At 65.8% G+C, this 57,671-nt stretch carries 49 protein-coding genes and 2 pseudogenes (2 of these 51 running past the window's edge); 18 read left to right on the forward strand and 33 right to left on the reverse strand.

Translation table 11 applies throughout. From position 1 onward, the window contains the following. Together NOF53_RS04730 and NOF53_RS04735 are read right to left on the reverse strand one after the other, a co-directional pair. Positions 1–717: the 5' portion of a metal ABC transporter substrate-binding protein gene (locus NOF53_RS04730; RefSeq protein WP_255966256.1), read on the reverse strand. Its footprint begins 147 nt before the window's first position; 717 of the gene's 864 nt are visible here — the first part of the coding sequence; its start codon is at positions 715–717; its stop codon lies beyond the left edge, outside the window. 114 nt (positions 718–831) lie between these two features. After that, positions 832–1,230: a DUF2834 domain-containing protein gene (locus tag NOF53_RS04735; RefSeq protein ID WP_255965980.1), complete on the reverse strand. Its 399-nt coding sequence runs from the start codon at positions 1,228–1,230 to the stop codon at positions 832–834. Between the two features lie 164 nt (positions 1,231–1,394). On the opposite strand from NOF53_RS04735, the gene NOF53_RS04740 reads away from it, so the two are divergent. Both NOF53_RS04740 and NOF53_RS04745 read left to right on the forward strand, forming a co-directional pair. Beyond that, positions 1,395–1,973: a DUF6194 family protein gene (locus NOF53_RS04740; RefSeq protein ID WP_255965982.1), complete on the forward strand. Its 579-nt coding sequence runs from the start codon at positions 1,395–1,397 to the stop codon at positions 1,971–1,973. Positions 1,974–2,000: 27 nt separating this feature from the next. Continuing rightward, the gene (locus tag NOF53_RS04745; RefSeq protein ID WP_255965984.1) at positions 2,001–2,771 is read left to right on the forward strand and encodes a MerR family transcriptional regulator; all 771 of its coding nucleotides are present in this window, start codon (positions 2,001–2,003) and stop codon (positions 2,769–2,771) included. A 235-nt stretch (positions 2,772–3,006) separates the two neighbouring features. Here NOF53_RS04745 and rox read toward each other — a convergent pair whose 3' ends face one another. After that, positions 3,007–4,434 (reverse strand): rifampin monooxygenase, encoded by a 1,428-nt coding sequence (gene rox, locus NOF53_RS04750; protein WP_255965986.1) that lies wholly within the window; start codon positions 4,432–4,434, stop codon positions 3,007–3,009. Positions 4,435–5,004: 570 nt separating this feature from the next. On the opposite strand from rox, the pseudogene NOF53_RS04755 reads away from it, so the two are divergent. Further along, a pseudogene (locus NOF53_RS04755) lies at positions 5,005–5,625 on the forward strand (class I SAM-dependent methyltransferase); the annotation flags it as partial. A gap of 226 nt (positions 5,626–5,851) precedes the next feature. Here the strand turns inward: NOF53_RS04755 and NOF53_RS04760 are convergent. The 9 genes and pseudogenes from NOF53_RS04760 to mutA form a co-directional block, all read right to left on the reverse strand. Next, a complete protein-coding gene (locus NOF53_RS04760; RefSeq protein WP_255965987.1) occupies positions 5,852–6,547 on the reverse strand; it encodes a hypothetical protein in 696 nt (231 codons plus the stop codon). 223 nt (positions 6,548–6,770) lie between these two features. Next, positions 6,771–7,346 carry a dihydrofolate reductase family protein gene (locus tag NOF53_RS04765; protein ID WP_255965989.1) on the reverse strand — a complete coding sequence of 192 codons (576 nt, stop codon included), beginning with the start codon at positions 7,344–7,346 and terminating at the stop codon, positions 6,771–6,773. Positions 7,347–7,635: 289 nt separating this feature from the next. Then, positions 7,636–8,226, reverse strand: a complete 591-nt coding sequence (locus NOF53_RS04770) for a GNAT family N-acetyltransferase (RefSeq protein ID WP_255965990.1) — start codon at positions 8,224–8,226, stop codon at positions 7,636–7,638. Continuing rightward, positions 8,223–8,831 carry a TetR/AcrR family transcriptional regulator gene (locus NOF53_RS04775; RefSeq protein ID WP_255965992.1) on the reverse strand — a complete coding sequence of 203 codons (609 nt, stop codon included), beginning with the start codon at positions 8,829–8,831 and terminating at the stop codon, positions 8,223–8,225. Before NOF53_RS04775 ends, NOF53_RS04770 begins: the two co-directional genes overlap by 4 nt. 177 nt (positions 8,832–9,008) lie before the next feature. Then, positions 9,009–9,998, reverse strand: a pseudogene (locus NOF53_RS04780) (RNA polymerase sigma factor). Between the two features lie 7 nt (positions 9,999–10,005). After that, positions 10,006–10,413 carry a YciI family protein gene (locus tag NOF53_RS04785; protein WP_255966257.1) on the reverse strand — a complete coding sequence of 136 codons (408 nt, stop codon included), beginning with the start codon at positions 10,411–10,413 and terminating at the stop codon, positions 10,006–10,008. A 97-nt stretch (positions 10,414–10,510) separates the two neighbouring features. Further along, on the reverse strand, positions 10,511–11,515 hold the full coding sequence (gene meaB, locus NOF53_RS04790) for a methylmalonyl Co-A mutase-associated GTPase MeaB (RefSeq protein WP_255965993.1): 1,005 nt from the start codon (positions 11,513–11,515) through the stop codon (positions 10,511–10,513). A 1-nt stretch (position 11,516) separates the two neighbouring features. Then, on the reverse strand, positions 11,517–13,781 hold the full coding sequence (gene scpA / locus NOF53_RS04795) for a methylmalonyl-CoA mutase (RefSeq protein WP_255965995.1): 2,265 nt from the start codon (positions 13,779–13,781) through the stop codon (positions 11,517–11,519). Further along, complete coding sequence (mutA, locus tag NOF53_RS04800; RefSeq protein ID WP_255965997.1) at positions 13,778–15,694, reverse strand: methylmalonyl-CoA mutase small subunit; 1,917 nt, start codon at positions 15,692–15,694, stop codon at positions 13,778–13,780. The genes scpA and mutA overlap by 4 nt, the downstream gene beginning before the upstream one ends. A 340-nt stretch (positions 15,695–16,034) precedes the next feature. On the opposite strand from mutA, the gene NOF53_RS04805 reads away from it, so the two are divergent. From NOF53_RS04805 to NOF53_RS04840, 8 genes are all read left to right on the forward strand, one after another. After that, positions 16,035–16,739: a TVP38/TMEM64 family protein gene (locus tag NOF53_RS04805; protein WP_255965998.1), complete on the forward strand. Its 705-nt coding sequence runs from the start codon at positions 16,035–16,037 to the stop codon at positions 16,737–16,739. Between the two features lie 59 nt (positions 16,740–16,798). Further along, positions 16,799–17,380 (forward strand): hypothetical protein, encoded by a 582-nt coding sequence (locus NOF53_RS04810; protein ID WP_255966000.1) that lies wholly within the window; start codon positions 16,799–16,801, stop codon positions 17,378–17,380. After that, positions 17,377–17,904 (forward strand): hypothetical protein, encoded by a 528-nt coding sequence (locus NOF53_RS04815; protein WP_255966002.1) that lies wholly within the window; start codon positions 17,377–17,379, stop codon positions 17,902–17,904. The genes NOF53_RS04810 and NOF53_RS04815 overlap by 4 nt, the downstream gene beginning before the upstream one ends. Before the next feature lie 229 nt (positions 17,905–18,133). Further along, complete coding sequence (locus NOF53_RS04820) at positions 18,134–19,894, forward strand: fatty acyl-AMP ligase (protein WP_255966003.1); 1,761 nt, start codon at positions 18,134–18,136, stop codon at positions 19,892–19,894. 37 nt (positions 19,895–19,931) lie between these two features. Beyond that, complete coding sequence (locus NOF53_RS04825; RefSeq protein WP_255966005.1) at positions 19,932–20,216, forward strand: acyl carrier protein; 285 nt, start codon at positions 19,932–19,934, stop codon at positions 20,214–20,216. Continuing rightward, the gene (locus NOF53_RS04830; RefSeq protein WP_255966006.1) at positions 20,213–24,577 is read left to right on the forward strand and encodes a type I polyketide synthase; all 4,365 of its coding nucleotides are present in this window, start codon (positions 20,213–20,215) and stop codon (positions 24,575–24,577) included. The genes NOF53_RS04825 and NOF53_RS04830 overlap by 4 nt, the downstream gene beginning before the upstream one ends. A gap of 4 nt (positions 24,578–24,581) precedes the next feature. Next, the gene (locus tag NOF53_RS04835; RefSeq protein ID WP_255966008.1) at positions 24,582–25,355 is read left to right on the forward strand and encodes a thioesterase II family protein; all 774 of its coding nucleotides are present in this window, start codon (positions 24,582–24,584) and stop codon (positions 25,353–25,355) included. Beyond that, positions 25,349–27,634, forward strand: a complete 2,286-nt coding sequence (locus NOF53_RS04840) for an MMPL family transporter (protein WP_255966009.1) — start codon at positions 25,349–25,351, stop codon at positions 27,632–27,634. Before NOF53_RS04835 ends, NOF53_RS04840 begins: the two co-directional genes overlap by 7 nt. Here NOF53_RS04840 and NOF53_RS04845 read toward each other — a convergent pair. From NOF53_RS04845 to NOF53_RS04855, 3 genes are read right to left on the reverse strand one after another with little or no spacing between them, the layout of a single operon-like run. Next, on the reverse strand, positions 27,543–28,736 hold the full coding sequence (locus NOF53_RS04845; protein ID WP_255966011.1) for an SPFH domain-containing protein: 1,194 nt from the start codon (positions 28,734–28,736) through the stop codon (positions 27,543–27,545). The two genes, NOF53_RS04840 and NOF53_RS04845, sit on opposite strands and share 92 nt — an antisense overlap. Continuing rightward, positions 28,737–29,168, reverse strand: a complete 432-nt coding sequence (locus tag NOF53_RS04850; RefSeq protein ID WP_255966013.1) for an NfeD family protein — start codon at positions 29,166–29,168, stop codon at positions 28,737–28,739. It lies immediately after the preceding gene. An 8-nt stretch (positions 29,169–29,176) separates the two neighbouring features. After that, positions 29,177–30,016, reverse strand: coding sequence for a DUF3097 domain-containing protein (locus NOF53_RS04855; protein WP_255966015.1), 840 nt, complete (start codon positions 30,014–30,016; stop codon positions 29,177–29,179). Between the two features lie 67 nt (positions 30,017–30,083). Here NOF53_RS04855 and NOF53_RS04860 point away from each other — a divergent pair, with 67 nt between their 5' ends. Further along, positions 30,084–30,893, forward strand: a complete 810-nt coding sequence (locus NOF53_RS04860; protein ID WP_255966017.1) for an Rv1486c family protein — start codon at positions 30,084–30,086, stop codon at positions 30,891–30,893. Here the strand turns inward: NOF53_RS04860 and NOF53_RS04865 are convergent. The 8 genes from NOF53_RS04865 to NOF53_RS04900 all read right to left on the reverse strand — a co-directional run bounded on the left by NOF53_RS04865 (position 30,859) and on the right by NOF53_RS04900 (position 39,507). Further along, positions 30,859–31,944 carry a ferrochelatase gene (locus NOF53_RS04865; RefSeq protein WP_255966019.1) on the reverse strand — a complete coding sequence of 362 codons (1,086 nt, stop codon included), beginning with the start codon at positions 31,942–31,944 and terminating at the stop codon, positions 30,859–30,861. The genes NOF53_RS04860 and NOF53_RS04865 overlap by 35 nt on opposite strands. Before the next feature lie 48 nt (positions 31,945–31,992). Then, positions 31,993–32,790 carry an NADH-dependent enoyl-ACP reductase InhA gene (gene inhA / locus NOF53_RS04870; protein WP_109330181.1) on the reverse strand — a complete coding sequence of 266 codons (798 nt, stop codon included), beginning with the start codon at positions 32,788–32,790 and terminating at the stop codon, positions 31,993–31,995. Between the two features lie 46 nt (positions 32,791–32,836). Next, positions 32,837–33,586, reverse strand: a complete 750-nt coding sequence (gene fabG1, locus NOF53_RS04875; protein WP_255966021.1) for a 3-oxoacyl-ACP reductase FabG1 — start codon at positions 33,584–33,586, stop codon at positions 32,837–32,839. 62 nt (positions 33,587–33,648) lie between these two features. Beyond that, positions 33,649–34,629: a VWA domain-containing protein gene (locus NOF53_RS04880; RefSeq protein WP_255966023.1), complete on the reverse strand. Its 981-nt coding sequence runs from the start codon at positions 34,627–34,629 to the stop codon at positions 33,649–33,651. Next, a complete protein-coding gene (locus tag NOF53_RS04885) occupies positions 34,626–35,600 on the reverse strand; it encodes a DUF58 domain-containing protein (protein ID WP_255966024.1) in 975 nt (324 codons plus the stop codon). The genes NOF53_RS04880 and NOF53_RS04885 overlap by 4 nt, the downstream gene beginning before the upstream one ends. After that, the gene (locus tag NOF53_RS04890) at positions 35,597–36,766 is read right to left on the reverse strand and encodes an AAA family ATPase (protein WP_255966258.1); all 1,170 of its coding nucleotides are present in this window, start codon (positions 36,764–36,766) and stop codon (positions 35,597–35,599) included. The genes NOF53_RS04885 and NOF53_RS04890 overlap by 4 nt, the downstream gene beginning before the upstream one ends. Positions 36,767–36,970: 204 nt before the next feature. Then, positions 36,971–38,515: an NlpC/P60 family protein gene (locus NOF53_RS04895; protein ID WP_374212565.1), complete on the reverse strand. Its 1,545-nt coding sequence runs from the start codon at positions 38,513–38,515 to the stop codon at positions 36,971–36,973. Between the two features lie 386 nt (positions 38,516–38,901). Continuing rightward, positions 38,902–39,507 carry an Rv1476 family membrane protein gene (locus NOF53_RS04900; protein ID WP_255966026.1) on the reverse strand — a complete coding sequence of 202 codons (606 nt, stop codon included), beginning with the start codon at positions 39,505–39,507 and terminating at the stop codon, positions 38,902–38,904. Positions 39,508–39,814: 307 nt separating this feature from the next. On the opposite strand from NOF53_RS04900, the gene NOF53_RS04905 reads away from it, so the two are divergent. Next, positions 39,815–42,619, forward strand: a complete 2,805-nt coding sequence (locus tag NOF53_RS04905) for an aconitate hydratase (protein ID WP_255966028.1) — start codon at positions 39,815–39,817, stop codon at positions 42,617–42,619. A 179-nt stretch (positions 42,620–42,798) separates the two neighbouring features. Next, entirely contained in the window at positions 42,799–43,365 is a 567-nt protein-coding gene (locus NOF53_RS04910; RefSeq protein WP_255966030.1) for a TetR/AcrR family transcriptional regulator, read from the forward strand. Between the two features lie 17 nt (positions 43,366–43,382). On the opposite strand, the gene NOF53_RS04915 is transcribed toward NOF53_RS04910, so the two are convergent. Together NOF53_RS04915 and NOF53_RS04920 are read right to left on the reverse strand one after the other, a co-directional pair. Next, a complete protein-coding gene (locus tag NOF53_RS04915) occupies positions 43,383–43,598 on the reverse strand; it encodes a helix-turn-helix domain-containing protein (RefSeq protein WP_255966032.1) in 216 nt (71 codons plus the stop codon). Between the two features lie 72 nt (positions 43,599–43,670). Continuing rightward, positions 43,671–45,302 carry an ABC-F family ATP-binding cassette domain-containing protein gene (locus tag NOF53_RS04920; protein WP_255966034.1) on the reverse strand — a complete coding sequence of 544 codons (1,632 nt, stop codon included), beginning with the start codon at positions 45,300–45,302 and terminating at the stop codon, positions 43,671–43,673. 127 nt (positions 45,303–45,429) lie between these two features. Here NOF53_RS04920 and NOF53_RS04925 point away from each other — a divergent pair, with 127 nt between their 5' ends. Continuing rightward, positions 45,430–46,218: an SDR family oxidoreductase gene (locus NOF53_RS04925; RefSeq protein ID WP_255966035.1), complete on the forward strand. Its 789-nt coding sequence runs from the start codon at positions 45,430–45,432 to the stop codon at positions 46,216–46,218. Here NOF53_RS04925 and NOF53_RS04930 read toward each other — a convergent pair. Then, positions 46,202–46,894, reverse strand: a complete 693-nt coding sequence (locus NOF53_RS04930; protein ID WP_308213780.1) for a pentapeptide repeat-containing protein — start codon at positions 46,892–46,894, stop codon at positions 46,202–46,204. The two genes, NOF53_RS04925 and NOF53_RS04930, sit on opposite strands and share 17 nt — an antisense overlap. A 708-nt stretch (positions 46,895–47,602) precedes the next feature. Between NOF53_RS04930 and NOF53_RS04935 the strand changes: the two genes are divergently transcribed. After that, positions 47,603–48,748: a lycopene cyclase family protein gene (locus NOF53_RS04935; RefSeq protein ID WP_255966037.1), complete on the forward strand. Its 1,146-nt coding sequence runs from the start codon at positions 47,603–47,605 to the stop codon at positions 48,746–48,748. Positions 48,749–48,788: 40 nt separating this feature from the next. Next, positions 48,789–49,676 carry a non-homologous end joining protein Ku gene (ku, locus tag NOF53_RS04940; RefSeq protein ID WP_445263530.1) on the forward strand — a complete coding sequence of 296 codons (888 nt, stop codon included), beginning with the start codon at positions 48,789–48,791 and terminating at the stop codon, positions 49,674–49,676. Positions 49,677–49,741: 65 nt separating this feature from the next. Here the strand turns inward: ku and NOF53_RS04945 are convergent, their stop codons facing one another. The 7 genes from NOF53_RS04945 to NOF53_RS04975 form a co-directional block, all read right to left on the reverse strand. After that, positions 49,742–50,155: a metal-sulfur cluster assembly factor gene (locus tag NOF53_RS04945; RefSeq protein WP_255966041.1), complete on the reverse strand. Its 414-nt coding sequence runs from the start codon at positions 50,153–50,155 to the stop codon at positions 49,742–49,744. Continuing rightward, positions 50,152–50,649, reverse strand: a complete 498-nt coding sequence (gene sufU, locus NOF53_RS04950; RefSeq protein WP_255966043.1) for a Fe-S cluster assembly sulfur transfer protein SufU — start codon at positions 50,647–50,649, stop codon at positions 50,152–50,154. Before sufU ends, NOF53_RS04945 begins: the two co-directional genes overlap by 4 nt. Further along, positions 50,646–51,905: a cysteine desulfurase gene (locus tag NOF53_RS04955; RefSeq protein WP_255966044.1), complete on the reverse strand. Its 1,260-nt coding sequence runs from the start codon at positions 51,903–51,905 to the stop codon at positions 50,646–50,648. The genes sufU and NOF53_RS04955 overlap by 4 nt, the downstream gene beginning before the upstream one ends. Before the next feature lie 6 nt (positions 51,906–51,911). Further along, on the reverse strand, positions 51,912–52,721 hold the full coding sequence (sufC, locus tag NOF53_RS04960; RefSeq protein ID WP_255966046.1) for a Fe-S cluster assembly ATPase SufC: 810 nt from the start codon (positions 52,719–52,721) through the stop codon (positions 51,912–51,914). A 41-nt stretch (positions 52,722–52,762) separates the two neighbouring features. Then, positions 52,763–53,992, reverse strand: coding sequence for a Fe-S cluster assembly protein SufD (gene sufD, locus NOF53_RS04965; protein ID WP_255966048.1), 1,230 nt, complete (start codon positions 53,990–53,992; stop codon positions 52,763–52,765). Then, a complete protein-coding gene (sufB, locus tag NOF53_RS04970; protein ID WP_109330206.1) occupies positions 53,992–55,452 on the reverse strand; it encodes a Fe-S cluster assembly protein SufB in 1,461 nt (486 codons plus the stop codon). Before sufB ends, sufD begins: the two co-directional genes overlap by 1 nt. Before the next feature lie 85 nt (positions 55,453–55,537). Continuing rightward, complete coding sequence (locus tag NOF53_RS04975) at positions 55,538–56,287, reverse strand: helix-turn-helix transcriptional regulator (RefSeq protein ID WP_308213781.1); 750 nt, start codon at positions 56,285–56,287, stop codon at positions 55,538–55,540. A gap of 132 nt (positions 56,288–56,419) precedes the next feature. Between NOF53_RS04975 and mptB the strand changes: the two genes are divergently transcribed. Continuing rightward, positions 56,420–57,671, forward strand: the 5' portion of a protein-coding gene (mptB, locus tag NOF53_RS04980) for a polyprenol phosphomannose-dependent alpha 1,6 mannosyltransferase MptB (protein WP_255966050.1). It continues 551 nt past the right edge of the window; 1,252 of the gene's 1,803 nt are visible here — the first part of the coding sequence; the start codon lies at positions 56,420–56,422; its stop codon lies off the right edge, out of view.

The raw sequence follows: 57,671 nt of genomic DNA on the forward strand, positions 1-57,671 counted from the left end.
GCGCTGCATCGGAGCATCCGACACCGTGGACTCACAGAACACGGCGGGAACCCGATTTTCCTTGACGAACTCGATCGTCGACGCGATCTGCTGGGGGGTGGCCTGTTGTTCGGCGTTGACCGGCCAGATGTACTTCTCGGTCAACCCCGCATCGCGCGCAAGATACGAAAATGCTCCTTCGCACGTCACCAACGCCCGTTCATTGACCGGCAGCGCACTCAACTCGGCGACCAGCTCGTCCTGCACCTGCTGTAGTCGGGCCTTGTAGGCATCACCGTTGATGCGATAGTCGGTCGCGTGTTCGGAATCGAGTTCACTGAACGCGGCGACCATGTTGTCGACGTAGATCTGCACGTTCAGAGGTGACATCCAGGCGTGCGGATTCGGTTTGCCCGCGTAGGCATCTTCGCCGATATCGATCGGCTCGACCCCGTCGCTGACGACCACGTGTTCGACGTCCAGTCCATCGACGAATTGGGCGAACCATGCTTCCAAGTTCATCCCGTTGTCCAGGATCAGATCGGCCTCGGCCGCCTTCTTTATGTCACCCGGTGTGGGCTCGTAGCCGTGAATTTCCGTGCCGGCCTTGGTGATGGACTCCACAGTCAGGTGCTCGCCACCGACGTTCTGTGCGATATCGCCCAGAACGGTGAAGGTGGTGAGCACCACTGGTTTGCCGTCGGCGGACCCGGCGCTCTCGGCGCACCCGGACAACATCAGCGTCGCGGCGAGAGCTGTCAGTGCCGCGGCAGTGGTGGCTGCCCGTCGTCGCAAGCCTGCCTTGATGTCCGTTGTTTTCACAGTCGAATCATAATGTTCGGCCTTCCGAAACTACAAGTGTGGGCCGTCGCCGTCGAACGTACGCGGTGGTACCGGCCGTCCCACTCCCCTGTCGGCGCCTCCGGCCGAATGCCTCCGCCGCCCGACCATTTCCGTTTCTCGCAGCAGCAGGTAGAGAGGAAGCGAACTCGACAACCCGATCAAGACGCTCGACGGAACCACAAGCCACCACAATCCGATCGCATGCCTGCGTGCGTCGACGAACGACCACACGAGGAAGACCACGATGGAGATGAGGACATCGGCGGTGAAGCCGCCGGCCGCGCCGTTCGGGAACAGAGCGGCCGGCAGATCGATCGGATCGGCACCCTCGGATCGGAAGTACGCCGCGAAGAACAGCCACGGCACCACAGACCCGACAATCGTTGCAAGAAGGTAGAAGGCGCGCATGGCGTTCAGTCTGAAGCAAGTCGGGCCACGGATGCACAGGTCGGGGCAAAGGCATACCGAGGCATGTAGCACTTCGCGTGGGACAGCGGCTCCTCGGATCTCCGTTCGAGAGTGAACTGCTCGGGGTTGCACCTGACGTAGCGTGAGGTTCTACGGTGGCCTGCATGACCGCGCACGACGAGGAAATATCAGCTCTGACGCAGGAAGACATTGTTGCTGTGGCCCTCGAACTGCCGGGGGTCACGGTCGTGACGGCAAGTGAAGAGGGCGGCGCTCCCCCGAGTTCCTGGGGAGACACGTTCTTTTCCTACAATCCGGATCGCGACCCGCCTGCGGATCAGCGGTTCCCGTTCGCCACCATTGTGACGAACGACGTCGAGGGTTGGGATACCTCCTCGAAGCTGCACCGGGACGGCATATTTCGCCTCAATATCTCCGTCGGTCGTGACCGATTCCGTGAACTACTCGGCTTCGTACCGGCCGAGCATGCGGAACACAGCGGCGGCATCGACTACAGCGCACTGGACCAACTGCTCCCACACCCGAACTACGCAACGCAATCGTGGGTGTCGATGCTGAATCCGGGAGTGATGACCGCTCGCCACGTGCGGGGTTTGCTCACCGACGCCCACGCCCGAGCGAGGGCGAGACACACACGGCCGAGGCGCACGAAGAACGCCGACAACGGCCCGCTGACCCAACCTCGATCATGGACACCGTCTCCATCCGAGTTCCGCCCCTGATGCGCCGCCACGATGCATGATCCCAAGGTGGACGGGTACACAGTTGGGGAACTGGCGAGGCTGTCGGGCGTTTCCGTACGCACCCTGCACCACTACGACAGCATCGGCTTGTTGCGACCGCACAGGCGCAGCGCGGCCAACCACCGCTTGTACTCCCCCGACGACGTCCAGCGCTTGCGGCACATACTCTTCTATCGAGAGTTGGAATTCGGACTCGACGATATCTCCGAAATTCTGGCCGAGCCCCACGCCCGTGTCGATGACCACCTACGCCGACAGCACCGACTTCTGCGGCAGCGTCAGGCACGCACCGAGGAATTACTCGAAGCCATCCAAAAGGAAATGCACGCCCGACGAATGGGTGTGGCGCTCTCGCCGGAAGAGCAGCTCGACATCTTCAACACCGACAGTTTCGGTGAACGCTTGCATGACGTCGAGCATCGGTGGGCCGAGTCGGATCAGAACCCGGATCTACATCGGCGAACCGTCGCCTACACCAAGGACGATTGGGTAACAATCAAGGCGGAAGCCGACGCCAACATCCAGGAATTCGTCGACGCGATAGCCGCGGATGAGCCTGCCACCGGCACGGTCGCAATGCAGGCCGCCGAGAACCACCGCGCTCACATCGCACGGTGGTTCTTCGAGTGCAGCCACCGGCAGCATCGGCAAGTGGCTGCCCTCTACATCTCCGACCCGGTGGCGGCCGCGGAGTGGAACGAGATGGCGCCAGGATTCGCGCAGTATGTACACGACGCGATCCTGGCTAACGCTGCTCACGCCGACGGTTCCAGCTGAAGCCCCATGAACCGCCAGTTATCTCAGCTGGTCAGGAACCATTGACCAGCAGGTCGATGATCCAGACCAACCACGGAATCCCACCTTCGACAGGCAATTCCCACATCGTCGACACCCCCTGCTCGAATCCACTATCCGGACGTCGCCATTGTGCATGACTCCGCGCCATCTGCATACAGGTGCGCTCACAACCAAATCGAACCGGGGTGTCGCTGCAGACCGCGGTGTTCGGCGCTCAGTGGGCGGCAGCGCCGAACCACTTGGGCAGGAAACCGAGCAGCTCTTGCTGATCGTCACCTACCCACGCCACGTGGCCGTCCGGCCGCAGCAGCACGGCGGGCACGTCCAGTTCGTCGCTGCCGTCGACGACGTGGTCGATCCGGTCCGCCCACCCCGCCACCGAGAGCCCGCCGGTCTGGTCGAGCAGCAGTCCGCGGCCGCCGTGCATGAGCTCGTAGAGGCGCCCCCGTTTCAACCCGATGTTCCGCAGCCGCCGGCCGAGCAGCTCGTGCCCCTCGCCGAGGTCGTAGTGGACCTCGATCGCGGTGATCTTCTCGGTCAGGTGCCGGTTCACGTCCTCGAAGTCCATCAGTTCCGACAGCAGCCGTCGCACGGACCGGGGACCCGGCTCGGTGGACATCAGCTCGGACTGCACGCGGGTGTTGTTCAGCACGTCGGCGGCTACCGGGTGCCGTTCGGTGTGGTAGCTGTCCAGCAGCCCCTCCGGTGCCCAGCCGCCCACTTGGGCGGCCAGTTTCCAGCCCAGATTGAACGCGTCCTGGACGCCGAGGTTGAGGCCCTGTCCGCCCACCGGTGGGTGAACGTGCGCCGCGTCGCCGGCCAGCAGCACCCGGCCGACTCGGTAGCGCTCGGCCAGCCGGGTGGCGTCGCCGAAGCGGGACAGCCATCGCGGTGAGTGCACGCCGAAGTCTGTGCCGGCGAACACCCGCAGCTGTTGCTTGAACTCCTCGAGGGTCGGCGGGACCGACCGGTCTGCGGCCACCCCCTCGGCGGGCACGACGATGCGGTACACCCCGTCCCCGGAGGACCCGGCACCGAACCCCTTGTGGGTCTTGCGGACCTCAGCCACCACGGCTGCCAGCGTCTGCGGCGGTGCGGCCACCTCCATCTCGCCCAGCAGCGACTCGACCCGGGTGGGCTCGCCGGGGAAACCGACGCCGAGCAGCGTGCGCACCGTACTGCGGCCGCCGTCGCAACCGGCGAGGTAGCGTGAGCGCAGCTGCGTGCCGTCGGCCAGCAGCGCGGTCACCCCGTCCTCGTTTTGGCTCAGCCCGACCAATTCGCAGCCGCGCCGGATCGTCGCGCCGAGCTCGGTGGCGTGCTCGGCCAGCAGGCGCTCGGTGTCGGGCTGCGGGATGCCGAGGATGTACGGGTGTGCGGTGTCCAGCCCCTCCGGCCGGGGCTTGGTGATGCCGGCGAAGAAACCGCCGACCGGGTGCGGCTTGCCGAGCGCGAGGAACCGCTCCAGCAGACCGCGCTGGTCCATCACCTCAATGCTGCGCACGTGCAGGCCGAGCGACCGAACCTGCCTGGTCGGCTCGGCCTTCTTCTCCAGCACGAGCACGTGCACGCCGTGGAGCCGCAATTCGCAGGCCAGCATCAAGCCGGTCGGTTCGCCTCCGGCAACAATCACGTCAATCATGAAGATCCCCCTTCACAGTTCCATTGCGGCCGGCTGCTCCGTCAGTCCGCGCGCACGTCGACAGAGCGCAACGACTTTGCGATTTCCGCAGGTTGTGGGCTGGACCGGAGATTCTGCAGCACGACCCGGGTCTTGCCGCAAGGCCCCTAGTGCGCTATATGTTGAGAGTGGCAGGGAGTGAACGAACCTCCTCGGCCGACATGACCTCGCGCCCATCAGGGCGAGGGCGCCCCACCGCACACCACCGTCAAGCGGCCATCACGGCGGGGAGCCGCCCGGTTCGCGTTCCCCGTTCTCTCCAGAGCCGTTGTGCGAGTTGTCGATTGAGCCTAAGCATCGTGTCGTGCTGTGCTGTCTTACAGCGGATCAGCAGTCGACTGCGCCGTGACGAGGCATGCGAAATCGCGCCGGCCGCTATTTCCACCGAATCGTGCGTTCATCTGCCAGGGGTCACCCGATACGCATCCATCTCACCTCATCGCGAAAGAAGGGAGTACGCCACGATCAGTCGCTCAGGGCCCCTCGGTGAACGGCTTCGGTTGGAGACCGCCATCGACGATCATTGACGGCATGGAGAACACGAGCGCCCAACCCGGCGACACCATCCGAGAGTCATACTCGGCCAGATCTCGGGAGTACACGGATCTCTTTGGCTCCGTGGCTTCGACACACCCATCCGATCGGGCCCTGGTGAGCAGCTGGGCCTCCTCCCTGACAGGTCCACTCCTTGACGCAGGGTGTGGTCCGGGGCAGTGGACAAACTTCCTGGCCGAGTGCGGATCAGCTGTGAGCGGGGTTGATCTGGTTCCCGAATTCGTTGAACGAGCTCGTATGCAGTATCCGGGCCTCTCCTTCGACGTCGGCGGCTTCGAGGCATTAGACACCGCGACAGAATCACTGGGTGGCGTGCTGTCCTGGTACTCGCTCATTCACCACAATCCGCAGGACATCCAGACTCCCCTCGTCGAGTTCGCGCGCGTGATTCGGCCGGGCGGAGGGTTGTTGGTGGGCTTCTTCGAAGGAGCAACCGTAGGGACTTTCGACCATGCCGTCACTACTGCCTATCGATGGCCGGTGGCTGAACTCAGCCAGAAGCTGGTCACGGCCGGATTCGAGGTGATCGAGACACATACACGAACGGGGAGCGACCACAGGCCTCACGGCGCAATCACCGCACGCCGGCAGAGCACTCGAGGGATCGGCTTCCGGGCACCCCCGCCGATTCACTACGCGGCGGTCGGTGCGCGAGGATCGTCGCACCGCTCTGTTGGCGGTCCGCCCGTAAACTTCCGGGTCGAAATCGAACCCGACCCGACGATGGCCTTCAACAAGGTGCAATGAGAGCCTGACCGCGCGGATGATCGATATCGGCGCACCGACCGGGTCAGTTCATCCCCGATCGGTGTACCGAGCTGGTTCAGGTGAGGTGTCGAACCTTCTCTACGACCCCGGTGAAGACTCCGTCGAACTCGGCCTCATATTCCGTGCCCTGGTATCCGAGAACCATCACGGTGTATCCGTTGAGTGCTGCGTAGCCGAGCAGGACTTCGTCGTTGATCCAGTCCGGGTTGTCGGGGTCCGTGACCTCGGACAGGATGACCGCGTCTTCCGACCCGAGAGCCTGAGGAAGATCGAGTCGCTCGGTCCGAACTGTCCCTCGGTACGTGTGTACCTTGCTGGTCGATGCGAGTGTGTAGGTCGAACACGATCCGGTGTGCGCGTCCGCCACCCGGGACACATCCATGTCGGTCTCGCTGACCAGCATGACGTACCCACGTTCACCATCGAAGATTGCGACGTCAGCGGAGCCGTCCTGGATCAGACTGATGCGAGCATTGTCGGCGTATCGGTTCTGTTCGTCGCACTCCGGCGGGTCGAAGGTGCGGGTGTCTTCCAACCCTAGCCCGCTGCTCGGGGCGTCGAGTTTGATGCTGAGAACCATCTGCTCCTCGTCATCGAGGCTATCGATCTGAGCGCCCTCGGGCAGGTCCGCTGTCTCCGGCAGCAGGCTCGCTCGGGAGACTCGCTCGTCGGCGGGAGCTTCTTGCGCCCCGCAACCCGCGGCGCCCAGCAGCCCGATAACGGCCAGCATGGCAGCCCATTTCCTCGGCATACGTTACCTCCCGGTTGCGGGCCGAGGTGCCGACCGCGGCAGGCAACCGTATCAGCGGTCGGGCCCGAAAGTGTGCGCCGTTCAAGCGCGTCTTGGTGGGAATCCGGTGACCGATCTTGGATTCGTCAACTAGACAGCGTGTTCCGGTCGGCATTCTCGCCAGGAAGCCCAGGGGTCCATGGATGGATGCAGGCATGACGGATCCTCTTCGAATTCGCACAGGTCAATGGAGGGTGGGTCGATAGATGAGCTCTTGGATGTGACCGTCGAGCGTCCGGTTCTCGACCAGCTCCAGGTCGAAGTCGGCCCCACCCTGAAAGATCGGGTCCAGCCCGGTCTGAGCGGTGATGACAGGGAAGAGCGTCACCTGCACGCGGTCGACTAGGCCGGCGGCCATCAGCGCCCGGTTCAACGACAGGCTGCCGTGCGAGCGCAACGGCACCTCGGACTCCTCCTTGAGCCGGGCGACGATGTCGACGGCGTCACCGCTCACGACGGTCGCGTTCGGCCAGTCGAGGGGTCCTTCCAGCGTCGACGACACCACCGTTGCCGGCAGGCTTCTCATCCGAGTGACCCATGGGTCACGCACTTCTGACTCCTCGGTGCTCGAGGCCAGCATATGCGCGAATACCCGATACGTGTTGGCCCCGAGGACCATTCGCTGCTCCGCGCCGTACAAGGCAAGGCGGTGGTCGAGCAACTCGGGGCCTTGCTTACCCCAGTAGCCGGTCCAGTTGGCGCTTGCGGCGCCGTAGCCGTCGAGGCTGGAAAAAACGTCGAAGGTGTAGGTCGCGGTCATGTCGTTCTCCTCGAGTGCAGTTTTGGTCGGTATGGGTACTGACTGGGAACCACACCGAGACTCATCGCGACCGATGCGCTCACTGACTTGACTGCCATCCTCACCACCCCTTACAACGACGCCTTCGTGTCCTGAGGCCGATCGCGACGCCCACGTCACGTCGCGAGCACCTGGGCGGAGTGCAAGACATCCATCGCGTCGCCACAATGGTCGCTGCCGGTCAGCCCCTTGATCGTGGCCATTGTGAGAACGTTCGCGGTGATCGATCAGTGATCGCACGGGCGCGGGTCTATGCCCCTTTGAGGATGAGCGACAGGTATTGACTGAAACCAGCGCGACGCGCGAAGCGGACGGGACGTCGCCGATACTCGGTAAATCCGAACTTGCGGTAGAGACCGAGCGCGGGCGCGTTGGTGTCCTTGATGTCGCGCAGGATGAACTCGTCGTAGCCGGGAAGCCCGACGATGTACTGCATCAGTGCGTTACCCAATCCCCGCCTCTGGTGGGCGGGGGCGGTCGTGACGAAGCCGATCTCGGCCAGACCGTCGCGTGCCTGGTCGGGCACGCCGAGGAACTGCGAGCGCACCACCAGGTAGCTGATGGTCCCGCGCAGGAGCCCGAGATGGCGACGGAACTCCGGCAACCGCGGTGCGAAGCACTCCTGATCGCCGGAGGTGACCGACGCGATGGCCGCAGGCTCACCCTCGGCCAGGGCCACGACAAAACGTTCCATGAGGAGCATGTGCTCGAACGCGGTGGTCAGCTGCGCCGGGTCGGAGGAGAAGAAAGTGAAATCCTCGGCGAAGCCACGGACCAGCACCTCGGTGATCTGCCTGCGGTAGCCCTCGCCCAGCTCGTTACCACGTTTGACCTCGATCATGCCGTCCGTCCTTCCGTGAGCAGTCTGAGCACGACATCGATGTCCGGAGTCGTGAAATCGGCGCCGAAACGAAGCCGGAGCGAGGTGAGTCCGCCGAGCATCGCGAAGTAGCAGGTCGTGAGCTGAGCCGGCTCACCGCAACCGAACTCGTCGACTTCCTGGCCTCGACGAATCAGCGTCTCGAAGGCGCGCCACATCGAGCGGTGGGCGTCGAGAACTCGGACGGATTCTGCGGCCGGAACACCGGCGGTTACAGCCTGATTGATGACGACCAAGAATTCTGCGGCACCATCGTCGGCGGTGAGATCGGACAGATAGTGAGCGGTGAAACCGCGGATCACCTCGATCGGACGCCCTGGACCCGACAATTCCTCGGTGAGGGCGATGAGGCCGGTCAGCGCCTGGTCCAGCAGCTCGCCGTACACCGCGTCTTTGGTCGGATAGTGACGGTAGATCGTGCCGATGCTGACGCCGGCTTCGAGCGCGATGTCGCGGATGGCCGATGCGGCGTACCCGTGACGGGCAAAGACGCGCACGGCCGCGGTCTGAACCGCGCTCCGTGTTGCCGCGGTCAGGGCCGCGTTTTGCTCGGCGGTGCGTGCCACGCTTTTCCCATCGATGTAGTGAACATCTGTTCATTCTATCAAGATAATTCGAGCGGCCGGGCACCGCCACGAATCACGCCGCTGACTCCGGTCAGACCCCGGGCGCTCGGACCAGCTAGCAGGCTGTGCAGATGGTCGGAATCGGTTGGGCGCATGCCTGCCCCTGCGAACCGCCCCTCATCGACGGAGCCTCGCGTTGAGCCGCGCTGCTTGGCGCGTCAGGTGGTCGCGTTCTGGAAGGTTCGGTGCTGATCGGGCGGCTTCGGTGTAGAGCCGTGCCGCAATCACTGGGTCACCGTCACGTTCGTGCAAATACGCCGCGGCGGCGGCGTGGCGGGGCAGAGCGGGGTCGATCCCTTCCAGGGCGGCGAGACCGGCTCGCGGGCCGTCGGCCTCGCCGACTGCGACGGCCCGGTTGAGGCGGGCCACCGGGCTATCGGTCAGTCGCAGCAGTTCGTCGTACCACTCGACGATCTGCACCCAGTCGGTCTCCTCGGCCGTGCGGGCGTCGGCGTGAAGCGCGGCGATGGCGGCCTGGGCCTGGAACTCCCCCAGTCGGTCGCGGATGAGGGTCGCCTGGAGCACGTCGACGCCCTCGGCGATCAGGCAGGTGTCCCACAGGCTGCGGTCCTGCTCGGCGAGAGGAACGAGGCTGCCGTCCGAGCGGTTCCGCGCCGGGCGCCGGGCGTGGTGGAGCAGCATGAGCGCGAGCAGGCCCGCCACCTCCTCATGGTTGGTCACGGCCGCCAGCTGGCGGGTGAGCCGGATCGCCTCGGCGGCGAGATCGATACTGCCGCCATATCCCTCGTTGAAGACGAGATAGAGCACGCGCAGGACGGTGGCTACGTCACCGAGTTGGTCGAACCGGACGCCCGAGACGGTCCGCTTGGCCCGGCTGATGCGTTGGGCCATGGTTGTCTCGGGCACCAGATAGGCCTGCGCGATCTGCCTCGTGGTCAGACCACCGACCGCGCGCAGCGTCTACTTACGCGAGGCCACGGCGACCAACCAGCCCTTGGTGTCCCGCGGCAGACCATCCGGCCACACGCGCACCGCTTCGACCAGGGCGTCCTGCACCGCGTCCTCGGCCGCCGCGAAGTCGGCTCCGCGGCGGACGAGGACCCCTATCACAGCGGGGGTGAGGGTTTGCAGCAGGGTCTCATCCACCTGTGCGTCACTCCGTGATGATCGGGGGCGAGGTCAGGAACGGGCGCACCTCGAGCCACTCGTGGATCGGCTTCCCACCCGCACCTGGAGCCGCGGACAACTCGCCGGTCAGCTCGAGCGCCCGCTCAGAACTCTCGACGTCGATCACCATCCAGCCGGCGATCACGTCCTTGGTCTCCGCGAAAGGACCGTCGGTCACCGGCGGTCGCCCCTCGCCGTCGGAACGGACGAACGTCCCCTCCGGGGACAGCGCTTGACTGTCGACGAACTCACCTGTGCCTTCGAGCCGGGCCGCGAAATCACTCATGTACTGCACGTGGGCCGAGATCTCCTCCGGCGTCCACTGGTCCATCGGCACGTCGTTAACCGATGCCGGCGCGCCGCGGTAATGCTTGAGCAGCAGGTACTTGGCCATCATGTCCTCTTCGTTGCTCTCGAGGACACTTCCGCATGTGAACGCAACATCAGGACACCCATAGTGGGTACTGCGGACAGTGGCGCACTCGGTTCGATCACCCGGCGGAGTCGTCGGAACCGTCGAAAGCGTCGAGGATCTGTGCAGCGGCCAACGCCGCCGTCAGGGAACCGTCGCGGACCTGCTGTTCGACCTGCCCGCGAATGTCCTTCACCCGCGGGTTGGATGCGAGTCGGCGCAGCAGCTGATCGTGGACCATGGTCCAGGTCCAGTCGACCTGCTGTCGGCGCCGGTTTTCCTCGAATCGTCCTGCGCGGGTGAGCACCTCACGGTGATGCTGGACGGTGTCCCAGAACTCCTCGAGCCCGATACCTTCGAGACCACTCATCGTGATGACGGGTGGCTTCCAGATGGCGTCGTGGTGGTAGATCAATCGCAGTGCGCCCGCCAGTTCCCGCGCAGCACCCTTCGCCTCGCGTTCGTGCTTGCCGTCGGCCTTGTTGACCGCGACGAGGTCGGCGAGCTCGAGGACGCCCTTCTTGATGCCCTGCAACTGGTCACCGGTCCGGGCGAGGGTGAGGAAACAGAAGCAGTCGACCATGTTCGCGACCGTCACCTCCGACTGCCCGACCCCGACCGTTTCGACGAGGATGACATCGAAGCCGGCCGCCTCGAGCAGCACGATGGTCTCGCGGGTCGCCTTCGCGACACCGCCGAGGGTGCCCGAGGTCGGGGACGGCCGGATATAGGCGTCCTTCTCCACGGTCAGCCGCGCCATGCGGGTCTTGTCGCCGAGGATCGACCCACCGGTACGCGTCGACGACGGATCCACGGCGAGGACCGCCACCCGATGACCCTTGCCGATCAGGTACATCCCCAGCGCGTCGATGAACGTCGACTTGCCGACGCCGGGCACACCGGTGATGCCGACCCGGTGCGCGTTGCCCGACTCCGGGAGCAGTTCGAGGAGCAGGCGCTGCGCCGCCTCCCGGTGGTCGGTGCGCGTCGACTCGACCAGGGTGATGGCCTTCGCCAGGCCGGCGCGCTGGTTGGCGCGCACGGCCTGGGCGAGGGCATCGATATCGACTGGAGGGCGCCCCATGCTATTCCGGGGTACCCGTCAGGTCGTGGCCGAGCTGGGCGGCGAGCTTCTCGAGCAGACCGGTGGCCGCCTCGGCGATCACCGTGCCGGGCGGGAAGATCGCGGCCGCGCCCGCCTGATAGAGCTCGTCGAAGTCGCCGGGCGGGATGACACCACCGACCACGATCATGATGTCGGGACGCCCCACCGCCGCCAGCGCATCCCGCAGTGCAGGCACCAAAGTGAGGTGACCTGCAGCCAACGAAGACACACCGACCACGTGGACGTCGTTGTCGGCCGCCTGGTTCGCGACCTCCTCCGGGGTCTGGAACAGTGGTCCGACGTCCACGTCGAAGCCGATGTCGGCGAAGGCGGTGGCGATTACTTTTTGGCCGCGGTCGTGACCGTCCTGACCCATCTTCGCGATGAGGACACGCGGGCGGCGCCCCTCTTCCTCGGCGAACTTCTCGACGAGTTCCGTTGCGTTGCTGATGTTGTCCACCTTCCCGGCCTCGTCCCGGTACACCCCGCTGATGGTGCGGATCTCGGCCTGGTGACGCCCGTACACCGCCTCGAGGGCGTCGGAGATCTCGCCGACGGTGGCGTGCGCACGGGCGGCGTCGATGGCGAGTGCGAGCAGGTTGTTCGCCATGCCACCCTCGGAGGAGGCGGCGGCGCGGGTGAGCTCGGCGAGGGCCGCCTGCACCGCGACCGGGTCGCGTTCCTCTCGCAGGCGGGCGAGCTTCTCGAGCTGTTCCTTGCGCACCCTCGAGTTCTCGACCTTGAGGACCTCGATCTTCTGGTCTTCTTCGGCCCGGTACTTGTTGACACCGATCACCGGCTGACGACCGGAGTCGATGCGCGCCTGCGTACGGGCCGCAGCCTCTTCGATCCGCAGCTTCGGGATTCCCTCACTGATGGCCTGGGCCATGCCCCCGGCCTCTTCGACCTCGGCGATGTGCGCCCGCGCGCGGTTCGCCAGCTCGTGGGTGAGCCACTCGACGTAATGGGAGCCACCCCACGGGTCGATCGGGCGGACCGTCCCCGATTCCTGCTGCAGCAGCAACTGGGTGTTGCGGGCGATGCGGGCGGAGAAGTCTGTCGGCAGTGCCAGCGCCTCGTCGAGTGCGTTGGTATGCAGCGACTGGGTGTGCCCCTGCGTGGCAGCCATCGCCTCCACACAGGTGCGCGCCACATTGTTGTAGACGTCCTGAGCGGTGAGCGACCAGCCCGACGTCTGTGAATGTGTGCGCAGCGACAGCGATTTCGCCGACTTCGGCTCGAATTGGGCAACCAGTTCACTCCACAGGAGACGACCGGCCCGCAGTTTGGCGACCTCCATGAAGAAGTTCATGCCGATCGCCCAGAAGAACGACAACCGCGGCGCGAACTTGTCGATCTCCATACCGGCGTCCAGACCGGCGCGGATGTACTCGACACCGTCGGCGAGCGTGTACGCCAGCTCCAGATCGGCTGTGGCACCAGCCTCCTGGATGTGGTATCCGGAAATGGAGATGGAGTTGAACCGGGGCATCTTCGTACTGGTGTACGCGAAGATGTCCGAGATGATCCGCATCGACGGCTTCGGCGGATAGATGTAGGTGTTGCGGACCATGAACTCCTTCAGAATGTCGTTCTGAATGGTTCCGGCCAATTGTTCCGGCGCGACACCCTGCTCCTCGGCCGCCACCACGTACAGCGCGAGGATCGGCAGAACGGCACCGTTCATGGTCATCGACACACTGACACTGTCGAGTGGGATGTGGTCGAACAGTTGCCGCATGTCGAGGATCGAGTCGATGGCCACACCCGCCATCCCCACATCACCGGCGACGCGCGGGTGATCGGAGTCGTAGCCGCGGTGGGTGGCCAGGTCGAACGCCACCGACAGACCCTTCTGCCCCGCCGCGAGGTTGCGGCGGTAGAAGGCGTTGGACTCGGCGGCCGTCGAGAATCCCGCGTACTGGCGGATCGTCCACGGCTGATTGACGTACATGGTGGGGTACGGCCCACGCACGAACGGGGCAGCACCGGGAAAGCTGCCCACCGGATAGCCCTCGGCCTCGGCAGCATCACGGTCGGCCTTGGTGTAGACCGGCTTGACGTCTATCCCCTCAGGCGTGGACCACACCACCTGTTCCGGGGTGTAGTGGTTGGCCGCCGCGGCAGCGGCGATCAGTTCGTCCGTCTGTTCCGCGGTCGGCGCGGCCGGGTGCGGAAACTGAGGATCTTCCAGCGGCACATCGGCGAAGCTGCCGATCGTGTGCTTGACCTCGCGAGTAGTCACTTCTTGCTCCCTGTGTCGCCCGCGGTGTTCCCCGCGCTCTCGATGATGTCGAGCAGATCGGACAGGACCGAGACTGCATCGATGCGTGCTGTGACGAATCCGTCGGGGCGGGCAGCCCCGTCCACGTCGGCAACGACCTTCTCCGGGCCCGCCAGGAGAACCGTGCCCACACCCGCAGCACGCAGTTCCTCCACGGCGGCCGCGGCCTCGGTGGTGTACCGCTTGTCGGTACCGCAGATCACGGCGATACCGGCCCCCGACTGTGCCGCGGCGGCCGCGATGCTGCCGTCACCGACCGTGAGGGGTCCGGGGTTGACGGCGGCGATGCCGCCCGACGCCAGCAGGTTCGCGCTGAACGTGGTGCGCACGTTGTGCTCGGCTACCGGGCCGAGCGGAGCCAGGAACGCGGTGGGTCGGACCCCGTGGACCGCCAGATATGTGTCGGAGCGGTCGCGGAGCCTTTCGAAGGCGGCGGCGTACCGCGCCACCCGTCCGGAATCCGTGGCATCCGGCGGCAGTGGTGCCTCCTCCAGGTTGGGGTACTCGTTGACCCCGGTGACCGCGGTCTTGCGGTGCGCGATGTCCGATTCTCGTTGCGCCCGTGTCGCGTTGATGCGTTCGGAGATCTGTCCGGCGCCGAGGCCTGCGAGATAGCCGCCGGCCGCCTCGATGTGCTGGAAGAACTCCCACGCCTTCTCGGCGATCCGCTGAGTGAGATCCTCGACGTACCAGGATCCGGCGGCGGGGTCGAGCACACGGCCGAGGTGCGATTCCTCGAGCAGCAACAATTGGGTGTTGCGGGCGATCCGGTCGGCGAAGGTCTGAGAGACCCCCAGTGCCCCTGCGGGCAGCGCCGCATCGAACGGCAGCACCGTCACCGCATCTGCACCGCCCACCCCGGCGCCGAACGCGGCGAGGGTTGTGCGGAGCATGTTCACCCACGGATCACGCTGCGACATCATCGCGGCGGACGTGACCGCGTGCTGCGGAGCACCGCCGAAGTCGGAGGCACCGCACACCTGGGCGATACGGGCCCACAGCAACCGGGCGGCACGGAACTTTGCGATGGTCTGGAACTGGTCGTCGGTCGCAGCGAACCGGAAGTCGATCTGGCCGAACGCCTTCCCGATCGGCAGTCCGCTCGCGGTGAGCGCCCGCAGGTACTCGAGTCCGGCCGCGACGGACGCACCGAGCTCCTCGGAGTCGGAGGCGCCTGCGTCGTGGAAGACGGTGCCGTCCACGGTGATCGCGCGCACGCTCTCAGGTCGCGCCGACGCCTCGGTGGCGAGTGCAACCGCGGCACCGAGATCGGTATCAGTCACACCGGAGAACGCACTCGTCAGCGGCGCCGCACCGAGGTGGACGCGCACCGTGGCGCGATCGGTGACGCCGTCCCCGGCGGCGGCACGCGCGTCGAGCAGTTCGAACAATGCTCGCGCCGCCGCTGCCACCTCGGCACCGGCATCGAGGGTGAGCGGGGCGAGGTCGAGCAGCACTCCGTCGAGCGCCGTTTCCAGCGACCGAACCGGCAGCGCGTTCTCACCGACGGTGAGCCAGACTGCGCTGACCCCGTTCTCCAAAGCGTCGAGGATGGACCGGTTGACGTCCGCAGAGTCGGCACCCGCGCCGAAACGGGCGCTGACGAGCCAGCCGGAGTTGACGTCCCGAGTGGCGTCGACGCCCCGAATGTAGGGGAACCTTCCCGGAAGCGGCTGCTCGGGACGCTCGTCCCGGGGGCTGTACAGCGGCGCGACGGTGACACCGTCGTATGTGGTGGTCTCGAGGAGCTTCTCGGGTTCCGGACCGAGGTCTGCCGCGTCGACTCGCCGCGATTTCGCGAGGACTCCCGCTACGGAGCGCTGCCAGTCGGTGTAAGCCCGCGCAGCTTCCTCGGTTTCTGAAGCTAATGACACGGTGTCCGCTTCCTCTCCCTGCATGGCCCTGATGAGCGATCGATCAATATGTTGGTTGAGTGTGATGCTAGCCGCACACTCGCCTCTCCCATCGTGAGGATCACCACACGATGAATAACCTCAGGTCATGAGGATGACGCCGGGGCTATTCGTCGCCGAGGGCGTCATCACTCAGCGGTTCTGCAGGCTCGCCGCGCCCATCGCAGGAGGCAGATTCCCGGTGTGATTCCTCCATCGTAGGAGGATGACGCTGTATCTGAACGCGATTGTCACCGAACAGCGCTGCCTCACGGTTTCGTCGTACTACCCTGTGCGGTGCGGCCGGGTAGCCTGGTGCCCTGTGAAGAGACGCCTGGGGGACCGCAGGGTGATCGGCGTCGCCGTATTGGCAATTGCACTGGTGGTCGTCGCGACGCTGGCGCCCCATCCGTCCGTTCTGCAGATCCGGGAATGGGCGCGGTCGATCGGCCCGGCCTTTCCGCTGGTCTTCTTCTCCGTGCATGCGCTGGTGACGGTGTTCCCGTTTCCGCGCACAGTGTTCACTTTGAGTGCCGGGTTGTTGTTCGGGCCCTGGTTGGGCATCGCGATCACGGTGGCGGCCGCGACGGTCAGCGCGGTGCTGGCTCTCTACCTCGTACGCGCCATCGGCCGGGACGTCGTGTGGCAGCGCATCTCGAGTCCGACGATCCGCCGGGTGGACGAACGGATTGCCCGACGGGGGTGGCTCGCCGTCGGCTCACTCCGGCTGATCGCATTTGTTCCGTTCTCGGTGGTCAACTATTGCTGCGGCGTCTCCTCCATTCGGCTTCTCCCCTACGTTCTCGCCACGGTTGTGGGCGTCCTCCCCGGAACAGTGGGCATCGTGGTCCTCGGAGACGCCCTCAGCGGGGAGACGAATCCCGCCCTTCTCCTGCTCTCCGGCGTCTGCATCGTCGTCGGCATTGCCGGATTGATCGTCGATTCCCGGCGTCCTCTCGATCGATTGGACGCGGAAGATTCGCCGGCGGAGTTACCGGTCGAGAGCAAGTCAATTCCCCAACCTTGAAATCCAGATGTCAAGCTATGAGTCTTGACATTCGTATTTCTAGTTTCTAGCCTTGACGGATGTTCGTCCTCACCGTCGACCAGCGCGGAAGTCGCCGCGACATCGACCGTGTCGGTGACCTGATCGCCGAGCTCGGCGATCATCGCCTCGTCCGCCCGTTTCAGCGCACGGCCGGCGATGAGATACAGGCCGTGGCGGCAGATCCCGGGACCGTCGTCGCTCTCGCCCTCGACCTCGTCGCCCGCGAACACTGGAGCATCGGCATCGGAATCGGAGCCGTGGAAGAACCGCTTCCCGCCGAAACCCGCGCCGGTCGAGGACCCGCATTCGAACTCGCCCGCGGCGCCGTCGAACGCGCCAAGGGTGCCCCGGGCCGGGTCGCGGTGGAAGGACCCGACACCGACTCCGCCGCCGACGCCGACACCGCCCTCACTCTCGTCGCCGTACTTCTCGCCCGCCGCACCGACGAAGGCCGCGAAGCTGTCGAGCAGATGCGGCGCGGACTCACCCAAACCGAGGCGGCCAGAACCCTGGGAATCAGCAAGCAGGCCGTCTCGCAACGCCTCGCCACCGCGGGGTGGCAGGTAGAGACGGCAGGTCGCCGACTGGCCGAACGACTCCTGACAAAGGCGGATTCATGACGACAGTCGCGCTCGTCGCCCTCGGCGTCGCCGCCCTGGCGCCGTTGGCCCTCGCAGCGCCACGCAGCCCTCATTGGGTGTCCCAGTGGGCAACCCCGTCGGTCGTGCTCGCCGCCCTCGCCACGGCCGCGATCGCAGGCTCGACAACCACCCCCGTGACAGGCTTCGCGCTGGGCGCGACACTCGTGTTGTGTGCTGCAGCGGCCACCACCGGCGGGGCACCGCTCGTGCTCGCCGCGTTTCGCATCGCCCGGCGCCAATCCGATGCGGGTACCGACCCCCGGCCCGACGCAGGCCCGCTACGGGGTGGCCGGGTGATCGGACTCCTCGAGCGCGCCGCAGTCGCCGCCGCGATCCTCGCCGGATGGCCGGAAGGAATCGCCGTGGTTCTGGCGGTCAAGAGCTTGGCCCGCTACCCCGAACTCCGTGAGCCGCACGCCTCCGAACAGTTCATCATCGGTACCTTCACCAGCGTGCTGTGGGCAATCGCGGTGTGCGGCGTCGGACGTGCACTGATCACCTAGCCGTCGCGCACTACACCGAATGCCTTGTGACAGAGAAGCAATCACTCGCCGGAACCATCCACGTCCCGGCGGAAGAGCCATCCCACGGTGACGTAATGCTGACCGGAGGTGGGGGTGATCCCACCCCTGGGGTTGATGGAGTCCCGCGAAGATGCGGACGAGAGTAGAAATCGTCCAGTTCGAGGGAGAAACATCAGTGCATTCCGCAACGCCAGCGCACTCCGATTTCGTGTCACACGTTCGGGCCCAGGTCGCCGCCTACGGCGACGAGCGGTCCTACACCTACCATCGCGAGGCCGGCCGTCAACTCGTGGAAGAAGTTCTCACCTACCGCCGGTTGGACCGGGATGCGCGGGCGATCGCGGCATGGTTGTCGACGCGGACCGAGGCCGCCCGCCCCGTCATGCTGCTGTACGTCGACGGCATCGACTTCCTTCGGGCATTCCTCGGCTGCCTGTACGCCGGCGTCGTCGCCGTACCGGCCCCCGTGCCGCACGACGCCCGCAGCATGCAGCGGGTGGCCACGATGTTCGATGACGCCGACGTCGGCCTCGTGCTCACTACTTCCGCGATCGACGAACTGCTGACCACGTGGATCAGCGACTCCGGCCTCGCCGACACGGTAGCCGTCGCGTCGACCGACGCCGCTGAACTCGGCGACCCCGACGAGTGGCAGATGCCTGAACTGGGAGCCGATACCCTCGCCTTCCTCCAATACACCTCGGGGTCCACGAGCGAGCCCAAGGGCGTGATGGTGACCCACGGGAACCTGCTGCACAACGCAGCGGCCATGGTCGAGGCCAACGGAGCCGACGACACCGTCACCGGAGTGGGCTGGCTTCCGCACTTCCACGACATGGGGCTGATCGGAATGCTGCTGCTCCCGCTCTACTTCGGCGGCAGCCTTGCCTTCATGTCGCCGATGACTTTCCTCAAGCGTCCGGTGCGCTGGTTGCAGCTGATCGATCGCTACCGCGCCGAGATGACCCTCGGCCCGAACTTCGCGTACGACCTCCTCGCGCGGCGGATCCCCGACGACCAGTTGACCGGGCTGGACCTCTCCTCGGTGCGGGTCGCGCTCAACGGAGCAGAACCGATCCGCCCCCGTACCCTCGAGGCCGTCATCGACCGCCTCCGGCCCTACGGATTCCGGGCCGACGCATTTCTCCCGGCTTACGGAATGGCCGAGGTGACTCTCCTCGCCACTGCCGGAGCCGTGGGCAGCCCGCCGGTGTACCTCGACGTCGACACGACCGCACTCGAGCGCAACGAGCTCACTCCGATGGCCGGCGGTGCTCGACTGGTAAGTAGCGGCCGCGCGTTCGGCGTGGATATTCGCGTCGTCGATCCGGACACCACAGAAGAGCTGCCCGAGGGACGGGTCGGTGAACTGTGGATCCGCGGTGGCAGCGTCGCCGCAGGCTATTGGAATCGCCCCCAGGAAACCGCGGAGAAGTTTTGCGCCACCACCCTGGATGGAGTCGGGCCGTACCTGCGCACCGGTGACCTCGGTGCCTCCGTAGGCGGCGAAATCTTCGTCACCGGCCGGCTCAAGGACCTGCTGATCGTCAACGGACGCAACCTGTACCCCCAGGACATCGAGGAAGCGGTACGCGAACTACATCCGGCCCTCACCGGATCGGCCGGAGTGGTGTTCTCGATGGATACCGGACATCACGAGCGCCTCCTGGTGATCCACGAGGTCAAGACCGGGTTGCTCGATCAGGGCGACGAGGAGACCGACGCCGTGACGATCGCGGACCTCGCCCGGAAGATCAAACTCTGCGTCGCCCGGACTTTCGACGTACCGGCGCCGAGCGTCGTCCTGGTCGACCGGCACGGGGTGCACCGCACCACCAGCGGAAAGGTCCAGCGTCGATCGATGCGCGCGTCGTTCCTGCAGGACCGGGTGGATGCGGTGCTGCACGAAGAGATCGATCCGGCGGTCCAGGAACTCCGCACTCAATCCCCCGCACCGGCACACGCCTGAACTTCGCCCACACCCTCGTCGACAAGGAAATGTCCCCATGCATGCTCTCGTGAACCCCGCCCGCGACCTCACCCCGGCTATCGACTGGCTCACCCGCAGGGTGGCATTCTATACAGAGCAGCCGGTGCACAATGTCGACCCCGACATTCCGCTCGCCGAGCTGGGAATCGAATCGGTGTCTGCGGTGAGCCTGTGCGGCGAGATCGAAGACCGGTGGGAGCTCGAACTGGACCCCACTGTGGTATTCGACTACCCCACCATTGCCGAGATGGCGGGCTTCATCGCCACCGAAGTCGAGGACCGGTATCAGAGGGCCGCATGACCGACATCGCCATCGTCGGCCTCGACTGCCGATTTCCGCAGGCACCGGACGCCGACACGCTGTGGAGACTACTGATGGCCGGCGGCGACGGAATCGTCGACGTCCCCGAAGGCCGATGGCGAGCGAACGACTTCTACGACGAAGCGGGTGGACCGGGCTCGATCAACAACCGTAGCGGCGGATTCCTCAGCGACGCAGACGCTTTCGATCACCAATTCTTCGGCATCGCACCCCGCGAGGCCGAGGCGATGGACCCGCAGCAACGCCTGCTGCTGCAGACGGCATGGCGCGCACTCGAGGACGCCACCCTGGATCCGAGGAGGCAAGCCGGTTCGAACACCGGCGTCTACATCGGCGTGATGGCCAACGAGTGGAATCTGCAGATGAGCGACGTTTCGCGAATCACGCCCCAACTCGGGAGCGGCAACGGCTACTTCATGACCGCCAACCGGATCTCGTATCAACTGGGCCTCGAGGGCCCGAGTATTGCGGTCGACACCGCGTGCTCGTCGTCCCTGGTCGCCGTCCACCTGGCCTGCGCGGCGCTACGGGCCGGGGAGTGCGACCAAGCGCTCGCCGGCGGAGTCAATATCGCCCTCACCCCCACCTTGAACGTCTTCTACACCCAGGCCGGGCTGTCGGCGCCGGACGGACGATGCAAGCCGTTCAGCGGCAAGGCGAACGGGATCGGCCGCGGTGAAGGTGCCGCCGTACTCGTGCTGCGCCGCCTCGAAGACGCACGGGCCCAGGGGTTACCGATCTACGCGGTGATCAAGGCGAGTGCGGTCAACAACGACGGCCGCAGCAACGGAATCACCGCACCCAATCGCTGGGCCCAGCAGCAGGTCATCGGCGAGACCTATCGACGTGCCGGTGTGACGCCGGACCGGGTCGCGTTCGTCGAAGCGCACGGCACCGGAACAGTGCTCGGTGACATGATCGAGATCAAGGCCCTCGGTCACATCCACGCCGTTCCCCGTCCACAGCCGTGCTCAATCGGTTCCCTCAAGGGCAACCTCGGTCATACGGAAGGGGCAGCGGGGGTGGCAGGGGTGATCAAAGCTGCTCTGGCCCTGCACCACCGGGTGGTACCTCCTACTCGCTTTGCGGCGGACGAAAACCCGCGACTTCGGCTGTCCGACAACGGTCTTCGACTGACTCGGGAGCCACTGAGCCTGCCCGACGGCGATGTGTACGGCGCGGTCAGCAGCTTCGGACTCGGCGGCACCAACGCCCACATGCTGCTGGCCGCCGCACCCCCCGACGATGCCATCCCGGTGGGCGGCGGCGGCGTACTCACCCTGGCGTCGAACAACAGCGAAGGACTGCGGCGCAACGCCGCCGTCCTCGCCGACGATCTCGCCGCACGCCCCGATGTCGAACTGGCCCAGGTGTGCTGGACCTCCAACCAGGTGAAATCCTCTGGACGCCACCATCTGGCGCTGCCCGTGCAGGACCGCGACGAGGCCGTGGCCGCACTGCGGAACGTCGCGACCGACCCCAGCCGACTCGAGTACTCGTCCGGGATCGCTCGGGCGGTCAGCACCGGCTGGCTCTTCACGGGTCAGGGTGCGCAGTACCCGGGAATGTCACGGCAACTGCACGAGCAGTCCGCCGCCTACCGACTCGCGTTAGCCGAGGTGGACGAACAGATGACACCCTACTTGGGCCGATCTGTTCGGGAGTTGCTACTCGACGCCGGAGACGAGATCCATCGGACCGAGTTCGCGCAGCCAGCCCTCTTCGCCGTGGAGTACGCGCTGGCACGAGTGCTGACCGAGATCGGCGTCGAACCGGCGTGGCTGGTCGGCCACAGCGTCGGCGAGTACGCGGCCGCCGCGCTGGCAGGGGTGTTCGATCTGGACGACGCGTGCCGCCTCGTCACCGCCCGGGGGCGACTCATGCAACAGGTGCCCGAAGGAGGCGCGATGCTTGCCGTGCGCGCCGCTCGCGACGACGTCGCCGATCTGCTCGCCGGTGAACCCGCCGCCGCGCTGGCCGCGGTGAACGGGCCCCGAGACCTGGTGCTGTCCGGACCTGCGGGCGCAATCGAGACGATCCGCACAAAACTGGCGGCAGCGGGATTCACGGTCCGGCCCCTCGCCGTGTCCCACGCCTTCCATTCGCCGCTGATGCAGCCGATGTCGGACACCTTCGCCGAGGTCGCGGCCGGCTGCACCTATCGACCGCCGAACATCCCGATCTTCTCCACCCTGCACGGGCGGCTACTCGAGGTCGGCGAACCGATGGACGCCACCTATTGGACCGACCACATCGGTGCGACCGTGCAGTTCGCGGACGCGACAGCCGGCGCGGTGGCATCCGACCCGACGCATCTCATCGAGGTGGGGCCCGCACGAATCCTGGTGCCACTGCTCACCCGCGCTCATCCCGACCTCGCGGCGCGGTACCTCGTTCCGTGTCCAGGTCCGGCCGCCACCGGTCACGAGCTCGACGCCACCGTCGCAGCCCTGTATCGCGACGGTCTCGACCCGAACTGGGATGCCCTGTACGAACCGGGCGCGCGTGTGCGTCGACGGCTGCCCGGCTACTCGTTCGCGAGCACTGCCCGCTTCTGGACGTCGGTTCCCACCGCGGTCGGGGCGACCGAAGCCACCGAGGCGGGCGACGCTCAGCCACCCACCATGCCGCACATAGACACGTCGGAAGCCGAGGACTCCACCATGGAGCAATTGATTGCACTGTTTCGGGAGCAGGCCGCCGTCCTCGCCGCCGTCGCCCATACCGGCGCCGATACCTCCGTCGCCGATACCTCGGGGCCCGCATCGACGACACGCCCCGCCGACGCCGGCATTCCCGGACGCGTGGCCGAGGAGATCACCGCCGGAGTCCGCGCCGAGGCAGCGCGGGTCAGCGGATTTCCGGTCGCATCGTTGCGGACCACCCACACCATCGTCGACGACCTCGGATTCGACTCGATCATGCTCGCCGACCTCTTCGGTGGACTGAAGCGAACCTTTCCGGAACTCGTCGTCGACTCGGAATGGTTCTCGCCGTCCACAACCCTCGGCGACCTCATCGACCACGTGAGCACCCAACTGCGACCCGGAACGCCGCCGGCCGCCACGCGAGCCCTCGAACCCGCGCCTACATCGGGGGAACCCACAGCCGCTTCCCGCACGGTCCGGCCCGAATACCGCATCGCCGACTTCCCCGAGGTCAAGGCACTTTCCGAGCGACTGAAAATGGGTGAGGGGCTCGGCGTCACGAACCCCTACTTCCTGATCAACGACGGGGTCACCCGCGATACCTCGATCATCGGCGGAGACGAAGTCCTCAACTTCTCCAGTTACAACTACATCGGCATGTCCGGCCATCCCGTCGTCGTCGCGGCAGTACAGGACGCCGTCGCCCGCTACGGCAGCTCGTGCTCGGCCAGCCGCCTACTGTCCGGCGAGAAACCGGTTCACCGTGAGCTCGAAACCGAGCTCTCCGCACTGTTGGGCACCGAGGACGCCATCGTTCTCGTCAGCGGGCACGCCACCAACGTGACCGTGATCGGGCATCTCGTCGGAGAAGGCGACCTCGTCATTCACGACAGCCTGGCACACGACAGCATTCTGCAGGGCTGCACACTGTCCGGCGCCACGCGCCGGCCCTTCCCGCACAACGACCACGTCGCGCTCGATGCCCTCCTCACTACGATCCGATCGCAGTACCGGCGGGTCCTCATCCTCATCGAGGGCGTCTACAGCCAGGACGGCGACATCCCCGACCTGCCCGCCATGATCGCGGTGAAGAAGAAGCATCAGGCTTTGATGATGATCGACGAGGCGCACAGTATCGGGGTGCTCGGCGCCACCGGTGGCGGTATCGGCGAGTACTTCGACGTCGACCGCACTGATGTCGAATTGTGGTCGGGCACCATGTCGAAGGCCCTGGCCGGCTGCGGCGGATACGTGGCCGGGAGTTCCGCGCTGATCGAATTCCTCAAGTACACGACCCCGGGTTTCGTCTACAGCGTCGGTATGACACCCATGAACGCCGCGGCGTCACTGGCCGCCATTCGCCAACTGCGCGCCGAACCCGAGGTGCTGCAAATTCTGCGGCACAACTCGCAGCTGTTCCTCTCGCTGGCCACCGAAGCCGGCATCGATACCGGCGATACGCGCGACACGCCCGTCATCCCCTGCATCGTCGGTGACTCGCTGAAGACGCTGATGTTGTCGAACCGGCTGCTGGAGCGGGGCATCAACGTGAATCCCATCCTCTATCCCGCGGTACCCGAAGATCTGGCGCGGCTGAGATTCTTCGTCACGTCGTGCCACTCCGAGGACCAGATCCGCTACACGGTGAAGACCCTGGTCGAAGAACTCGCCGCGCTCCGCGGCGGCGACTAGTGCCATGCTCAGCCCCTATCTCGACCGACCGGGGGCCGACGCGGCACTGCGCCTGTTCTGCTTCCATCACGCCGGTGGAGGGTCGTCGATGTACCGCCCCTGGCATCGTGCCCTGCATCCCTACGTGTCGGTGTGGCCTGTGCAGCTGCCCGGCCGGGAACGCCGCGCCGCGGAGACCCGATTCGTCGACGTCGAGGCACTCGTCACCGAAATGGAATCCGAACTCGAGGACGTCTTGACGGTTCCGCATCTCTTCTTCGGACACAGCCTGGGCGCGCTCGTCGCCTACAGGCTGGCGTGCCGGCGCCGAGCCGAAAAGCGTCCTCTGCCCCTCGCTCTGCTGGTGTCCGGATATTCGGCGCCGCACCTTCCTGCACCGTTCCCTCCGGTCGACGGCCTGGAGGACACGACACTGGTCCAATTCCTGAGCGATGTGGGAGGTGTACCGACCGAGCTCCTGGCCTGGCCCGAGTGGATGCGGCACTGGCTGCCGCTGGTGCGGGACGATCTGCACCTCTGCTGCAGCTACGACGATCCCGATGATCCGCCGCTCGCATGCCCGATGCATCTCTTCGGGGCGGACGCCGATCCTCTTGTCAGCGAAACCGACCTGCGCGCCTGGAATCGACACACTACGCAGCCGTGCGGGGTGCACATTCTGCCGGGCGACCACTTCTACCTCACGCACGCACCCGAACAGCTGTTCCGCGTGCTGCGGCCGTTGCTGCGCCGCTACGCCACGGCGACCGGCCGTGACGGAGCGGTAGCGACATGCTGAGGCGCCTCGCCACGATCGTGGTGTCCTTCCCGCGTCGAGTCCTCGCAATCGCGGTGACCCTTCTCGTGCTGTCCGGAATTCTCGGGGCGGGGGTTCTCGGGGCCGGGGTGTCCGACCACCTGAAGGTGGGTGGTTTCGACGATCCCGGCTCGGAGTCGTCACAGGCCGAGCAGTTCCTCGAAACGGAGTTCGGCAACTCGACCCCGAATCTGGTGCTTCAGGTGACGGCGCGCAGCGGCGACGTGGACACCCCGGATGTGTTCGCGGCCGCCCAACAGGTACGACAGTCGATCTCGTCCGAGCCGGACATCACCGAAGTGGACTCCTACTGGGTTGCGCATTCGCCGGATCTTCGCAGCAACGACGGACGTTCGGCGTTGCTCCTGCTGCACGTCGGGGGTACCCCGGAGCAGGCGGCGCGGCACACCCACACGCTCGTCGAGGCGCTGCCCACCGACCATCCCACGATCGAGGTGGTGGCCGGCGGCAAGCTGGGACTGACCGATGCCATCGAGAAGCACGTTGCAGAAGACCTGATACTGGCCGAATCGATCGCTCTCCCGGCGACCCTCGTCCTCCTCGTCGTGGCCTTCGGCAGTGTGGTGGCCGCACTCCTGCCGCTCAGTCTGGGCGTCATCTCGATCCTCGCGACGATGGTGGTGTTGTCGGGGCTCGCCCAGATCACCGATGTCTCGGTGTACGCGCTCACCGTGGCCACAGCATTCGGGCTCGGACTGGCGATCGACTTCGGGTTGCTTCTGGTCTCCCGGTTCCGTGAAGAACGAGCTGCAGGACGCGATCCGCAGGAGGCAGTCGTCGAAACGGTGGCCACTGCCGGGCGCACCATCGTGTTCAGCGCCGCGACGGTCATCGTCGCGATGACCGGAATGCTGGTGTTTCCCACCTACTTTCTCCGGTCCGTCGGCCTCGCCGCAATGGCGGTGGTCGCGATAGCCGCGCTGGGCGCCGTTGTAGTGTTGCCCGCGCTGCTTGCTGTGCTCGGAACCCGCGTAGACCGATTGACGGTGCTCCGGCGAAAGAACACGCCGGCATCCGACTCGCCGTTCTGGCGGCGAACCGCGGCGTCGGTCACTCGTAGGCCGGTGCGAACGGCGCTTCCGGTCGTGGCCGTACTGCTGGTGCTGGGGATCCCGTTCCTGCATGCCCAGTTTGCGACGCCGGACGAGCGTGCGCTGCCCAGCGGGTCGGCGGCCCGCCAGGTCACCACCGAGATCCGGGAGAACTATTCCGCCGGTGGTGCCGACGCCATGACGGTGGCAACCCCGCAGGACCGAGGGTCGCTCGAGCCGCTCGCCCGCGAGATCTCCGCCATGGCCGACGTCGCCCGGGTCGACGGCTCCTTCGGCCGGTACGAGCAGGGAACCCTGGTCACCGGCCCGGGACCTCAGGGCGCTCGCTTCGCGGCAGGAGAGGCAGGCTTCATACTCGTGCAGCCCTCGGTCCGTGTACAGTCGGCCGCCGCGCAGGACCTGGTTCACACGATCAGAGAGCTGCCCGCGGTGACTTCGCACAACATTGCGGTCGGCGGACCCACCGCCACGCTGATCGACAGTCGCACCGCCATCATGGACCGGCTGGCCCTGGCCATCGGTCTGATGGCGGTCGCGACCTTCATCCTGCTGTTCTTGTTCACCGGAAGCGTCATCCTGCCGCTGAAGGCGTTGGTGCTCAACGTACTTACGCTGTCGGCCGTGGTCGGTGCGATGGTGTGGGTCTTCCAGGACGGTCATTTGGCCTGGATCACCGGCGCGACGCCCGCCCCGTTGAACATCGGCATGGTCGTACTGTTGTGCTGCATCGCCTTCGCCCTGTCCGTCGACTATGAGATCTTCCTACTCAGCCGCATCAAGGAAGCCCACGACGCAGGCGCAAGTACGACCGAGGCAACCATCGAGGGACTCGGCCGCGTCGGTCGCATCGTCAGCAGCGCCGCGGCACTGCTCACCGTGACACTGTTGTCGTTCTCCACCGGCCTGTCGTTCATGCAGATGTTCGGGATCGGCACCGCACTCGCCATCATCATCGACGCCACCCTGATCCGCGGGGTTCTCGTTCCCGCGTTCATGCAGGTCGCGGGCGACCTGAACTGGTGGGCGCCGCGACCGCTGCGGTTGCTCCATGCCCGGATCGGATTGAGCGAAACCCAGAAGTACGGCTCGCCCGAAGTCACCGATCCTGCGGCGGCACCGGAGGCGGAAGCTGCCCCGGCACCGGGCTCGACCCCAGCGAATGTTCCTCGGCCCCACCAATCTTCGTGAGCGGACCGTCGACGGGCTGACGTGCCTCCACCTCGGCTGCGCGCACCGCCTGCGCAATGGCCGGGTCGGACTTGGTTTCGAACCACTCGGCGACCTCGTCGGAGTCGTCCTCCGGCTTCGGTAGATCTTCGTCCGCTGTGGACGGTTCGTACCGGAACACACCGTCCTGGCCCTGAGCTCCGAGGGTCTTCGCGAATCCCTTGAGGGCATCGCCGAAATCGCTGGGCACCAACCACACCTTGTTCGCGTCGCCCTGCGCCATCTGCGGCAACGTCTGCAGATACTGGTACGCGAGCAGCTCGGGGGTCGGTTTCCCGGCCTTGATCGCGGCGAACACCTTCTCGATGGCCTTCGCCTGACCCTGCGCCTGCAGGTATTTGGCTGCCCGCTCACCCTGTGCGCGCAAGATCCGGGACTGCCGCTCACCCTCGGCGGTGAGGATCGACGCCTGCTTGGCGCCCTCCGCTGCGAGGATCCGGGACTGCTTGTCGCCCTCGGCGGTCTTGATCGCCGATTCCCGGTGTCCCTCGGCGGTGAGAATGGTGGCCCGCTTCTCGCGGTCCGCCTTCATCTGCTTTTCCATCGACTCCTGAATGGACGGTGGCGGATCGATGCTCTTGAGCTCGACTCGCGCGACCCGAAGTCCCCACCGGCCGGTGGCCTCGTCGAGCACACCCCGAAGCTGCCCGTTGATCGAGTCCCGCGACGTCAGCGTCTCTTCCAAGGTCATTCCGCCGACGACGTTGCGAAGTGTGGTGGTGGTCAACTGCTCGACACCGATGATGTAGTTGCTGATCTCGTACACCGCGGCCTGTGGGTTGGTGACCTGGAAGTACACCACCGTGTCGATGGACAGAGTCAGGTTGTCCTGGGTGATCACCGGCTGCGGCGGGAACGACACCACCCGCTCGCGCAGATCCACCTTGGCCCGGATGCGGTCGGCGAACGGGATGAGGAACGTCAGCTGTCCGGACACCGTCCTCGAGTACCGTCCGAGCCGCTCGATCACGGCGGCCTCTGCCTGCGGCACCAGCGCCACCGATTTGGCCACCACCAGGGCGACGAACAACACGAGCACGATCAACACGATGAGTGCTGCCATTTACGGTCCCCTCCACACGACGGCTGTTGCGCCGTCTATTTGCATCACCGTCACGGTCGTTCCCGGTGGGTACACCTCGGTGCTGTCGAGCGGCCGCGCAGTCCACACGTCACCGCCGAGCTTGATCTGTCCCGCGTGTTCGGCGACCTCCTCGAGAACGAGCGCCTGTTTCCCGGTGAGCGCCTCGATCCCCATCGGCGTCGAAGGCGGCGTCGCGAACTTACGCAACAGGACCGGCCGGACGCCGAGGATCAGAACGAGGGACAGAACACCGAACAGGACCGCATCGATCCACACGGGGAAGTCGGTGACTGCGGTGACACCGGCCGTGGCGAGGGCGCCGCCGGCCAGCATGAGGAGGAAGAAGTCCCCCGTCAATGCTTCCGCTGCGGCGAGCAGGACACCCGCTACCAGCCAAATCAATGCAGCCACAACACCATCTAACCAGAATCCGGCTGCGGGACGGTGACGAAGTCGACCAGCTGTTCGACCGCCCCGATCAGCGGGGCTTCCAGGTCGCGGAAACTGTTGACCGCCGAATAGACGCGGGGCCAGCCGTCGCGCGGTGTGCCCCAGCCCAGCTCGCGGCACACACCGGTCTTCCAGTCCTCGCCGCGCGGGATCGTCGGCCACGCGTCGATGCCGACCGCAGCGGGACGCACGGCCTCCCACACGTCGATGAAGGGATGCCCCGTCACCAGAACATTCGGGCCGAGTCCCTTCGTCAGCTGCGTTTCCTTCGACCCCGTCACCAGGTGGTCGACCAGAACACCGACACGCCGGCCGGGTCCGGGCCGGAACTCCCCCAGCCGTTCCGCGAGATTGTCGAGACCCTCCAGATGCTCGACGACGACACCCTCGACGCGAAGGTCGTGACCCCACACCCGTTCGACGAGTGCCGCGTCGTGAACACCCTCCACCCAGATCCGGCTGGCCAGCGCAGTCCGGGCGCGCAGCCCTTCGACCTTGGTCGATCCCGACGCCGACCTCGTGCGGACGGGCCCTGCCGACTTCGCCACTGGACGCACCAGTGTGACCGGTTTTCCATCGATCAGGAAGGCGGCCTCCCGCATCGCGAACAAGCGTGTGCGCCGCCCCCCGTCCTCGAGCCGGACGAAGTCACCGTCATAGGTTCGTTCGAACCCCACCACCGCCCCGCAGAAACCGGTACCCGCGTCCTCGACCACGAGATCGCGCTCCGCGGCCACCGTGGGAGTCACGGTCTTCCTGGTCCGCGGGTGCCCGGAAAAGATGTCGCCGTATCTGTCGCCTCCGCTCACGGGCGCTGACGCTATGCCAGCGGCGCCGTTACGCACAGTCCGCCACGCCGACATATGCTCGTTTATCGTGACTTCACCCAGCGCCACTCTCACCGTGTGGGCCAGTTCCTGGCTCGCCGGGAACAGTGCACCCGACGACGTCATCGACGCCCTCCATGCGTGGGCGCCGATGCATCTCGCGTGCGCGGAGGATCCGGTGACGGCCGGGCGCACCGGACTGCCCTGGCCCGAGCCGCAGGATGTGGGTGCCACGGCGTTGTTGCAGACGATCCGCCGCGCCGTCTCGGAGCCGGACACCGAGATCCGGCTCGTTCTCCCCGGCCCAGGCGACGTACGTGGTCTTCCTGCAGGAACTCACTTCGCGGCCGCGGCGATCGGCGCCGGCGAAGGCATCCTCATCGGTCCCCAGGGCCGTCCCGGAACAGGTCTGGTACCCCACGTGGAAGGTCCGGACGTGCTTCGCTGGACCGTCTCGTCGCTCGAACAGCTGCCCGCCGACTCCCACCACGCCGGTCTCGGTGAGGCCGAGTTCACGATGCGAGAAGCCGTGCGTGACGCCGCGGCAGCGCTCGAAACCCTGCACATGCTCGATTCGGGCTTCGGCGCCGACCCGCGTGCCCTCATCGCGGATGCGTTGGCCCAGTCGGCGCTGCACCGGTATCCGGGAACGATCCCGGCGCGGGCCCTGCGGATCCTCGACTCCGCGGATCAGGTGGCCGCCATCCTCACCGTCGCCGAGCAGATGGCGCCGGCCCGGACGGTCACCGCGTCGGCGGCAGCCTCCCTCGAGGATCTTCTCCGCCCGCTGCGTTCCGCGGTGCGTTCGGCCCGTACCGCCGCAATCAATGCGTGTGCGCGGGACGCCCGGCCGGCCTGATCACGGCCTTGCAGCAGTCCACCGCACAGGACTTGCCGTCGAAGGTAGAACCGAGGAGCGGTTCGGTACCCAGACGCCGGGCAGGTCGCGCTTCGAGGTGCTCGCCCACCAGCTCCAGCACGAGTTCCGCGAAACGCCGATCCGTACCCGGAGTGGCGGCGCGCACGAAGTCGATACCCAGTTCGGACGCCTTCTCGCGGGCCTCGGTGTCGAGGTCCCACACGACCTCGAGATGGTCCGACACGAATCCCACAGGACAGTTGACGACGGAACGCACTCCCTGGGCGGCCAATACCTCGAGGTGATCACAGATATCCGGCTCTAGCCACGGCACCTGAGGTGGCCCCGAACGGGACTGCCACACCACGTCGAAGTCGCCGAATCCGGCGGCGTGCGCGGTCAGCCGCGCCGCCTCGGCCACCTGTCTGCTGTACAGGTTTCCGCCCTCGCCGGGAGGGCCGGCGTTGACATCGGCCGCGACCGGCACCGAATGCGCCGTGAACACGAGGCGGGCGGAGTCGCGGGTCGCGGCCGGCAGCTGCGTGGCCGACTCGCGCACCGCGTCGGCGAACGCGTCGATCAGCAGAGGGTGGTCGTAGTACTGGCGCAGCTTCAGCAAATGAGGCGCCGCATCCCCCACCGTGGCGCGCGCCCGCGCGATGTCCTCCTGATACTGGCGGCACCCCGAATACCCACCCCAGGCCGACGTGGGAAATACCAATGCCGACCGGACGCCGTCGGCGCCCATTCGCGCCACGGCGTCCTCGACCATCGGATGCCAGTTGCGGTTCCCGAAATACACGGGGAGATCGATCCCGGCCTCGGACAGCCCGGCTTCGACCCGGGCGATGATGTCGCGATTGAGAGCGTTGATCGGCGACACACCCCCGAAGTGCAGGTAATGCTCGGCCACGGCGTCGAGCCGCTCGGGCGGCACTCCCCTTCCCCGGGTCACGTTCTCGAGGAAGGGGCGTACGTCGTCAGGCTTTTCGGGACCGCCGAACGACAGTACGAGAAGGGCATCGAACTCTGCTTCCCACTTCTGTCCCATTGCGCCCATCCTGTTCGCTGCCGACGGTATCCGCTACTGCGGGTGCTGCTATCCGGCCATCGCGTGGGCGCCGCCGTCGACGTAGATGATCGACGCGGTGGTGCCGGGCAGCCAGTCGGACAGAACGGTGCACACGGTCTTCGCGACCGGCTCCGGATCGTCGACGTTCCAGCCGATCGGCGCCCGCTCGGACCACGCGGTGTTGAGCTTGTTCATCTCTTCGGCCGGGCCTGTGGCGGTGCCGGCGATCGCCTTGGCGGCGAGCGTCTTGATGGGGCCTGCCGCGACCAGGTTGGAGCGAATTCCGCGCTCGCCCACTTCCTTGGCCACGTAGCGGTTGACCGACTCGAGCGTCGCCTTCGCCACACCCATCCAGTTGTAGAACGGCACGGCGCGCGCCGGGTCGAAGTCCATGCCGACGATCGACGCGCCGTCGTTCAACACCGGAAGCAGCGCCTTGGCCACGGACGCATACGAGTAGGCGGATACCTCGAAGGCCACCCCGACGTCCGACCACGGCGCGTCGAAGAACGGGCTGCCCAGGCAAGACCGCGGCGCGAAGGCGATGGAGTGCACCACGCCGTCGATGCCCTCCGGGGCGAGCTCGCGAACCCGGTCGGCGAGCGACTCGAGGTGCGCGGGGTCCTGCACGTTCAGCTCGACTGCCGGCGGCACCGGCTGCGGCAGCCGCTGTGCGATTCGGTCGATCAACCGGAGACGGTCAAACCCGGTGATGATCACCTTCGCGCCCTGCTCCTGCGCCACCTTGGCGACGTGAAAGGCAATGGACGCATCCGTGATGATGCCGGTGACGAGAATGGTCTTACCTTCGAGCAATCCGCCCATGAGGTGTCCTCCTGTAGGAATAGTCCGGGAACTGAAGTGAGGTGGGTCAGTGACCCATGCCGAGGCCGCCGTCGACCGGGATGACCGCGCCCGAGACGTAGGCGGAATCGTCGGACGCCAGGAAGCTGACCACCGCGGCCACGTCCTCCGGCTGGCCGACGCGCTGCAGCGGGATGGCCTGCACGGCCATGTCCCGGTACTTGTCCTCCATCGCCGCCGTCATGTCGGTGTCGATAAATCCCGGGGCGACCACGTTCGCAGTAATCGATCGGGAACCCAGCTCGCGGGTGAGCGAGCGCGCGATGCCGACCACACCGGCCTTGGACGCCGCATAGTTCACCTGGCCGGGGCCGCCCGCGAGCCCGACGACAGAACCCAGGAACACGAAACGGCCGAAACGCGCCCGCAGCATCGACCGGGTAGCGCGCTTCGCGACCCGGAAGGCACCGGTGAGGTTGGCGTCCACGACGCTCGTGAACTGCTCTTCCGACATGCGCATGATCAGGGTGTCGTCGGTAATACCCGCGTTCGCGACCAGTACCTCGACCGGACCCTGGTGCTGTTCCACTTCCTTGAAGGCGCGGTCGATCGACTCCGAGTCGGTGACGTCGCACTGGACGGCGAAAAGCCCGTCGGGCGCACCCGAACCACGGTGGGTCACGGCGACCTTGTGGCCGTCCGCCGCGAGTCGTTGCGCAACGGCGAGCCCGATTCCGCGGTTACCGCCGGTGACGAGCACCGAGCGAGGAGTGGACACCGTCCTTACCGACGAGTCAGTAGATTCTGGGTTAGACATGGGGAACAACCTATCTGTTCGAAATCAGTGGAAGAAAACGCCGGTGTCCTGCGGACCGGGCGTCAGGGCAGCCGTTGACGCAGAACAAGTGCGAGGATCAGCCCGGCGGTCGCCGAGAGGACCCCGAGCACCAACCACGGACGACTGGCATCGCCACGGGTGGTCTCGAATCCGATCTGCTCCTCGAGCGTGTCGTAGACGTCACGCAGCTCCTCGAGACTGGACGCGGTAAAGAAACTCCCCCCCGACAGGGAAGCGATCTCCCGCAGGGACGGATCGTCGACCGGCACCGGGATCCGTTCGTCCTCGATCTCGACCTTGCCGTAGCTCGTGCCGAAGGAAATGGTCGAGATCGGCACATCCTTCTCCTTGGCCTGACGTGCCGCGGTGAAACCGCCGCGAGGGTCGTCCGGATTCTCGGGCACCGTCTGCTTACCGTCCGAGAGCAGTACGATCCGCGCAGGCGGGGCCTGATCGCTGCCGCCCAGCACCGCCGCCAGCGTGTCGATCGACTGCAACGACGTGAAAATCGCCTCGCCTGTGGCCGTGCGCTCACTCAACTGAAGATTGTCGATAGCGACCTTGCTCGCTTCCCGATTGGTCGTCGGCGAGACGAGTACCGACGCCGTACCCGCGAAGGCGACGAGACCCAGGTTGATACCCGGTGTCAGGCCGTCGGCGAACGACTTCGCCGCATCCTGGGCGGCGGCCAACCGGGTCGGCTCCACATCGGTCGCCTTCATCGAGAGCGAGACGTCGATGACGAGGATGACGGTGGCCCGGTTACGCGGAACCCGCTTGTCCTCGGTGGGTCCTGCGAGCGCGACGCTGAAGAACACCAGCGCCAGCACCATCAGCAAGGCCGGGATGTGGCGCGCGCGACCGGGTCTGGACGGCGCCACCTTCTCGAGCAGGGCGAAGTTGGTGAACCGCAGGGTGTGCTTCTGCCGTTGGCGCTGCACCCACACGTACCCGGCCACCAAACCAGCCACGACGAGGAGAAAGAGCAACCACCAGGGCGAGTTGAACTGAGAAAGGCTCACCGGCGCACCCTCTGCGTCGCCGCGGTTCCGTAACTGTGCTTACGAGCCGAGACGAACCGGACGACGTCCGCAATCCAGTCCCGATCCGTCCGCAGACTGAGCAACGGTGCGCCACAACGCCGCAACGACTGCTCCACCTGCAGGCGATGCTCTTCCGCGGCCCACGCGAAATCGGCGCGAAGCTGCGGTGTGATCGAGAATTCTCGGGTCCGTCCGGACTCCGGATCGTGCAGCACTACATCCCCTATGTCGGGTAGTTCCAAATCTCGCGGATCGAGCACCTCCACGCCGAGGACGTCGTGGCGACCCGAAATTGCCCGCAGCGACCGTTCCCAGTCGATGGGGCCCAGGAAGTCGCTGATGACAACCGCAAGACCGCGGCGCCGCTGGGGCCGGCGCAGCGACTCCACCGCGCTCTGCAAGTCACCGCGGACACCGTCCGGGGCGTGCGGGGTGGTCGCGATCTGGCGCAGCATGGCCTGCGCGTGGATGCGGCCACCGCGGGCGGGGATGCGGGTGGTTTGCGCGCCGGTGGCCACGATGGCACCGATCCGATTACCGCCACCGCTGGTCAAGTGGGTGACAGCCGCTGCAGCCGCCACGACGAGGTCTCGTTTCTCGCAACCGGCCGTGCCGAAGTCGAGGCTCGAGGACAGATCGATCACCATCCACGTCTCGAGTTCGCGGTCGGCCACCGACTGGCGAACATGCGGATGTGTGGTCCGCGCGGTCACCGACCAGTCCATCTGACGGACATCGTCACCGGGCTGATATTCGCGTGCGTCACCCGGTTCGGAGCCCGGCCCGGGGATCAGACCGAGATGATCCCCGTGCAGGACCCCGTCGAGGCGACGACGAACGGTCAGCTCCAGTGTTCGCAACGCGGCGGACAGCTTCGGGTCGCGCAACTCGCCGGAACGAAAGGACGGCGGTGGGCCGGAGCTCTGTGCGCTGGCGGTACGCGCACTCACCGTGGCTGGCTCATCGCCGTCGGTCCGGGCACCGACGCTGCCGGGACGGGTCCGGGGTGCCCGGCGGGAGCGACCTGCGGTGTGGGCTGAGCGGCGATCTGCGGGAGGCCCACCGTGTGCAGGACCCGCGAGATGACGTCGTCCGGAGACACCTCGTCCGCCAGCGCGTCGTAGGACAGTACGAGGCGGTGACGGAGCACGTCCGGAATGACCTCGAGGACGTCCTGCGGCACGACATAGTCACGCCCGCGTAGAAGCGCCAGTGCGCGTGCCGACGCGATGATGCCGAGAGTGGCACGCGGCGACGCTCCGTACGCGACCCACCCCTCCACATCGGCGAGGCCGAACTGCGCCGGAGTGCGGGTTGCCGCGATCACCCGGACGACGTAGTCGACGAGTGCGTGATGCACGAAGACACCACTGGCCACCTTCTGTAGACGGACGAGTTCCTCAGGGTCGAGGACCTGCTGCGGCTCCGGCGCCGCGACACCCATGCGGTAGACGATCTCGCGCTCTTCCTCCACCGAGGGGTAGTCGACGAGAATCTTGAACAGGAACCGGTCGCGCTGCGCTTCCGGCAGCGGATAGACACCCTCGTTCTCGATCGGGTTCTGCGTCGCCATCACCAGGAACGGGTCCGGCATGTGGTACCGCTTGCCACCGATCGAGACATGCCGCTCCGCCATGACCTCGAGGAGGGCCGACTGCACCTTCGCGGGCGCCCGGTTGATCTCGTCGGCGAGCACGAAGTTGGCGACGACCGGACCGAGCTCGGTGTCGAATTCCTCCCGGCCCTGCCGGTAGATACGTGTACCGATGAGGTCGGTGGGCACGAGGTCGGGCGTGAACTGGACGCGCGAGAAGGAGCCGCCGACCACCTTCGCGAAGGTCTCGACGGCGAGGGTCTTCGCGACCCCCGGCACACCTTCGAGGAGCACATGCCCCTTGGCGAGCAGGCCGACCAGGATCCGTTCCACCAACCGGTCCTGACCCACGATTACCCGCTTGACCTCGTAGATCGCGCGTTCCAACGTTTGAACGTCCGCGGCGAGGCTGGGCGCGACGGCATTCGCCGCAGTCTTCGGGGCGGCTTTCTGCGAGGGTGCACCCGCCGCGCTGGAAGCGGTCTGGGGGCCCGATCCGTTGGCCGCACCACCGTTCTTCACACCGTCCGGTGACGCCTTGACGGGCGTCTCCTTCCGGGCCGCGCCCTCCGATACCGCATCATCACGTGAGGTCACCAAGAATCCACCGCTTTCACCTAGATCGTTCCGCCCGTTCACGTACTTGCTCAACTATTCCAGGTGCAAGCAACCCCCGCCGCAACCAAGCACGATCCGCACTGCGAACTACTTCATCGACATCGTGGCCTACGAGACCATACGCACAGCGTAGGGGGTCATGCCATCCCACCGCACGGGCGAGATACGGACGGTGGATCCGGACTGCGGAGCTTCGAGCATTTCGTTGTCCCCGAGGTACAGGGCGACGTGCTGACTGGCGTTGGGTCCGTAGAAGATCATGTCGCCGCGCTGCATCTCCTCGGAGGGCACCTGTTCACCGGCCGTGTATTGGTACCCGGTGTAGTGCGGCAGTGAGATCCCGATGCCGGCGAAGGCGTAGATCATCAGACCCGAGCAATCGAAACCGACCTTGTTGAAGTCGCCGTAACTGTCGGCGACTCCGCCGTCGCGGATGCCCTTGGTGGGCCCGTTCTCGTCGCCGCCGCCCCACGCGTACTCGACACCGATCTGGGAGAGTCCGCGGTCGATCACCGTTTCGATTGCGGCGCTGCCGGTGAGCCCGGAGCCACTGTTCGACGACTCGCTGTCGGACTCGTGCGTCGAGGTCCCGTCCTCGGATTCACCGGCCGACGTGTCCTCGTCGGTGGAGTAGTCCTCGTCATCCTCGGTCGCGTCCTCTTCGATGGCTGTGTGCGCGCGTTGGCCCGCGGCAAGAGCGGCAGCGCGTTCGCGCGCCGCCTCGTTGGCTGCCACCCGAGCGGCGGCCTGCGCGGCCGCCTCACGGGCCGCCGCGGCGACGGCCGCCTTCTGCGCTTCCTCGGCACGCCGCTGCTCGTCCCACGCCGCGTAGGCCTCACGCTGCCCTTGCAGTCCTGCAACGTTTCCGCGCGCCGACTCCAGTTGGGCTTGTGCGGATGCGCGTTCGCTCTCGATCTGCGCCTTCTTGGCTGCCTGGTCCTGCAGCGCCGCCCGGGCGATGGCGATGGCCTGCTCGGCGAGCGCTTTCTTCGTCTCGGCCTGCTCGGCAGCGACATCCGCCTGCTGCTTCGCTTCGCGTGCCGAGGAGTCCTTGTTGGCCTGCTCCGTCCGCGCCCGCTGCAATCCCTCGAGCACGGCGTTCTGGCTCGCGGCCAGAAGCTTCAACACCTGTGCGCGGTCCAGGACGTCACCGGGACCCTTCGCCCCGAGATAGGTCGAGATCGACGAGACGTTGGTGCCCTGGGTGTAGCTCGACCGAGCGTATTTGTCGAAGTCCTTCTGGGCGAGCTCGATCTGCGCACCCGCGTCGCGCAACGCCTGCTGTGAAGCCCCGACGACCCTCGCCGCCAGGTCGGCAGCCCCGCGCGCATTCTGCAAGTCCACCAGAGCGCGGTTGACGCCCTCCCGTTTGATGGCGACCTCGTTGTCGAGCTGGGCGAGTTGCTGGTCGGCGGATGCGACCCGATTGATCAGGTCGCTCACCTGCCCGACGCCTGCTGCCACTTGCGCGCCCGCTTGGGCGAGGTCGGAATCGGACGGATTGGGCGGCGGAGGAGGCACCGCGGCTGCCAATCCCGGAGTGCTCCCCACCAACGCACCGACGATGCCCAGCCCGATGAGGAGGCGTACCGCTCGATGGCGCCTGCGGGAGAAGCCACGGTGTCCCAGTCCACCTCGTGCTAGTCGCTTCACAACTCTCTCCCTCGGTTCTGCACCGACCAATCGCGCTCCACGCGATGTGGCGCACTGCACCGTGCTCGTTTTCGGGGAGAGAAATCCGGCAAGCCACATCGTTCCGTGCGCGTACGACACCGATCGGCACGAGAATCGCCGTCACCGATGACGTCAATGGACCGCCTGCGACACTTCTTCCCCAAGAGCGCCAAATGCACCGTACGACACTTGCGGACTCTATGGAAACTTTAGTCACAAATAACACATGGGTAATTTGACCAGCGGAAATGTCGAGCACTCGCGGTCAGCGGCCGCTCTGTCGGGCATCGGCGCAGGCAGAGGCGACCGAAGGCGAACCCGATCAATTCGCCGCGGTGAAAGAGTGGAGTTTGCTTATGCGCCCGTCACGGTTCCGGGCGTTCGAGAGGTGCGGACGCCGACGCTGCGCCACTGCCCTCCCCCGGGGTCGGGGCGTCCGGGGAGGCGCGCCGGCGCGACCTCGCGTAGAAAGTCGCTGCCGCGGCGATGGCGACCACGGCCACGATCAGGGCGGTCATCAACGCCCACGGCGGTCCGGACGCCACGATCTCGTCCACGAAGTGGTCGGCCGCCACGACTGGGTCGGCGGTATAGGTGCGGTCCTGGCCCGATTCGAGCAGTACCCGACTGATCGAATCGCTGTAGGTCCCGACCCAACTGGGACTCAGGACCAGAACGGTGCCGCCTTCTTCCTGACCGACCTCGGTGGCAAGGTCACGTAGCTGCGAGACGCGCCCCGGATCCTCGTCCAGAACCACGATGCTCAACTCGATGCCGTGCTCGGCAGCACGATCGACCACGGCGACCAGATCGCTCACCTCGTCGGCCGGCGCCGAGACACCGTCGTCGGATACATCGGTGACCACGTCCGCCACATCGAGACCTTCCGGGAGATCCGCCGACAACGGCAGTGCCGTCGGGGCGGGAAGTGTGGCGTTGAAGGGAAGCACGGTGGCGACTGGGGCAGACATCTCTCATCCGGGTTTGCTGTAGGAACGTTGAGCCTCGCGTGAACACTACGTGAGGAGTGGCGGATGTTTCGTTCCATCCGGCTGCACGGCCCGGCGGTCTCTGCTGAGATCGGGGAGGTGACGGGAGGAGATCCCGCCCCGAATTCTCACAGGACAAGCGTACTGTTAGACTATCGGAGGTACCGCGGTATCAGCCGAGTCCGTTCATCGCTAGCACCACAGCGCGCCCGGATCAGCCTGCCCGCAGTGCCTCCAGCCGTCGACACAGCCCCGTCGGCGGCGACCCTCATAGACGAGTGGAGCTGACGTGAGCACGAGTATTGATTCGTTCGGCGCCAAAGGCACCCTCGAGGTCGGTGAGAACTCCTACGAGATCTTCCGCCTCTCGGCCGTGCCCGGTACCGAAAAACTTCCCTATGCACTGAAGGTTCTCGCCGAGAACCTGCTTCGCACCGAGGACGGCGCGAACATCACCGCCGACCACATTCGCGCGATCGCGAGCTGGGATCCGTCGGCTGAGCCGAACGTCGAAATCCAGTTCACGCCTGCCCGCGTGATCATGCAGGACTTCACCGGCGTGCCCTGCATCGTCGACCTCGCCACCATGCGAGAAGCAGTCACCGCCCTCGGTGGCGACCCCGACAAGGTGAACCCCCTCGCCCCCGCCGAGATGGTCATCGACCACTCGGTCATCATCGATGTCGCCGGCCGCGCCGACGCGTTCGAGCGCAACGTCGACATCGAATACCAGCGCAATGGTGAGCGTTACCAGTTCCTGCGTTGGGGCCAGGGAGCATTCGACGACTTCAAGGTCGTCCCCCCGGGAACCGGCATCGTCCACCAGGTCAACATCGAGCACCTGGCACGCACCATCATGGTCCGAAACGGCCAGGCGTACCCCGACACCTGTGTCGGTACCGACTCGCACACCACCATGGTCAACGGCTTGGGCGTGCTGGGCTGGGGCGTCGGAGGCATCGAGGCCGAGGCGGCCATGCTGGGTCAGCCCGTGTCCATGCTGATCCCGCGCGTCGTCGGCTTCAAGCTGACCGGCGAGATCAAGCCGGGCGTCACCGCCACCGACGTGGTCCTCACTGTCACCGACATGCTGCGCAAGCACGGCGTCGTCGGCAAGTTCGTCGAGTTCTACGGCAAGGGTGTGGCCGAGGTTCCCCTCGCCAACCGCGCAACTCTGGGCAACATGAGCCCCGAGTTCGGTTCGACCGCTGCGATCTTCCCGATCGACGCCGAGACCGTCAGCTACCTCCGGCTCACCGGCCGCACCGACGAGCAGCTCGCGCTCGTCGAGGCCTACGCCAAGGAACAGGGGCTGTGGCACGACGCCGACCGCGAGCCCGAGTACTCCGAGTACCTCGAACTCGACCTCGGTGACGTGGTTCCATCCATCGCCGGCCCGAAGCGCCCGCAGGACCGGATCCTGCTCTCGGAGTCGAAGACCGCGTTCCGCAAGGACATCCACAACTACGTGGAGGAGAACTACCCGACGGGTCACTCGCAGCTCGACGAGGCCGTCGAGGAGTCGTTCCCCGCGAGCGATCCCGCCGCTCTCTCGTTTGCCGACGACGGTGCCGTCGACGTGCAGTCCGCAGCCAACGGGGCCGAGGGACGCCCGAGCAAGCCGGTCAATGTCGTCTCCGAGGAGAAGGGCGAGTTCGTCCTCGACCACGGTGCCGTCGTGATCGCCTCGATCACCTCGTGCACCAACACCTCCAACCCTTCGGTCATGCTCGGTGCGGCACTGCTCGCCCGTAACGCCGTCGAGAAGGGGCTGTCCGCCAAGCCCTGGGTCAAGACGTCCATGGCCCCCGGTTCGCAGGTCGTCACCGACTACTACAACAAGTCGGGCCTGTGGCCGTACCTCGAGAAGCTCGGCTTCTTCCTCGTCGGCTACGGCTGCGCCACCTGCATCGGCAACTCCGGCCCGCTCGACGAGCAGATCTCGCAGGCCATCCAGGACAACGACCTGACGGCGACCGCAGTGCTGTCCGGTAACCGCAACTTCGAGGGACGCATCTCCCCCGACGTGAAGATGAACTACCTTGCGTCTCCCCCGCTTGTCATCGCATACGCGTTGGCAGGCACGATGGACTTCGACTTCGAGCACGACGCCCTCGGCCAGGACACCGACGGCAACGACGTGTTCCTGAAGGACATCTGGCCCTCCCCGCAGGAGATCCAGGAGACCATCAACTCCTCGATCAGCCAGGAAATGTACGTCAAGGGTTACGCCGACGTCTTCAAGGGCGACGAGCGCTGGCGCGGCCTGCCCACCCCCGAGGGCAAGACCTTCGAGTGGGCCGAGGACTCCACCTACGTGCGGAAGCCACCGTACTTCGAGGGGATGCCGAAGGAGCCGACCCCGGTCAGCGACATCAAGGGCGCCCGCGTCCTCGCGCTGCTCGGCGACTCGGTCACCACGGACCACATCTCCCCCGCCGGCAACATCAAGGCGGGAACGCCCGCGTCGCAGTACCTCGACGCCAACGGCATCGACCGTAAGGACTACAACTCCTACGGCTCACGTCGCGGCAACCACGAGGTCATGATCCGCGGAACGTTCGCGAACATTCGTCTGCGCAACCAGCTCCTCGATGACGTCTCCGGTGGCTACACCCGCGACTTCACGCAGGACGGTGGACCGCAGGCGTTCATCTACGACGCGTCGCAGAACTACCAGGCCGCGGGAATCCCGCTCGTCGTCCTGGGCGGCAAGGAGTACGGTTCCGGATCGTCGCGTGACTGGGCGGCCAAGGGCACCAGCCTCCTCGGCGTCAAGGCCGTGATCACCGAGTCGTTCGAGCGCATCCACCGCTCCAACCTCATCGGCATGGGCGTCGTTCCGCTGCAGTTCCCGGCCGGCGAGTCCGCCGCGTCGCTGAAACTGAACGGTACCGAGGTCTTCGACATCGAAGGCGTCGAGAAGCTCAACGAGGGTGTCACGCCGAAGACCGTCAAGGTCACGGCAACCCGCGAGAACGGCGAGAAGGTCGTCTTCGACGCCGTCGTCCGAATCGACACCCCCGGTGAGGCCGATTACTACCGCAACGGTGGCATCCTGCAGTACGTGCTCCGCAACATGATCAAGAGCTGAGGCGCACGAGGCGCTCCGCGCCTGTGAGCACTTTCGGCCCCTGACAGGCACGCGCGCTCACGACCACTCCGCCGACAAGACGGTCGATCATTGGTGGTCGTGAGCGCGTTGTGCACGACGCGAGTTACCTCGTCCAAGGCCCAAAGTGCTCACAGGCACCCAAACGAAGGAGGGTGCCTGTGCCCAAGGTCAGTGAAGACCATCTCGCGGCACGACGCAGTCAGATTCTGGACGGCGCCCGCCGATGCTTTGCAGAATACGGCTACGACGGCGCCACTGTCCGCCGGCTCGAAGAAGTGACCGGCCTCTCACGCGGAGCGATCTTCCACCACTTCAAGGACAAGGACGGGTTGTTCCTCGCGCTCGCCCACGAGGACGCGACGAGGATGGCCGACGTCGTCGCGCAGGAAGGCCTCGTCCAGGTCATGCGCGACATGCTGGCTCGACCCGACCAGTTCGATTGGCTCGGTACCCGGCTCGAGATCGCCCGCCGCCTGCGAAACGACGCAGACTTCCGCCGAAGCTGGTCGCAGCGCTCAGCCGAACTGACCGAGGCCACCATTGCGCGTCTCGCCCGGCAGAAGTCGGCCGGACGTCTACGTGACGACGTACCCACCGACGTCCTGATCGGCTATCTGGATCTCGTGCTCGACGGGCTGGTCGCACGAATCGCGTCGGGACACGCAGGCGACAATCTTTCTGCCGTACTCGACCTTGTCGAGGAATCGGTCCGGCGCCGCGACTGAACCCGATGACGGCGCGTTCAGGTGGGGCGCCGATGGGCGCCGCCGCGCCCCCGGAGTTCTACCTGCGACTCGGCGAGCATGTTCCGCACAAATCCGTACGAACGTCCCATTTCCCGGGCCAGGGAGCGAATACTCGCACCGGCCTGGTACCGATCCTTCAACTCCGCCTGCAGATCGGCACGGGGCGAGCCCGTGATGCGAGCACTCTTGGCGAAGACACCGATGTCAGCCATGAACTCCTCCAGTCGGCGAGCGACGGTGGTGGCTTCCACCGTAGAACGTCGCCGCGACGGGATCAACGCACGTCAGGCGAGCTGGATCAGTTCCAGGTACTCCTGTGACCAGTGATCTTCGGTGCCGTCCGGCAGAAGAATGACCCGTTCGGGATTGAGCGCCTCGGCCGCACCCGGATCGTGTGTCACCAGCACGACAGCACCCGTATAGCTGCGCAACGCGTCCAGAACCTGCTCGCGCGACACCGGATCAAGGTTGTTGGTCGGCTCGTCGAGGAGCAGCACGTTGGCCGACGACGACACCAGACCTGCCAACGCGAGACGGGTCTTCTCACCACCGGACAACGTGCCGGCGGGCTGCTCGAGCTGCGGACCGGTGAACATGAACGCGCCCAGCAGGGAACGCAGCTCCTGCTCCCCTGTGTCGGGCGCCGCGTGGCGGATGTTCTCCCACACCGAGGCGCTGTCGTCGAGCGTGTCGTGCTCCTGCGCGAAATACCCGATCTTCAACCCGTGCCCGGGGACGAGTCCACCGGCGTCCGGTGTCTCGACGCCACCCAAAATTCGCAGCAACGTGGTCTTACCGGCACCGTTGAGGCCCAGGACCACTACCCGGGAACCCCGGTCGATCGCGAGATCCACTCCCGTGAAGATTTCGAGCGAACCGTAAACCTTGGTCAGATTCTCCGCCATCAACGGCGTCTTCCCGCAGGCGGCAGGTTCAGGGAACCGAATGCGAGCCACCTTGTCGGACACCCGCTCGGCGTCGAGCTCGGACATCATCTTGTCGGCGCGCTTCGCCATGTTCTGTGCGGCAACGGCCTTCGTGGCCTTGGCGCCGAGCTTCGCGGCCTGAGCGCGGAGGGCACCGGCCTTCTTCTCGGCATTCGCGCGCTCGCGGCGGCGACGCTGCTCGTCCGTAGCGCGTGCGTCCAGGTACTTCTTCCAGGTCATGTTGTAGACGTCGGCCTCGCCACGCACGGCGTCGAGGAACCACACGCGGTTGACGACGTCGTTGAGCAGGTCGACATCGTGGCTGATCACAATCAGTCCACCCTCGTGGCTCTGCAGGAACCCGCGCAGCCACGTGATGGAATCGGCGTCGAGGTGGTTGGTCGGCTCGTCGAGCAGAAGCGTCGTGTCCGACCGCCCGCCGCTGCCGTCCGAGGCCGCGAACAGGATGCGCGCCAACTCGACACGGCGACGCTGACCGCCCGACAGGGTGTGCAGCTGCTGGCCGAGAATGCGGTCTGCGAGCCCGAGACTGTTGCAGATACGCGCCGCTTCACTCTCCGCTTCGTATCCGCCGAGCGCCGAGAACCGCTCCTCGAGATTGCCGTACTTGCGCACGGCCTTGTCCCGTTCGGCGTCGTCGACCACCTCTGCCATCAGAATCTGCTGCTTCTCCATGTCACGCAGCAACGCGTCCAGGCCACGCGCCGACAGCACGCGGTCCTTCGCAAGAACGTCGAGATCGCCTTCCTTGGGATCCTGGGGCAGGTAGCCGAGGTCGCCGGTCCGGACGACGGAACCGGCATACGGTTCCCCCTCACCGGCGAGGATGCGAAGCGTCGTAGTCTTACCGGCACCGTTACGGCCGACCAGACCGATCCGGTCGCCGGGCTGCACCCGCAAGGCCGGGCCGGGCGCAGACAACAACGTCCGCACTCCGGCTCGAACTTCCAGGTCGGTAGCGGTGATCAACAAAACTCCTAGTAAACGCTTGCATTTCGATGAGAAAAACGCACGCAGAACGCACGAACCCGCAATTTTACCTCGAGCTCGAGCCAAGCCAGAGCACGCGTACCAGTGATTCCGCTAACGTTCGCCCATGGCAACGGACGCAGGGGTGGCCCCCGCACAGGATCTGCAGGGACTCACCGCACTCGTGACGGGGGCGAGCAGGGGAATCGGCAAGGCGATTGCGTCGGAGCTGCTCTCCCGCGGCGCCGACGTCGTGATCACCGCCCGCAAGCCGGGACCGCTCGAGGACGCAGTCCGTGAACTGCAGGCCCTGGGCCACACCGGCAAGGTCGCGGCCTCCCCGGGCAACGCCGGCGACGCCGCAGCGCGGTCCGCGGCTGTGGCGCTCGCAGTCGAACGATTCGGCTCACTCGATATCCTCGTCAACAACACCGGTATCAATCCCGTGTTCGGCTCACTCATGGACGCCGATCTCGACGCCGTCCGCAAGATCTTCGACATCAACGTGGTGGCCGCCCTCGGTTACGTACAAGAAGCACACCGCGCCTGGATGGGCCGGCACGGCGGCGCAGTCGTCAATCTCGCCAGTGTCGCGGGTATTCGTTCCACCGGCGTGATCGCCGCGTACGGTGCGTCCAAGGCTGCGCTCATCCGACTTACCGAAGAACTCGCGTGGCAGCTCGGCCCCGGCATTCGCGTCAACGCCGTCGCGCCGGGGATCGTCAAGACACAATTCGCCGCCGCGCTCGTCGCCGCGGGCGAAGATCAGGCTGCCGCCGGCTATCCGATGAAGCGGCTCGGAACTCCCGAAGATGTTGCAGCCCTCGTCGGGTTCCTCGTCTCCCCCGCCGCGACCTGGATCACCGGCGAAACCGTCCGCGTCGACGGCGGCCTTTTGGCTACAGGCGCGATGTAGACCACGCGCCCGGCCGAGACAACGTCTTCGGCAACTGCGTCGAGGTATCACCGTTGGCCGCGTTGACCTGGAACTGGGTCAAGAAGATGCTGGTCGTGAGGTCGGCGCCGCGCAGATCGGCGCCGCGGAAATCTGCCCCGATGAGGTCGGCCTCCCGCAAGTCCGTCTCCCGTAGGTCAGCACCGATCAAGTAGGCACCGCGCAAATTGGCCCCCCGAAGGTCGGCCCGCCGCAACTTGGCGCCGATAAGGTCCGCGCCGCGTCGATTCTTCTTCTTTCCGGCGAACCCGGAACGTACCAACGCACTCGTCCGCAGGAGGAGTACGTTGACGTCCGCGCGAATAGCCGGCACATCCAATTCGAGAATCGACTCAGGGCTTCCCTGGGTGAGCCGTTGGACGTCGCCGCGAGCGGTGCGCACTGCGTCATGCACTTCCCGAGCCGATGTCAGCGTCAGGCACTCCGTCAGGTACCACAGTATTTCGTGCAACTGACGCATGATCGGAAACACCGAGAACATCTGGGACGTCGAGTCGGGCGCCTTCCGCCAATCTCGGCCGCCGAACGTCTCCTGCGACACGTGCTGCCCCGCGCCGAAGCAGTCGTACACCGTGCACCCGGGGTAACCCTTCTGCCGGAGGCTGCTGTGAATCGCACACCGGAAGTCGGACGACAAGTTGCGGCATGGTGTGCCCGCGTCTTTATCGACGGCAAAGTCCGAAGACGCAGCGAACGGCAGGGCGACGCAGCAGAGGCCGAAGCACTCCACGCAGTTCGCGAACAGATCGACCCGGCCTACCGGCCCCCGGACCCGTCAGCGCGCTCCTGCGGTCCAGACATTTGGCTCCCTCGGGATCGGTCGAGCAGTCTTTCAACTTACTCGGCGCCCCCCGAAAAACTGAGACCTGGTCCCGAACTCGGGTCGGGTTCGTCTGCTGCTGCGGAAGGTGGGAACTCGAGTCGCGCCGTTCGCTGGAACTTGCGCAGGTGTGAATTCGGACGTGGCGAAACGGAGGTTTTTCGCGATATCCGCGTGTTCCGTCACGAGCCGAGTCACAGCATCATTCGTCAACTCAGCGGGCCTTCGCAAAACCCCCCTTCTCTTTCCCGTCGTTCCATGCGGCGAATGTCCTCACCGCCCCCACGCATGCGGCAGTGCCGCTGCTCGCCCACCTCGCAAGCGCTTCGCGGCGCGCCACCCCTACCCCGACGTCTGCGTGTTTTCGGGCGCATTTCGTGGAGTCGCGAGTTTGTGGCGAAGCGGTGACCACTCCTACCCCGGGGGCGTCTCGCTCCAGGGGCTATTCGGGTATTTAATGTGTTCCGTATCCTTCGGAGTCAGTGCGCAAAGGTTCCGGTCACTTTTCGTGAAAGGCTGGTGATCGTGACAGCTGCATTTCGTCCGCCGATGTGGGATGTCGCGATCGTCGGCCTCGGGCCTGCCGGCCGCGCACTCGCCTATCGCGCCACAACCCACGGACTCACGGTGGTAACAATCGATCCCCACCCTGCGCGCAACTGGACCGCGACCTACGGCGCCTGGGAAGACGAACTCCCCCACTGGCTGCCGCAAGCAGCAATTGCGACCCGTACGCCGCAGCCGACGGCATGGACCACTCGCCGTCACGCGATAGAGCGCACCTACTGCGTGTTGGATACACCGCTACTGCAGTCAATGCTGTCGGAAGGAACAGCGGCGGTAATTGCAGGTAGAGCTGTTGACCTCTCCCCCACTGCCGTTCTCTTGAGTGACGGCACATCGGTGGGGGCGCACGTCGTGGTGGACGCCCGTGGGACCGGGGACAGCCCGGACTTGGCGCAGCAGACTGCATATGGCGTTGCAGTCGACGCAGACACTGCCGCAGGCGCTCTGGGCGGCGAGGACGCCTTGTTCATGGATTGGCGCACCGACAACGGCACCTCGACTTCGGATCAGCCGTCCTTTCTCTACGCCGTCCCGCTGTCTGCCGATCGTTTCCTCCTGGAGGAGACCTGTCTGGTCGGCCGTCCGGCACTAGCTGTGTCGGAGCTCGCCACGAGACTTCACCGGCGTCTGCGGCACCGCGGAGTGTCCGTTCCGTCGCACTCCGACGTGGAACGCGTACGGTTCGCGGTCGAACCGCCACACGACGCCGGCCGGGAGGGAAACGGTCAGGTGCGATTCGGTGCCCGCGCCGGATTGATGCACCCGAGCACCGGCTACAGCGTTGCCGCGTCGCTCAGCTGTGCGGATGCCCTTGTGCGCGACCTCGCGGAGGGGACTTCGGGACGGCTCTGGCCGTGGAGGGCACGCACGGTGGCGTCGCTGCGGTCGATCGGATTACGCGTACTTCTTCGCCTCGACGCGGAATCGGTACCGGAGTTTTTCGAGCATTTCTTCGATCTTCCCCCGCACCTGCAGGTTGCGTTTCTGTCCGACCGGGCAAATCCGACCGCGACGTTATCGGCGATGCGCCGCATGTTCTTCGCGTCGTCCGGCGATATTCGCGGTGCGATGCTGCGCTCGGCGCTTCGCCGGGAACTTCGATGAAGTGTCGCGAGAATACTGAAAGGGGACCATCATGGAACGCATGCGGTCGATATGGAAGGGCTCGATAGCGTTCGGTCTCGTCAACGTGCCGGTCAAGGTGTACTCGGCAACCGAGGATCACGACATCAAGTTTCACCAGGTCCATGCCAAGGACGGCGGGCGGATCAAGTACAACCGCGTGTGCACCGAATGCGGAAACGTGGTTCAGTACGCCGATATCGACAAGGCCTACGATTCCGACGACGGTGTTCGAGTAGTCCTGACGGATGACGACTTCGGAAAGCTTCCCGCCGCTGAGAAACACGAAATTCCGGTTCTGCAGTTCGTGCCGACCGAGCAGATAGATCCCATCCTGTTCGAGAAAAGCTATTTCCTCGAACCGGACTCCAGCTCACCGAAGGCATATGTCCTTCTGGCGACAGCGCTCTCCGAAAGCGACCGTACGGCGCTCGTGCACTTCACCCTGCGCCAACGCACCCGTCTGGCCGCGATGCGGTCTCGGGACGGCGTGCTGGTGATCCAGACACTGCTGTGGCCGGACGAAGTGCGTGAAGCGTCCTTTCCGTCTCTCGACAACGTCGACAAGCCGAAGACCAAAGAACTGGCCATGGCGGAAACGTTGGTCGACAGCATGGCCGAAGACTTCGATCCCACCGAATTCACCGACGACTACCAGGTTCAACTACGCGAACTCCTCGACGAGATGATCAGCTCAGGCGGTAAGAAAGTCATTCCCGTCGCCGAGACCGAGAAGACCGGCGAAGACGCTGAGGTGGTCGATCTGGTGGCAGCGCTGCAACGCAGCGTCGACGCCGCCGGCAAGAAGGCGGCACCCGCAAAGAAGAAACCTGCAAAGAAGGCGCCCGCAAAGACCGCAGCGAAGAAGACCGCGTCGAAATCCACCGGTTCGGAACGCAAGCGCGCCTGAACCCGCAGACACACGCGGGGCCCGGCGAGATCATCCTCGCCGGGCCCCGCGTGGTAGCTACTGCTTCAGACAGTGAAGCCGAGAGCACGCAATTGCTCGCGCCCGTCCTCCGTGATCTTGTCCGGACCCCACGGCGGCAACCACACCCAGTTGATCTTCAAGTCGCTGCACAATCCGCTGCGCACCAGGGCGCCACGCGCCTGATCCTCGATGACGTCCGTCAGCGGGCATGCGGCGGACGTAAGGGTCATGTCGAGAATGATCACGTCCTCGTCCTCGGTGATGCCGTAGACCAGCCCGAGATCGACGACATTGATGCCTAGCTCAGGATCGACCACGTCGCGCATCGCTTCTTCGAGTTCCTCGAGCCGGTCGGGGGCAGGAACCACCCCTGAAGCCGGGGCCTTCTCGCCCTGCTCGCCCGTCGTCTGCTCGGTTGCGGCAGCGACATCCGTTTCCGGCGTCTGCGTCTCGCTCATGATGCCTGTCCTCCGATTCGAGCTGGTTCGCCGTCTTCTGTCGCGGCCGAATCCTTGTCGTCCACTATCTGAACAACGGCGTCCTTGAATGCCATCCATCCCAGCAGCGCGCATTTGACGCGGGCCGGGTACTTCGAGACGCCGACGAAGGCGATGCCGTCACCGAGAACGTCCTCGTCTCCCTCGACGGTACCGCGACTGCCGACCATCTCACTGAACGCCGCGACCGTCTGCAACGCGCGGTCCACGGGCATACCAACGACCTGATCGGTGAGGACGGAGGTGGATGCCTGACTGATGGAACAACCCTGACCGTCGTACGACACGTCGGCGACCGTGCCGTCTTCTGCCAGGTGCACCCGCAACGTCACTTCGTCACCGCAGGTGGGATTCACGTGGTGCACCTCTGCACCGAACGGCTCCCGCAGGCCGCGACCGTGGGGATGCTTGTAGTGGTCCAGGATCACTTCCTGGTACATCTGTTCCATTCTCACGCGCGCGCCTCCCCGAAGAAATCCTGCGCTCGACGGATCGCAGCAGCAAGCACCGCGACCTCGTCGAGTGTGTTGTACAGGGCGAACGACGCCCTCGCCGTGGCTGCGACCCCGAATTTTCGGTGTAATGGCCAGGCGCAGTGGTGCCCGACGCGGATCGCGACACCTTCGTCGTCGAGGATCTGTCCCAGATCGTGAGCGTGGATTCCGTCGACAACGAAGGAAACGGCGCCACCCCGATCCGCTGACGAGGCCGGGCCGATGATCCGCACTCCGTCGATGGCTCCGAGGGCCTCGAGCGTGGCTTCGACCAGCGTGTGCTCATGTGCCGCGACAGCGTCCATCCCGATGTCCTCGAGATAGCGCACCGCTGCGCCGAGGCCCACCACCTGTGATGTCATGGGGACTCCAGCCTCGAACCGCTGAGGCGGTGGCGCGTAGGTGGTGCGCTCCATCGTGACGGTCTCGATCATCGAGCCACCAGTGATGAACGGTGGCATCGCGTTGAGCAGCTCTCGCCTCCCGTAAAGGACACCGACGCCCGACGGCCCGAGCATTTTGTGACCGGAGAACGCCGCGTAGTCGACACCCAACTCGTGAAAGTCGACAGCCATGTGCGGGACCGACTGGCACGCGTCCAGCACGACGAGAGCGCCGACCGTGCGGGCACGCCGGACCAATTCATCCACGGGCGCGACCGCTCCCGTGACGTTCGACTGATGTGTGAACGCGACGATCTTGACGGCCTCGGTCAGCTCGAGGGAGTCCAGGTCGATGCGGCCGTCGTCGGTGACGCCGTACCAGCGCAGTGTGGCTCCCGTGCGCCGTGCGAGTTCCTGCCAGGGCACGAGGTTCGCGTGGTGCTCGAGCTCGGTGATCACGATCTCGTCGCCGGGTCCGATGTGCCGATCGAAGCGATCGTCGCCGAGGACGTGAGTAACGAGATTCAGCGCTTCCGTCGCGTTCTTGGTGAACACCAGCTCGTCGCTGTCCACACCGACGAACGCCGCGATGGCCGCACGAGCGTTCTCGTAGGCATCGGTGGCCTCTTCGGCGAGCTGGTGAGCGCCGCGGTGCACAGCCGCATTACATGTCGTCAGAAACTCCCTCTCGGCGTCGAGCACCTGGATCGGGCGCTGCGATGTCGCGCCCGAATCGAGGTACACCAGCGGTTTTCCGTCGCGCACCGTACGAGCCAGGATCGGGAAGTCCTCCCGGATCCGGGTGACGTCGAACACGCGCACCGAGGTGGTCATCTGCGTTTATGCTCCTTGCGTTGCGGCAGCCTGGGTGAATCGCTCGTAGCCGCCTGCCTCGAGCTCATCGGCCAGCTCCGGCCCGCCCGACTCGACGACACGTCCGCCGACGAACACGTGCACGTACTCGGGCTTGATGTACCGCAGGATGCGGGTGTAGTGCGTGATCAGCAGGATTCCGCCGTGATCGCGGTCCTTGTAGCGGTTGACTCCCTCGGAGACGACACGCAGTGCGTCGACGTCGAGGCCGGAGTCCGTCTCGTCGAGTATCGCAATCTTCGGCTTCAGGAGACCGAGCTGCAGGATCTCGTGGCGCTTCTTCTCGCCGCCGGAGAACCCTTCGTTGACGCTGCGCTCGCCGAATGAGGGGTCGATGTCGAGCTCGGTGAGAGCTTCCTTGACTTCCTTCACCCAGTGGCGAAGCTTCGGCGCCTCGCCGCGCACGGCGGTGGCCGCGGTGCGGAGGAAGTTGGACATCGATACACCCGGTACCTCGACCGGGTACTGCATCGCGAGGAAAAGACCGGCGCGGGCACGCTCGTCGACCGTCATCTCGAGGACGTTCTCACCGTTGAGGGTGATCGACCCGGAGGTCACCTGGTACTTGGGATGGCCTGCGATGGCGTAGGACAGCGTCGACTTGCCGGAGCCGTTGGGCCCCATGATCGCGTGGGTCTCGCCGGAGCGCACCGTCAGGTTGACGCCCTTGAGGATGTTGATGGGATCCGCGTTCTCATCGGTGTTCGCGACGTCGACGTGGAGATCCTTGATTTCCAGGACGGAGATTTCGGGGGTGGAAGCGTCAGGGGTAGACATGGGAATCCTTCGAAGAAATGGGCAGTAGTGGTCGAGCCGCGTCAGACGCCGACTGCGGCGAGTTCGGCCTCGACCGCGGCTTCGAGACGTTCGCGGATTTCGGCGACAGCGATCTTGTTGATGATCTCGTGGAAGAACCCCCGCACGACGAGTCGCCTCGCCTGATCCTCGGGGATGCCACGGGCGCGGAGGTAGAACAGCTGCTCGTCATCGAACCGACCGGTGGCACTCGCGTGCCCGGCGCCGACGATTTCGCCGGTCTCGATTTCGAGGTTCGGGACCGAATCGGCCCGCGCTCCGTCGGTGAGGACGAGGTTGCGGTTCAGCTCGAACGTGTCCGTACCCTCAGCCGCCGCCCGGATCAGCACGTCGCCGATCCACACGGTGTGCGCGTCGGGCTTGCCCGAGTTCGGATCGCCCTGGAGCGCGCCCTTGTACACCACATTGGACTTGCAGTGCGGCTGCGAATGATCTACCAGCAGGCGCTGCTCGAAGTGCTGACCCGCGTCGGCGAAATACAGGCCGAGCAGTTCGGCGTCACCCCCGGGACCGTCGTACTTGACCGTCGCGGAAAGCCGGACCAGGTCACCACCGAGGCTGACCGCGTTGTGCCGCAGCACCGCGTCGCGTCCGAGTCGCGCGTGGTGCGCTGCAACGTGGACTGCATCGTCGGCCCAGTCCTGCACCGCGACGACGGTGAGGCGGGCGCTGTCCCCGAGGACGAACTCCACGTTCTCGGCGAACGTTCCGCTCCCCCGCTGGTCGAGCACGACGGTGGCCTTGGCGAATGCCTCGAGCCGGACCTGGAGGTGTCCGAAGGCGACCTTTCCTTCGCCCGGACCCGTAACCGTGATGTTGATCGTCTCGGGAACCTCGACCTCACGGCCCACGGTTACAACGGTGGCCGACTCGAACCCCGAGTAGGCCTGAGCGGCGACGCGGTCAGCGGGCACCCCGGCCTCGCCGAGCCGGGAATCGTCTCGTGCGACGGTCTCGACCTGCACGGAGTCCGGACCGGCGACATCGACGGTGACTGCACCGTTTGCGACTGCCGTTCCGTCGTGCAATCCGCGGAGGCGACGCAGCGGAGTGAATCGCCAGACCTCGTCGCGACCTCCCGGAACCTCGAAGGCATTGACGTCGAACGAGGTGAAGACCTCACCCTTGTTGACGATCGGCGAGCCGGTCGCGGTTCGCTCTATCCGCGGGTTCTCCCCCGCGACAGCGCCTGTGACGCCGAGCTTCTCAACACCGGTTTCTGGCGTGGTCACTAACCCACCGCCCCTTCCATCTGCAGTTCGATCAGGCGGTTCAGTTCCAGGGCGTACTCCATCGGGAGTTCCTTGGCGATCGGCTCGACGAAGCCGCGCACCACGGTCGCCATGGCCTCGTCCTCGGTCAGCCCACGGCTCATGAGGTAGAACAACTGGTCGTCGCTCACCTTGGAGACAGTCGCCTCGTGGCCCATGGTCACGTCGTCCTCGCGGATGTCGACGTAGGGGTAGGTATCGCTGCGGCTGATCTGATCGACCAGAAGAGCGTCACACTTGACGGTCGACTTCGACCCGTACGCTCCCTTGTTGACCTGGACGAGCCCGCGGTAGGACGCGCGTCCACCGCCACGCGCCACCGACTTGCTGATGATGGTGGAAGACGTGTGGGGCGCGAGATGGAGCATCTTCGCTCCGGTGTCCTGGTGCTGTCCCTCGCCGGCAAACGCCACCGAGAGAACCTCGCCGCGAGCGTGCTCGCCCATCATCCACACGGCCGGGTACTTCATCGTGACCTTGGAGCCGATGTTGCCGTCGACCCATTCCATGGACCCGCCGGCCTCCACCTTGGTGCGCTTGGTCACCAGGTTGTAGACGTTGTTCGACCAGTTCTGGATGGTCGTGTAGCGGCAGTGGCCGCCCTTCTTCACGATGATCTCGACCACCGCGGAGTGCAGGGAATCCGACTTGTAGATCGGCGCCGTGCAACCCTCGACGTAGTGCACCGACGCGCCCTCGTCGACGATGATCAGGGTCCGCTCGAACTGCCCCATGTTCTCCGTGTTGATACGGAAGTACGCCTGCAGCGGGATGTCGACGTGCACGCCCGGCGGGACGTAGATGAAGGACCCACCCGACCAGACGGCCGTGTTCAGCGCGGAGAACTTGTTGTCGCCGGCAGGAATGACCGTGCCGAAGTACTCACGGAACAGCTCGGGGTGCTGCTTCAGTCCGGTGTCGGTGTCGAGGAAGATGACACCCTGCGACTCGAGATCCTCACGGATCGAGTGGTACACCACCTCGGACTCGTACTGAGCCGCCACACCGGCAACGAGGCGCTGCTTCTCCGCCTCGGGGATGCCCAGCTTGTCGTACGTGTTCTTGATGTCCTCAGGAAGATCTTCCCAGCTCTCGGCCTGCTTCTCGCTCGAGCGCACGAAGTACTTGATGTTGTCGAAGTGGATGCCCTCGAGGTTGGAACCCCAGTTCGGCATCGGCTTCTTGTCGAAGGTCTTCAGCGCGCGAAGGCGGATGTCGAGCATCCAGTCGGGCTCGCTCTTCTTCGCAGAGATGTCGCGCACGACGTCCTCGGACAGACCGCGCTTGGCGCTGGCACCTGCCGCATCCGAATCGGACCAGCCGTACCCGTAATGCCCGAGCGAGGCAATGGTCTCTTCCTGCGTGAGCGGCTCGGCGTTTGCCGACGCAGCGGATGTCACCTGGTCTGATGTGACGGTCATGCGAGCTCCTTCCGGAGTCTTGTTACGTGGCCGGCGAGGGCTGGTCGCCGGGAATCGGTGGTAAAGGGGCGTATCGGCAGCGGCATTACTTCGGGGCCGCCGGTGGGACGAGGGGAACGTGCGTCGTGCAGGCGCAATCGCCGTTGGCGATGGTGGCGAGCCGCTGAACGTGCGTGCCCAATAGCTGCGCGAACGCTTCCTGCTCGGCGTCGCACAATTCAGGGAACTCCTCGGCCACATGCGAGACCGGGCAGTGATGCTGGCAGATCTGCACGCCGTTTCCGACCGGGCGAGTAGACGCCGCGAATCCCGCGCTCGTGAACGCATCGGCGATGGCATCCGCCGTCTGTTCGAGACCCTCGGAAGACTGATCGGCTGCAGGCGCGACCTCGCCGACGATCGCCTGGACACGGCGCCGAGCAAAGTCGGTGATCGCAGCGTCGCCCCCGACCTCGCGCAACTGGCGCATCGCGGCACCGGCCAGGTCGTCGTAAGCGTGCCCGAGCCGCCCGCGGCCCTTGGCGGTGATCTGGAAGTATTTGGCAGGACGTCCACGACCGCGGTGACGTGCCGCACCTGCGGATGCTTCCCGGGCCTCGCCCGACTCGAGCAGCGCGTCGAGGTGACGGCGAACACCCGCGGCACTGAGGCCGAGCCGGGTTCCGATCTCCGATGCGGTGATGGGCCCGTCCTCGAGGAGGAGCTTCACCACGGCCGCCCTGGTGTGACCTTCGTGGCCGGCGGCAACGGGAGATGCGGATACGGCCGGCAACGCGGAGGAACGCGCGTGATCAGCGCGTTCCTTGCTCGCTCGTGGCGTCGCATCCGTTTTCACAACACCAGTGTGACGGAATTCCGATCGCAGGTCTACTAAGGGTGCCCTGCCTTACACCTGTGATTATGTACCGATTCCTGATGGGCATACTGGCCGAACCAACTGTGTTGGATCCACCGTTACGCTGCCTGTGTGCCGCAGACCCCCGAGAACCCGGACTCGTCCCGCGTGCAGCCGATTCTTGCGGCTCGCGTCGCTCTCCGGCACTCCGCCGAATTCGGTCGCCGAGCCTTGGGAATCGACGACCGATCGCCGCGGCCGTCCGTCGCAGCCGTCCTGCACGGCGACGAGGCGGAAACCGCCGGACTCAACGCGCAAGAGAACGCGCAGCTGCGCGGAATTCGCAGATTCGGCGCCACCGGGGCCGTACTGATGGCAGTGGGTGCGCTCGGTGCCGGCGCCCAACCCGTGTTGCAGAACCCGGTGCAGGGACTTCGGTTCATCGGTCTTCCGGCGAGGATTCCCAGTGTCGCGCTGACACTCACCATGACGGGCACCGTGATGATCGTCCTGGCGTGGTTGCTGCTGGGGCGGTTCGCGATCGGCAACCTGCACTCGGGCCCGGTGCGGCGGCTGAACCGCTCCCAACTCGACCGCACCCTCCTCCTGTGGGTGATCCCGCTATCCGTGGCTCCCCCCATGTTCAGCAAGGACGTCTACTCCTACCTCGCGCAGAGCGAGATCGCGTCCCGCGGGCTCGATCCCTACGCCATCGGACCGGCCGGGGCTCTCGGCGTCGACCACGTCCTCACCCGGACCGTCCCCACGATCTGGCGCGACACCCCCGCACCATACGGTCCGCTGTTCCTCTGGATGGGACGGGGAATCAGTGCACTGACCGACGACAACATCGTCGCCGGCATCTTCCTGCACCGGCTGCTCGCCCTGGCGGGCGTAGCGATGATCGTGTGGGCGCTACCCCGGCTGGCGCGGCGCTGCGGCGTCGCAGAGGTCAGCGCGTTGTGGCTGGGAGCGGCCAACCCGCTCCTGCTGTTTCACCTCGTCGCGGGCATCCACAACGAGGCGCTGATGCTCGGCTTGATGCTGGCAGGTATCGAGCTCGCGCTGCGGTCCATCGAACGGGCTGGGCCGATCCGCGGCCAGTCACTGTTACTCCTACTGTCGGGAGCAGCGCTCATCGCGCTCTCGTCGACGATCAAGATCCCATCACTTCTGGCCCTGGGTTTCGTCGGTATGGCGCTGGCGCGGCGCTGGGGAGCGAACGTGAGAGCGGTCCTCACCGCAGCTGCCCTGCTCGGCGGCGTCGCGATCGTCGTAACCCTCGCCATCAGCACGTCCAGCGGACTCGGGATCGGGTGGGTCCACACGCTGGGCACGGCGAACGCCGTCCGCAGCTGGATGTCGATTCCCACGCTCCTCGGCC

The organism is Rhodococcus tibetensis (assembly GCF_024438035.1).
GTDB classification, from domain to species: domain Bacteria; phylum Actinomycetota; class Actinomycetes; order Mycobacteriales; family Mycobacteriaceae; genus Rhodococcus_F; species Rhodococcus_F tibetensis.

Coding starts and splice junctions, on each gene's coding strand:
- NOF53_RS04735 (WP_255965980.1), bottom strand. CDS start 1,230: ATGCGCGCCTTCTACCTTCTTGCAACGATTGTCGGGTCTGTGGTGCCG.
- NOF53_RS04740 (WP_255965982.1), top strand. CDS start 1,395: ATGACCGCGCACGACGAGGAAATATCAGCTCTGACGCAGGAAGACATT.
- rox (WP_255965986.1), bottom strand. CDS start 4,434: ATGATTGACGTGATTGTTGCCGGAGGCGAACCGACCGGCTTGATGCTG.
- NOF53_RS04760 (WP_255965987.1), bottom strand. CDS start 6,547: ATGCCGAGGAAATGGGCTGCCATGCTGGCCGTTATCGGGCTGCTGGGC.
- NOF53_RS04765 (WP_255965989.1), bottom strand. CDS start 7,346: ATGACCGCGACCTACACCTTCGACGTTTTTTCCAGCCTCGACGGCTAC.
- NOF53_RS04770 (WP_255965990.1), bottom strand. CDS start 8,226: ATGATCGAGGTCAAACGTGGTAACGAGCTGGGCGAGGGCTACCGCAGG.
- NOF53_RS04785 (WP_255966257.1), bottom strand. CDS start 10,413: ATGGCCAAGTACCTGCTGCTCAAGCATTACCGCGGCGCGCCGGCATCG.
- meaB (WP_255965993.1), bottom strand. CDS start 11,515: ATGGGGCGCCCTCCAGTCGATATCGATGCCCTCGCCCAGGCCGTGCGC.
- NOF53_RS04810 (WP_255966000.1), top strand. CDS start 16,799: ATGTTCGTCCTCACCGTCGACCAGCGCGGAAGTCGCCGCGACATCGAC.
- NOF53_RS04815 (WP_255966002.1), top strand. CDS start 17,377: ATGACGACAGTCGCGCTCGTCGCCCTCGGCGTCGCCGCCCTGGCGCCG.
- NOF53_RS04825 (WP_255966005.1), top strand. CDS start 19,932: ATGCATGCTCTCGTGAACCCCGCCCGCGACCTCACCCCGGCTATCGAC.
- NOF53_RS04830 (WP_255966006.1), top strand. CDS start 20,213: ATGACCGACATCGCCATCGTCGGCCTCGACTGCCGATTTCCGCAGGCA.
- NOF53_RS04835 (WP_255966008.1), top strand. CDS start 24,582: ATGCTCAGCCCCTATCTCGACCGACCGGGGGCCGACGCGGCACTGCGC.
- NOF53_RS04840 (WP_255966009.1), top strand. CDS start 25,349: ATGCTGAGGCGCCTCGCCACGATCGTGGTGTCCTTCCCGCGTCGAGTC.
- NOF53_RS04845 (WP_255966011.1), bottom strand. CDS start 28,736: ATGGCAGCACTCATCGTGTTGATCGTGCTCGTGTTGTTCGTCGCCCTG.
- NOF53_RS04865 (WP_255966019.1), bottom strand. CDS start 31,944: ATGGGACAGAAGTGGGAAGCAGAGTTCGATGCCCTTCTCGTACTGTCG.
- inhA (WP_109330181.1), bottom strand. CDS start 32,790: ATGGGCGGATTGCTCGAAGGTAAGACCATTCTCGTCACCGGCATCATC.
- fabG1 (WP_255966021.1), bottom strand. CDS start 33,586: ATGTCTAACCCAGAATCTACTGACTCGTCGGTAAGGACGGTGTCCACT.
- NOF53_RS04900 (WP_255966026.1), bottom strand. CDS start 39,507: ATGTCTGCCCCAGTCGCCACCGTGCTTCCCTTCAACGCCACACTTCCC.
- NOF53_RS04915 (WP_255966032.1), bottom strand. CDS start 43,598: ATGGCTGACATCGGTGTCTTCGCCAAGAGTGCTCGCATCACGGGCTCG.
- NOF53_RS04925 (WP_255966035.1), top strand. CDS start 45,430: ATGGCAACGGACGCAGGGGTGGCCCCCGCACAGGATCTGCAGGGACTC.
- ku (WP_445263530.1), top strand. CDS start 48,789: ATGCGGTCGATATGGAAGGGCTCGATAGCGTTCGGTCTCGTCAACGTG.
- NOF53_RS04945 (WP_255966041.1), bottom strand. CDS start 50,155: ATGAGCGAGACGCAGACGCCGGAAACGGATGTCGCTGCCGCAACCGAG.
- NOF53_RS04955 (WP_255966044.1), bottom strand. CDS start 51,905: ATGACCACCTCGGTGCGCGTGTTCGACGTCACCCGGATCCGGGAGGAC.
- sufC (WP_255966046.1), bottom strand. CDS start 52,721: ATGTCTACCCCTGACGCTTCCACCCCCGAAATCTCCGTCCTGGAAATC.
- sufB (WP_109330206.1), bottom strand. CDS start 55,452: ATGACCGTCACATCAGACCAGGTGACATCCGCTGCGTCGGCAAACGCC.